Source organism: Streptomyces sp. NPDC104307 (genome assembly GCF_055584045.1).
This window is the reverse complement of record NZ_JBVJMU010000016.1, coordinates 1-57202: the sequence shown is the minus strand read 5'-3', so window position 1 is coordinate 57202 and position 57202 is coordinate 1. Positions and strand designations below refer to the sequence as shown.

General features: G+C 69.8%; 50 protein-coding genes, 1 tRNA gene and 2 pseudogenes (1 of these 53 cut by a window edge). 16 read left to right on the top strand and 37 right to left on the bottom strand.

Annotated features, from left to right (window positions below; all coding sequences use genetic code 11):
* The 22 genes from ACZ601_RS30610 to ACZ601_RS30505 all read right to left on the bottom strand — a co-directional run.
* On the bottom strand, positions 1 to 481 hold the 5' portion of the coding sequence (locus tag ACZ601_RS30610) for a F0F1 ATP synthase subunit gamma (RefSeq protein WP_073736879.1). It extends 434 nt beyond the left edge of the window; 481 of the gene's 915 nt are visible here — the first part of the coding sequence; the start codon lies at positions 479 to 481; its stop codon lies off the left edge, out of view.
* Positions 482 to 484: 3 nt separating this feature from the next.
* Positions 485 to 2056, bottom strand: a complete 1572-nt coding sequence (gene atpA, locus ACZ601_RS30605; RefSeq protein ID WP_440572967.1) for a F0F1 ATP synthase subunit alpha — start codon at positions 2054 to 2056, stop codon at positions 485 to 487.
* Between the two features lie 140 nt (positions 2057 to 2196).
* Positions 2197 to 3012 carry a F0F1 ATP synthase subunit delta gene (locus ACZ601_RS30600; protein ID WP_440572966.1) on the bottom strand — a complete coding sequence of 272 codons (816 nt, stop codon included), beginning with the start codon at positions 3010 to 3012 and terminating at the stop codon, positions 2197 to 2199.
* Positions 3009 to 3554 (bottom strand): F0F1 ATP synthase subunit B, encoded by a 546-nt coding sequence (locus ACZ601_RS30595; protein WP_024490834.1) that lies wholly within the window; start codon positions 3552 to 3554, stop codon positions 3009 to 3011. Before ACZ601_RS30595 ends, ACZ601_RS30600 begins: the two co-directional genes overlap by 4 nt.
* Positions 3555 to 3595: 41 nt before the next feature.
* Positions 3596 to 3838 (bottom strand): ATP synthase F0 subunit C, encoded by a 243-nt coding sequence (gene atpE, locus ACZ601_RS30590; RefSeq protein WP_024490833.1) that lies wholly within the window; start codon positions 3836 to 3838, stop codon positions 3596 to 3598.
* A gap of 73 nt (positions 3839 to 3911) precedes the next feature.
* Positions 3912 to 4727: a F0F1 ATP synthase subunit A gene (atpB, locus tag ACZ601_RS30585; protein WP_311303188.1), complete on the bottom strand. Its 816-nt coding sequence runs from the start codon at positions 4725 to 4727 to the stop codon at positions 3912 to 3914.
* A gap of 225 nt (positions 4728 to 4952) precedes the next feature.
* A complete protein-coding gene (locus tag ACZ601_RS30580) occupies positions 4953 to 5390 on the bottom strand; it encodes a hypothetical protein (RefSeq protein ID WP_311303189.1) in 438 nt (145 codons plus the stop codon).
* 259 nt (positions 5391 to 5649) lie between these two features.
* Positions 5650 to 7035, bottom strand: a complete 1386-nt coding sequence (locus ACZ601_RS30575) for an MraY family glycosyltransferase (RefSeq protein ID WP_440572965.1) — start codon at positions 7033 to 7035, stop codon at positions 5650 to 5652.
* A gap of 115 nt (positions 7036 to 7150) precedes the next feature.
* On the bottom strand, positions 7151 to 8404 hold the full coding sequence (locus tag ACZ601_RS30570; protein ID WP_469544135.1) for a serine hydroxymethyltransferase: 1254 nt from the start codon (positions 8402 to 8404) through the stop codon (positions 7151 to 7153).
* Between the two features lie 163 nt (positions 8405 to 8567).
* On the bottom strand, positions 8568 to 9209 hold the full coding sequence (locus ACZ601_RS30565; RefSeq protein ID WP_469544132.1) for an arsenate reductase/protein-tyrosine-phosphatase family protein: 642 nt from the start codon (positions 9207 to 9209) through the stop codon (positions 8568 to 8570).
* A complete protein-coding gene (locus tag ACZ601_RS30560) occupies positions 9206 to 9853 on the bottom strand; it encodes an L-threonylcarbamoyladenylate synthase (RefSeq protein WP_440572962.1) in 648 nt (215 codons plus the stop codon). The genes ACZ601_RS30565 and ACZ601_RS30560 overlap by 4 nt, the downstream gene beginning before the upstream one ends.
* A 64-nt stretch (positions 9854 to 9917) precedes the next feature.
* Positions 9918 to 10763: a peptide chain release factor N(5)-glutamine methyltransferase gene (gene prmC / locus ACZ601_RS30555; protein WP_123461669.1), complete on the bottom strand. Its 846-nt coding sequence runs from the start codon at positions 10761 to 10763 to the stop codon at positions 9918 to 9920.
* Between the two features lie 45 nt (positions 10764 to 10808).
* Complete coding sequence (gene prfA / locus ACZ601_RS30550; RefSeq protein WP_073736888.1) at positions 10809 to 11885, bottom strand: peptide chain release factor 1; 1077 nt, start codon at positions 11883 to 11885, stop codon at positions 10809 to 10811.
* A 141-nt stretch (positions 11886 to 12026) separates the two neighbouring features.
* On the bottom strand, positions 12027 to 12251 hold the full coding sequence (rpmE, locus tag ACZ601_RS30545; protein ID WP_024490824.1) for a 50S ribosomal protein L31: 225 nt from the start codon (positions 12249 to 12251) through the stop codon (positions 12027 to 12029).
* A gap of 142 nt (positions 12252 to 12393) precedes the next feature.
* Complete coding sequence (locus tag ACZ601_RS30540) at positions 12394 to 13494, bottom strand: LCP family protein (RefSeq protein ID WP_469544126.1); 1101 nt, start codon at positions 13492 to 13494, stop codon at positions 12394 to 12396.
* A gap of 499 nt (positions 13495 to 13993) precedes the next feature.
* Positions 13994 to 16072: a transcription termination factor Rho gene (gene rho, locus ACZ601_RS30535; protein WP_469544123.1), complete on the bottom strand. Its 2079-nt coding sequence runs from the start codon at positions 16070 to 16072 to the stop codon at positions 13994 to 13996.
* Positions 16073 to 16463: 391 nt separating this feature from the next.
* On the bottom strand, positions 16464 to 17381 hold the full coding sequence (gene thrB / locus ACZ601_RS30530; protein WP_327339056.1) for a homoserine kinase: 918 nt from the start codon (positions 17379 to 17381) through the stop codon (positions 16464 to 16466).
* Positions 17382 to 17658: 277 nt separating this feature from the next.
* Positions 17659 to 18729: a threonine synthase gene (gene thrC / locus ACZ601_RS30525; protein WP_440572959.1), complete on the bottom strand. Its 1071-nt coding sequence runs from the start codon at positions 18727 to 18729 to the stop codon at positions 17659 to 17661.
* A gap of 6 nt (positions 18730 to 18735) precedes the next feature.
* On the bottom strand, positions 18736 to 20046 hold the full coding sequence (locus ACZ601_RS30520; protein WP_469544120.1) for a homoserine dehydrogenase: 1311 nt from the start codon (positions 20044 to 20046) through the stop codon (positions 18736 to 18738).
* Positions 20047 to 20172: 126 nt separating this feature from the next.
* Positions 20173 to 21564, bottom strand: coding sequence for a diaminopimelate decarboxylase (lysA, locus tag ACZ601_RS30515; RefSeq protein WP_469544117.1), 1392 nt, complete (start codon positions 21562 to 21564; stop codon positions 20173 to 20175).
* Between the two features lie 26 nt (positions 21565 to 21590).
* Positions 21591 to 22715, bottom strand: a complete 1125-nt coding sequence (gene nrtL, locus ACZ601_RS30510; protein WP_469544114.1) for an ArgS-related anticodon-binding protein NrtL — start codon at positions 22713 to 22715, stop codon at positions 21591 to 21593.
* A 66-nt stretch (positions 22716 to 22781) separates the two neighbouring features.
* Positions 22782 to 23216, bottom strand: a complete 435-nt coding sequence (locus tag ACZ601_RS30505; RefSeq protein ID WP_440572955.1) for a response regulator — start codon at positions 23214 to 23216, stop codon at positions 22782 to 22784.
* Between the two features lie 240 nt (positions 23217 to 23456).
* Between ACZ601_RS30505 and ACZ601_RS30500 the strand changes: the two genes are divergently transcribed.
* Both ACZ601_RS30500 and ACZ601_RS30495 read left to right on the top strand, forming a co-directional pair.
* Positions 23457 to 23528: transfer RNA gene (locus tag ACZ601_RS30500), tRNA-Arg, on the top strand.
* 234 nt (positions 23529 to 23762) lie between these two features.
* Entirely contained in the window at positions 23763 to 24032 is a 270-nt protein-coding gene (locus ACZ601_RS30495; RefSeq protein ID WP_469544111.1) for a hypothetical protein, read from the top strand.
* A 128-nt stretch (positions 24033 to 24160) separates the two neighbouring features.
* On the opposite strand, the gene ACZ601_RS30490 is transcribed toward ACZ601_RS30495, so the two are convergent.
* A complete protein-coding gene (locus ACZ601_RS30490) occupies positions 24161 to 24556 on the bottom strand; it encodes a VOC family protein (protein ID WP_469544108.1) in 396 nt (131 codons plus the stop codon).
* A 92-nt stretch (positions 24557 to 24648) separates the two neighbouring features.
* On the bottom strand, positions 24649 to 26028 hold the full coding sequence (locus ACZ601_RS30485) for a cellulase family glycosylhydrolase (RefSeq protein WP_469544105.1): 1380 nt from the start codon (positions 26026 to 26028) through the stop codon (positions 24649 to 24651).
* 401 nt (positions 26029 to 26429) lie between these two features.
* On the opposite strand from ACZ601_RS30485, the gene ACZ601_RS30480 reads away from it, so the two are divergent.
* Both ACZ601_RS30480 and ACZ601_RS30475 read left to right on the top strand, forming a co-directional pair.
* Positions 26430 to 33845, top strand: coding sequence for a polymorphic toxin type 27 domain-containing protein (locus ACZ601_RS30480; RefSeq protein WP_469544102.1), 7416 nt, complete (start codon positions 26430 to 26432; stop codon positions 33843 to 33845).
* A 13-nt stretch (positions 33846 to 33858) separates the two neighbouring features.
* Positions 33859 to 34272, top strand: a complete 414-nt coding sequence (locus ACZ601_RS30475) for a hypothetical protein (protein ID WP_469544100.1) — start codon at positions 33859 to 33861, stop codon at positions 34270 to 34272.
* A gap of 142 nt (positions 34273 to 34414) precedes the next feature.
* Here the strand turns inward: ACZ601_RS30475 and ACZ601_RS30470 are convergent, their stop codons facing one another.
* From ACZ601_RS30470 to ACZ601_RS30455, 4 genes are all read right to left on the bottom strand, one after another.
* On the bottom strand, positions 34415 to 35137 hold the full coding sequence (locus ACZ601_RS30470) for a hypothetical protein (RefSeq protein WP_469544098.1): 723 nt from the start codon (positions 35135 to 35137) through the stop codon (positions 34415 to 34417).
* A 114-nt stretch (positions 35138 to 35251) separates the two neighbouring features.
* Positions 35252 to 35887, bottom strand: coding sequence for a 4'-phosphopantetheinyl transferase family protein (locus tag ACZ601_RS30465; RefSeq protein WP_469544095.1), 636 nt, complete (start codon positions 35885 to 35887; stop codon positions 35252 to 35254).
* A 10-nt stretch (positions 35888 to 35897) separates the two neighbouring features.
* Complete coding sequence (locus ACZ601_RS30460; RefSeq protein ID WP_073736902.1) at positions 35898 to 36158, bottom strand: acetyl xylan esterase; 261 nt, start codon at positions 36156 to 36158, stop codon at positions 35898 to 35900.
* Between the two features lie 94 nt (positions 36159 to 36252).
* Entirely contained in the window at positions 36253 to 37110 is an 858-nt protein-coding gene (locus tag ACZ601_RS30455) for an aminoacyl--tRNA ligase-related protein (protein ID WP_469544091.1), read from the bottom strand.
* Positions 37111 to 37643: 533 nt separating this feature from the next.
* On the opposite strand from ACZ601_RS30455, the gene ACZ601_RS30450 reads away from it, so the two are divergent.
* From ACZ601_RS30450 to ACZ601_RS30435, 4 genes and pseudogenes are all read left to right on the top strand, one after another.
* On the top strand, positions 37644 to 38804 hold the full coding sequence (locus tag ACZ601_RS30450) for a phytanoyl-CoA dioxygenase family protein (protein ID WP_469544088.1): 1161 nt from the start codon (positions 37644 to 37646) through the stop codon (positions 38802 to 38804).
* Positions 38786 to 40078 (top strand): annotated as a pseudogene (locus ACZ601_RS30445) (DUF6271 family protein); the annotation flags it as partial. The gene ACZ601_RS30450 and the pseudogene ACZ601_RS30445, both read left to right, overlap by 19 nt.
* The gene (locus ACZ601_RS30440) at positions 40052 to 41872 is read left to right on the top strand and encodes a condensation domain-containing protein (protein WP_469544316.1); all 1821 of its coding nucleotides are present in this window, start codon (positions 40052 to 40054) and stop codon (positions 41870 to 41872) included. The pseudogene ACZ601_RS30445 and the gene ACZ601_RS30440, both read left to right, overlap by 27 nt.
* Positions 41862 to 43178, top strand: coding sequence for an MFS transporter (locus ACZ601_RS30435; RefSeq protein WP_469544086.1), 1317 nt, complete (start codon positions 41862 to 41864; stop codon positions 43176 to 43178). The genes ACZ601_RS30440 and ACZ601_RS30435 overlap by 11 nt, the downstream gene beginning before the upstream one ends.
* Positions 43179 to 43187: 9 nt before the next feature.
* On the opposite strand, the gene ACZ601_RS30430 is transcribed toward ACZ601_RS30435, so the two are convergent.
* Positions 43188 to 44174, bottom strand: a complete 987-nt coding sequence (locus ACZ601_RS30430; protein WP_469544084.1) for a linear amide C-N hydrolase — start codon at positions 44172 to 44174, stop codon at positions 43188 to 43190.
* Between the two features lie 168 nt (positions 44175 to 44342).
* Here ACZ601_RS30430 and ACZ601_RS30425 point away from each other — a divergent pair, with 168 nt between their 5' ends.
* Positions 44343 to 45338: a S66 peptidase family protein gene (locus ACZ601_RS30425; protein ID WP_469544083.1), complete on the top strand. Its 996-nt coding sequence runs from the start codon at positions 44343 to 44345 to the stop codon at positions 45336 to 45338.
* Between the two features lie 114 nt (positions 45339 to 45452).
* Here the strand turns inward: ACZ601_RS30425 and ACZ601_RS30420 are convergent, their stop codons facing one another.
* The 4 genes from ACZ601_RS30420 to ACZ601_RS30405 form a co-directional block, all read right to left on the bottom strand.
* Positions 45453 to 45854, bottom strand: a complete 402-nt coding sequence (locus ACZ601_RS30420; protein WP_469544080.1) for a hypothetical protein — start codon at positions 45852 to 45854, stop codon at positions 45453 to 45455.
* 63 nt (positions 45855 to 45917) lie between these two features.
* Entirely contained in the window at positions 45918 to 46268 is a 351-nt protein-coding gene (locus tag ACZ601_RS30415) for a hypothetical protein (RefSeq protein WP_469544077.1), read from the bottom strand.
* Between the two features lie 38 nt (positions 46269 to 46306).
* The gene (locus ACZ601_RS30410; protein WP_440572940.1) at positions 46307 to 46438 is read right to left on the bottom strand and encodes a hypothetical protein; all 132 of its coding nucleotides are present in this window, start codon (positions 46436 to 46438) and stop codon (positions 46307 to 46309) included.
* 317 nt (positions 46439 to 46755) lie between these two features.
* Positions 46756 to 47388 carry a hypothetical protein gene (locus ACZ601_RS30405; protein WP_469544074.1) on the bottom strand — a complete coding sequence of 211 codons (633 nt, stop codon included), beginning with the start codon at positions 47386 to 47388 and terminating at the stop codon, positions 46756 to 46758.
* A 403-nt stretch (positions 47389 to 47791) separates the two neighbouring features.
* Between ACZ601_RS30405 and ACZ601_RS30400 the strand changes: the two genes are divergently transcribed.
* Together ACZ601_RS30400 and ACZ601_RS30395 are read left to right on the top strand one after the other, a co-directional pair.
* Positions 47792 to 48229: a VOC family protein gene (locus tag ACZ601_RS30400; RefSeq protein ID WP_469544071.1), complete on the top strand. Its 438-nt coding sequence runs from the start codon at positions 47792 to 47794 to the stop codon at positions 48227 to 48229.
* A gap of 373 nt (positions 48230 to 48602) precedes the next feature.
* Entirely contained in the window at positions 48603 to 49196 is a 594-nt protein-coding gene (locus ACZ601_RS30395) for a GNAT family N-acetyltransferase (protein WP_469544068.1), read from the top strand.
* A 105-nt stretch (positions 49197 to 49301) separates the two neighbouring features.
* On the opposite strand, the gene ACZ601_RS30390 is transcribed toward ACZ601_RS30395, so the two are convergent.
* Positions 49302 to 49598: a putative quinol monooxygenase gene (locus ACZ601_RS30390; protein ID WP_469544065.1), complete on the bottom strand. Its 297-nt coding sequence runs from the start codon at positions 49596 to 49598 to the stop codon at positions 49302 to 49304.
* A gap of 137 nt (positions 49599 to 49735) precedes the next feature.
* Between ACZ601_RS30390 and ACZ601_RS30385 the strand changes: the two genes are divergently transcribed.
* The 3 genes from ACZ601_RS30385 to ACZ601_RS30375 all read left to right on the top strand — a co-directional run bounded on the left by ACZ601_RS30385 (position 49736) and on the right by ACZ601_RS30375 (position 53703).
* Complete coding sequence (locus ACZ601_RS30385) at positions 49736 to 50332, top strand: TetR/AcrR family transcriptional regulator (protein ID WP_469544063.1); 597 nt, start codon at positions 49736 to 49738, stop codon at positions 50330 to 50332.
* Between the two features lie 90 nt (positions 50333 to 50422).
* Positions 50423 to 50893, top strand: coding sequence for a MarR family winged helix-turn-helix transcriptional regulator (locus tag ACZ601_RS30380; RefSeq protein ID WP_469544060.1), 471 nt, complete (start codon positions 50423 to 50425; stop codon positions 50891 to 50893).
* Between the two features lie 233 nt (positions 50894 to 51126).
* Positions 51127 to 53703 (top strand): FUSC family protein, encoded by a 2577-nt coding sequence (locus ACZ601_RS30375; protein ID WP_469544057.1) that lies wholly within the window; start codon positions 51127 to 51129, stop codon positions 53701 to 53703.
* Positions 53704 to 53767: 64 nt separating this feature from the next.
* Here ACZ601_RS30375 and ACZ601_RS30370 read toward each other — a convergent pair whose 3' ends face one another.
* Both ACZ601_RS30370 and ACZ601_RS30365 read right to left on the bottom strand, forming a co-directional pair.
* Positions 53768 to 54142 (bottom strand): type II toxin-antitoxin system VapC family toxin, encoded by a 375-nt coding sequence (locus ACZ601_RS30370; protein ID WP_469544055.1) that lies wholly within the window; start codon positions 54140 to 54142, stop codon positions 53768 to 53770.
* Positions 54143 to 54476: 334 nt separating this feature from the next.
* Complete coding sequence (locus ACZ601_RS30365; RefSeq protein ID WP_469544052.1) at positions 54477 to 55124, bottom strand: ATP-binding protein; 648 nt, start codon at positions 55122 to 55124, stop codon at positions 54477 to 54479.
* Between the two features lie 250 nt (positions 55125 to 55374).
* Here ACZ601_RS30365 and ACZ601_RS30360 point away from each other — a divergent pair, with 250 nt between their 5' ends.
* Together ACZ601_RS30360 and ACZ601_RS30355 are read left to right on the top strand one after the other, a co-directional pair.
* Complete coding sequence (locus ACZ601_RS30360; RefSeq protein WP_469544049.1) at positions 55375 to 56250, top strand: helix-turn-helix domain-containing protein; 876 nt, start codon at positions 55375 to 55377, stop codon at positions 56248 to 56250.
* 4 nt (positions 56251 to 56254) lie between these two features.
* The gene (locus ACZ601_RS30355) at positions 56255 to 56479 is read left to right on the top strand and encodes a DUF397 domain-containing protein (protein WP_242436762.1); all 225 of its coding nucleotides are present in this window, start codon (positions 56255 to 56257) and stop codon (positions 56477 to 56479) included.
* An 84-nt stretch (positions 56480 to 56563) separates the two neighbouring features.
* Here the strand turns inward: ACZ601_RS30355 and glyA are convergent.
* Positions 56564 to 56929 (bottom strand): annotated as a pseudogene (gene glyA / locus ACZ601_RS30350) (serine hydroxymethyltransferase); the annotation flags it as partial.
* Positions 56930 to 57202 lie beyond the last annotated feature (273 nt).

Genomic DNA, 57202 nt, shown 5'->3' with positions numbered 1-57202 from the left:
CCGCCTCGATCATCGGGGCGGCCGCCCGCTTCGCATCCGCGTACGTCGGGCTGTCGGTGAAGCCGGTCCACGACTCCGCGACCTTGCGCTCGCGGAAGTTGTAGTAGGCGACACCCTTGCGGCCGATCACATACGTGTCGACCTCCTTGCCCTCACCGCGCAGCCGCTCGGTCAGCTGCTCCGCGGCCTTGATGGCGTTGGAGGAGTAACCGCCGGCCAGACCGCGGTCGCTCGTGACGAGCAGGATCGCGGCCCGTGCCGGGGACTCGGCCTCGGTGGTCAGCGGGTGCTTGGTGGTGGAGCCGGTCGCCACCGCGGTGACCGCACGATTCAGCTCGGTGGCATACGGCATCGAGGCCGCCACCTTGCGCTGCGCCTTGACGATGCGCGAGGCGGCGATCATCTCCATCGCCTTGGTGATCTTCTTCGTGGCGGTGACGGAGCGGATGCGGCGCTTGTAAACGCGAAGCTGAGCGCCCATCTATCAGCCCTCGCCCAGAAGCTTGCCGTCCGAGGTCTCGAACTGCTGCTTGAACGCGGCGACCGCGTCGGCGATCGACTGCAGCGTGTCGTCGGACATCTTGCCGCCCTCGACGATGCTGGTCAGGAGCTCCTTGCGCTCGCGGCGCAGGTACTCCAGCAGCTCGCTCTCGAAGCGGCGGATGTCCTCGACCGGGACGTCGTCCATCTTGCCCGTGGTACCGGCCCAGACCGAGACGACCTGCTCCTCGACCGGGATCGGTGCGTACTGCGGCTGCTTCAGCAGCTCGACCATGCGCTTACCGCGCTCCAGCGAGGCCTTCGAGGCCGCGTCCAGGTCGGAACCGAAGGCGGCGAACGCCTCCAGCTCACGGTACTGGGCGAGGTCCACGCGGAGCCGGCCGGAAACCTGCTTCATGGCCTTGTGCTGGGCGGAACCACCGACGCGCGAGACCGAGATACCGACGTTCAGAGCCGGACGCTGGCCGGCGTTGAACAGGTCGGACTCCAGGAAGCACTGGCCGTCGGTGATGGAGATGACGTTGGTCGGAATGAACGCCGACACGTCGTTCGCCTTGGTCTCGACGATCGGGAGGCCCGTCATCGAACCGGCACCCATCTCGTCGGAGAGCTTGGCGCAGCGCTCCAGCAGACGCGAGTGGAGGTAGAAGACGTCGCCCGGGTAGGCCTCGCGGCCCGGCGGACGGCGCAGCAGAAGCGATACGGCGCGGTACGCGTCGGCCTGCTTCGAAAGGTCGTCGAAGATGATGAGGACGTGCTTGCCCGCGTACATCCAGTGCTGGCCGATGGCCGAACCGGTGTACGGCGCCAGGTACTTGAAGCCGGCCGGGTCGGACGCCGGGGCGGCGACGATGGTCGTGTACTCCAGCGCGCCGGCCTCTTCGAGGGCACCGCGCACGGAGGCGATGGTGGAGCCCTTCTGACCGATGGCGACGTAGATGCAGCGCACCTGCTTGTTCACGTCGCCCGAGCGCCAGTTGTCACGCTGGTTGATGATCGTGTCGACGGCCAGCGCGGTCTTACCCGTCTGACGGTCGCCGATGATCAGCTGACGCTGGCCGCGGCCGATCGGCACCATGGCGTCGACGGCCTTGTAGCCGGTCTGCATCGGCTCGTGCACCGACTTACGGACCATGACGCCAGGGGCCTGCAGCTCAAGCGCGCGCCGACCGTCGGTCGCGATCTCGCCGAGTCCGTCGATCGGGTTGCCGAGCGGGTCGACGACGCGGCCGAGGTAGCCCTCGCCGACGCCGACGGAGAGCACCTCACCGGTGCGCTGCACCGGCTGGCCCTCCTCGATCCCGCTGAACTCGCCGAGGACGATCGCACCGATCTCGCGCTCCTCAAGGTTGAGGGCGAGACCGAGGGTGCCGTCCTCGAACTTCAGCAGCTCGTTCGCCATGGCGGAGGGCAGGCCCTCCACCTTCGCGATGCCGTCGCCGGCAACGCTGACCGTACCGACCTCCTCGCGCGAGGCCGCGTCCGGCTTGTACGACTGGACAAAGTTCTCCAGCGCATCCCGGATCTCCTCCGGCCGGATCGTGAGCTCCGCCATCTGGGTTCCCTGCTCTCCTTGTTGGGCCCGAAGTTTCTTAAGGGGGTCTGGGGGCCGACCCCCAGGAATCTTCTGCAATTTCTGCACGGCCCAACCGGGCCGCTGGTCTTGCTCTGTCTCTGTTACTGCGCCGGGCTGGGTCAGCCGGCCATCCGCCGCGTCGCCTCGTCGAGACGCTCGGCGATGGTGCCGTTGAGGACCTCGTCACCGACCCGCACCGTGACTCCGCCGAGGACCTCGGGGTCCACGTCGAGGTTCAGGTGCATCGACCGGCCGTAGATCTTCGCCAGGGCGGCGCCGAGGCGCTGCTTCTGCCGATCGCTCAGCGGCACCGCCGAGGTGACGATCGCGACCATGCGGTCACGGCGCTCCGCGGCGAGCTTGGAGAGGGAGTCGAGTCCCTCTTCCAGGCTACGTCCCCGAGGCTGGGTGACAAGCCGCACGATGATGCGCTCGGTCGTGGGCCGCGCCTTTCCGCCGAGCAGGCTGCGCAGCAGCTCGCCCTTGGCGGCGGTGGTCGCGGTCCGGCTGGTGAGCGCGGCGCGCAGCGCCGGGTCGGAGGCGACGATCCGGCCGAACCGGAACAGCTCGTCCTCGACGTCGTCGAGGTCTCCGCCCCGCTGGGCGGCGGTGAGGTCTGCGGTGTTCGCCAGTTCCTCGACCGCGTCGACCAGGTCGCGGGACTGCGACCAGCGCGAGCGGACCATGCCGGAGACCAGATCGACGGCTTCGCCGCCCACCTGGCCGCGCAGCAGTCGCCCGGCCAGCTCGGCCCGTGCCTCGCCGGCCTGGGCCGGGTCGGTCAGGACCCGGCGCAGCGACACCTCGCGGTGCAGCAGCGCCGTGACGCCGGCCAGGTCCTCGGCGAGCTTCGCCGCGTCGACCGACGTGCTGTCGGTCAGTGCGTCGAGGCGCTCACGCGCGGCGGCCAGTGCTTCGCGGCTCGCGCCGTTCATCGGACGGCCTCTGCCTTCGCTTCGAGCTCGTCCAGGAAACGGTCGACGGTGCCGCTCTGCCGGGCGTGGTCCTCAAGGGACTCGCCGACGAGCTTGCCGGCCAGGTCGGTGGCGAGCTTGCCCACGTCCTGACGCAGCGCGGACGCCGCCGCCTTGCGGTCGGCCTCGATCTGGGCGTGGCCGGCAGCGACGATCTCCTCGCGCTGGCGCTGGCCTTCCGCCCGCATCTCCTGCAGGATCACGGAACCCTGCTCCTGCGCCTCCTGGCGCATACGAGCGGCTTCGTGACGGGCCTCGGCGAGCTGAGCCTTGTACTGCTCAAGCACGCTCTGGGCCTCGGTCTGCGCCGCATCGGCCTTCTCGATACCGCCTTCGATGGCCTCGCGACGCTCTTCCAGAACCTTGTTGATGTTCGGGAGGAGCTTCTTGGCGAGGAAGCCGAAGACGATGACAAAGGCGATGAGGCCGATGATGATCTCAGGGATCGCCGGGAGCAGAGGGTTCTGGATCTCTTCCTCGGCCGCCAGGTGTAGGGCGTTCACATCAATGCCTTTCGTCGCATCGGGCAGTTGTAAAGCCGCGACTAGAACGGGTAGACGAAGGGCATGACGAGACCGATCAGGGCGAGCGCCTCACAGAGGACGAAGCCGAGGATCTGGTTCGAACGGATCAGGCCGGCGGCCTCGGGCTGGCGGGCCAGCGCCTGGGTGCCGTTACCGAAGATGATGCCGACGCCGACGCCGGGGCCGATGGCCGCCAGGCCGTAACCGATGGAGCCGAGGTTGCCCGAGATCTTGACTTCGGCGAGGGTCTGGAGAGCGGACATGCCGTTTCTTCTTTCTCTTTCAGAACCGGTGGGGGTTGGCCACCGGACGACAATCGGGGTGGAGCTGGGCTGGTCAGTGGTGCTCGGCGAGAGCGCCCTCGATGTAGTTGCACGCAAGGAGGACGAACACGTAGGCCTGCAGCGCCTGGATGAACAGTTCGAAGGCGGTCATCAGGATGACCATCACGAACGAGACACCGGCGTACGCGATGCCGATGCCGTTCAGCAGGTACCAGCTGGCGATGGTGAAGATCAGCAGCAGCACGTGGCCGGCGAACATGTTGGCGAAGAGTCGCACGGCGTGCGTGAACGGCCGGATCAGCAGGTTCGACATGATCTCGATGAGCATGACGAACGGGAGAGCCGGGCCGAGCGTCTTGTCGTAGCCCGAGAAGTTCTTCCAGGCGCCGACGAAACCGTGGCGCTTGAAGGTCAGGCTGACCCAGAGGACGTACACGATCGCGGCCAGCGCCACCGGGAAGCCGATGACCGAGACCACCGGGAACTGGGCGAGCGGAATGATCGCCCAGAGGTTCATGACCCAGATGAAGAAGAACAACGAGACCATGAGCGGGACGTACTTCTTGCCCTCGCGCTTGCCGAGCGTCTCGTACACCACGCCGGTACGGATGAAGTCGTAACCCATCTCCGCGACCGACTGCAGCTTCCCGGGAACCACCTTCGGCTTGTTGAAAGCCGCCCAGAAGAAGCCGACGACTACAACGGTGCTCAGGACCGCCAGCAGCATCGGCTTGTTGATCTCGACGCCTCCGACGGTGAACATCGGCTCGAAAACAAAGGAGTGCAGGCCAGGAGCCGGGAAGCCGCACCCATTGAAGATGTGGCAGTCGGTCTCGAAGGCGAGCACCTGTGTCGGGTCAGCACTCACCGCGGGCTCCTTCAGCGTGGCGCATAGGTACGGCAACCTCGTTGTGTCGGCGCGGCGCGCAGCCGCGGTTCGGCACTGGACTGGTGTTACGGATGTGTGAGCGGCAGTCAGGCATTGAGCCTCGCGATGGTGCAGGCGTCAGCTCGTATGCCCGCGCCCGCAGTGCCGCAGTTGGAACCGGACGATAGCAGGGTCCTGGACCCGCGCTTATTCCGCCCCTACCCATCACGTCGAAGAGCCCGTCTTTTCGGACTTGTCGTCCTTACTGGACTCGGGTTCGACGTAGAGGATCTTGGCCTTCATGTGCCCTCGGGCCTGCGCCGCGACCCAGACGATGGTCGCGACGACCAGCGAGATCGCGAAGGCCCTGGGGTTGAACAGCGTCGTGTTCTTGAACACGGCGAGGAAGATGAAGAGCAACAACAGCTGTGCCGTGTACAGCATCAGCCCCATGGACTGGAACAGATGCGGGAAGGATCGCGCCGTCCGCAGCAGGACGCCGAGCCCGATCCCCATGAAGAGGATCACCAGCACCGTACCGATGACCGATCCCAGAGCCCCCTTGCCGCCGGCGACGCCACCACTGATCGCGGCGGCGACTGCGCCGGCGACAGCGGTGGGTACGGCGGCTTGAAGGACGGTCCGGACATCGTTGGACGGCATGGCGGCAGCTCCGCTTGCTGGGGGTCGGCAGTGTGTCGTCATGGACGAGCGTAGGCCCGGTCCGAGTCGATGCCTCGGGGCCAAGGGACCGCGCTACTCAGGTCCTTCGGCTCTGTCACCGGGTTCGTGAACGGTATCACAAACTATTTGATGAGGTCTTTACCAAGAAAGTGTGGTTGCTGTCACACGTGAGAGTTACTTGACACGCGTGAGCGAGACAACTCGGCACCTTGTCTGGTAATGACCCGCGATGACCGAATTATCGGCGCGTGGAATCCGCCTTGCGCCGGTCCGCGAAGCGCGAACGGGGGCCAATCGCGGTCGCTCCGTTGACGCCCGAGACTCCCGCCGCGATCGGGGCCCGCGCGGCGGCCTCCTGTCGCTCCGGCTCCATCTCTGCATCCAGCGGCCCCTGTTGGCTCTCCGTCCCGCCCTCCGACGCTTCCGGCTCCTCGGCCGGGCGGCGCCGGCGACGGTAGCGCGGCGGCACGATGCGCTGCGCCCACAGCGGGGCACGCGGGGTGAAGCGCGGCATCAGCAGCAGGATCAGGCCGAGCGCGCTCAGGCCCACGATCACCAGGACGATCCACATGGACGCCGAGTGCACGGAGTAGCCGACCGCGCCGAACGCGATCAGGGCCGACCAGAAGTACATGATCAGCACGGAGCGGCTGTGCGAGTGCCCGATCTCCAGCAGCCGGTGGTGCAGGTGCCCCCGGTCGGCGGCGAACGGCGACTGGCCGTTCCAGGTACGCCGCACGATCGCCAGCACCAGGTCGGCCGCCGGGATCGCGATGATGGTGAGCGGCAGCAGCAGCGGGATGAAGACCGGCAGCATCGCGTGGGTCGCCTGCCGCTCGCTGCCCTCGAAGATCTTCATGGTGTCCGGGTCGACCTGACCGGTCACCGAGATCGCGCCGGCGGCCAGTACCAGGCCGATCAGCATCGAGCCGGAGTCCCCCATGAAGATCCGGGCCGGATGCATGTTGTGCGGCAGGAAGCCGAGGCACATGCCCATCAGGATCGCCGTGAAGAGCGTCGCCGGAGCGGCCGCCTCGATCATGTGTCCGTACCAGAGCCGGTACGTGTAGAGGAAGAACGCGGCCGACGCGATGAGGACCATGCCGGCCGCCAGTCCGTCGAGCCCGTCGACGAAGTTCACCGCGTTGATCGTGATGACGACCAGCGCGACCGTGAGCAGCGTGCCCTGCCACTGGGTGAGGGCGACGGTGCCGACGCCGGGGATCGGCAGCCACAGGATCGTCAGACCCTGGAGGACCATGACCGCCGCGGCGATCATCTGGCCGCCCAGCTTGATCAGGGCGTCGATCTCGAACTTGTCGTCCAGGACGCCGATCAGCCAGATCAGGGCCGCCCCGGAGAGCAGCGCGCGGGGTTCGCTGGAGAGGTCGAAGACGCTGTCGAGGTTGGCCAGGTGATCGGCGACGATCAGCCCGGCGCACAGCCCGCCGAACATCGCGATCCCACCGAGTCTCGGTGTCGGTTCACGGTGGACGTCGCGCGCCCGGATCGCGGGCATCGCCCCGATCGCGATGGCGAACTTACGCACCGGGCCGGTGAGCAGGTAGGTCACCGCTGCCGTGACACAGAGCGTCAGCAGGTAATCACGCACGGGCTGCCCCACAACTATCGCCGGCTATCTCAGCCCACACCTTAACTAGGTCGGCCTCATGGTTGAGGACACGGAGCTGTCCGTGATGGTTGCACGAGCCAGCCCCATTCAGGACATAGGACCCATGTCACACCGGGTACGGCGGAAATTTCGCCGCCAGTTCCCGGACCTCCCCCAGAACGTCGCCCTCCTCGCGTACCGCCGCGCCGAGCAGCGCCGCGAGCCGGGCCATGGCGGCCTCGTCCATGCCCTGGGTGGTGACGGCCGCGGTGCCGAGCCTGATGCCGCGGGCATCTCCGTACGGAAGCGCGCAGGTGTCCAGCACCAGGCCCGCGGCGGCCAGCCGGGTGCGGGCGGTCCCGCCGTCCACGCCGAGCGGGGCCGGGTCCGCGACGATCAGGTGGGTGTCCGTACCGCCGGTGGTGACGTCGAAGCCCTCCGCCGCCAGCCCGGCGGCGAGGACCCGGGCGTGGGAGACCACACGATGGGCGTACGCGGCGAAGGCCGGTGTCCCCGCTTCGTGGAAGGCGACGGCCTTCGCGGCCACCGTGTGCATCTGGGCGCCGCCCTGGGTGAAGGGGAAGACCGCCCGGTCGATCCGCTCGGCCAGCTCCGCGCCGCACAGGATCATGCCGCCGCGCGGCCCGCGCAGCACCTTGTGCGTGGTGGCGCAGACGACGTCCGCGTACGGGACGGGGCTGGGCGCCGCTCCCCCGGCGATCAGTCCCATCGGGTGCGCGGCGTCGGCGATGAGGTAGGCGCCCACCTCGTCGGCGATCTCGCGGAACCTCTCGTGGTCCGGGTGGCGGGGGTAGGAGATGGAGCCGCTGACGATCGCCTTGGGGCGGTGGGTGCGGGCCAGGGTGCGGACCTGCTCGTAGTCGATCAGGCCGCTGCCGGCGTCCACCCCGTAGCCGATGAACTCGAACCAGCGGCCGGAGAAGTTGGCCGGTGAGCCGTGGGTGAGGTGCCCGCCGTACGGGAGTCCCATGGCGAGCACCGTGTCGCCGGGCCGCAGCAGCGCCGCGTACGCGGCGAGGACGGCGGAGGAGCCGGAATGCGGCTGGACGTTGGCGTGCTCGGCGCCGAAGAGGGAGGTGGCGCGGCGGACGGCGATGCGTTCGGCGGCGTCCGCCTGTTCGCAGCCGCCGTGGTGGCGCCTGCCCGGGTAGCCCTCGGCGTACTTGTTGGCGAGCGGCGAGCCCAGGGCGGCCAGTACCGCGGGCGAGGTGAAGTTCTCCGCGGCGGTCAGCTGGAGGGTGCCGGACTGCCGGCCCAGCTCCGCCAGCAGCACGTCCGCGATCTCGGGGTCCTCCCGGAGCAGGGCGCCGAAGTCCTGCGGCAGGGTGGCCGGTGGTGCGGCGGAAGCGGTGACCGACATCGGGGGCTCCGGGCCTGGGAGGAGTGCGCTGACGTCAGAAGCCGTTGTCCGACCCCCGCTGGATCACAGCTTCTCGGCTCCAATGTAGGCCCGGGACGGGCCTGCTGCCCGCTGTCACGCCCCTCGGTACGCCCGTCCGGAGGGCCGCCGGACCCCGCGCCGGTCAGCGCGGAGTCGGTACGCCGGTCAGCGCGGTGACGACCGGCTCCAGGGCCTGGTTGATCTCGTCACCGATGGACCGGAAGAAGGTGATCGGGGCGCCGTAGGGGTCGTACACCTCGTCGGCCTCCGCGGTCGGGGCCAGCAGCCAGCCGCGCAGCGCGGCGGCGGCGCGCACCAGCGCGCGGGCGCGCTCGACGACGCCCTCGGCCTTGGCGTCGGGCAGCGTCGCGTGGTCTATCGCCCGGACCAGCCGGGTGAACTCCTTGAGGGTGAAGGTCCGCAGACCGGCCGAGTGCCCCATCGAGATGACCTGGGCCCGGTGGTCGCGGGTGGCGGTGAGCACCAGGTCCGCACGGATCACGTGCTCGTCCAGCAGCTCACGGCCGACGAAGCCGGTGGCGTCGGCGCCGAAGTCCGCGAGGACCACCTCGGCGTTGGCCTCCATCGGGGCACCCTCGTGCCCCCAGGTGCCGGCACTCTCCACGATCAGGCCGCCCTGGAGCGGGTCACCGAGCCGGTCCACGAGGGCATGGCGGGTCAGCCGCTCGGTGATCGGTGAGCGGCAGACGTTGCCGGTGCTGACGTGGAGGATGCGGAAAGTGTCGGTCCGGCCCGCTATGCCACGCCCCTCAGGGGCGGTCAATTGGCCACCTCAAGGTCGGGTACCACCTTGCGCAGCTCCTCCGCGGAGAGCGCGCCGGCGCGCAGCAGGACCGGCACCTTGCCGGTGACGTCGACGATCGAGGACGGGACGATGCCCGGCGTCGGACCGCCGTCGAGGTAGACGGAGACGGAGTCGCCGAGCATCTCCTGGGCGGCGTCGCAGTCCTCGGGCGAGGGGTGTCCGGTGAGGTTGGCGCTGGAGACGGCCATCGGGCCGACCTCGGTGAGCAGCTCGATGGCGACCGGGTGCAGCGGCATCCGGATGGCGACGGTGCCGCGGGTCTCCCCGAGGTCCCACTGGAGGGACGGCTGGTGCTTGGCGACGAGTGTGAGGGCGCCGGGCCAGAACGCGTCGACGAGCTCCCAGGCCTGCTCGGAGAAGTCGGTGACCAGACCGTGCAGGGTGTTCGGGGAGCCGATCAGGACGGGGGACGGCATGTTGCGGCCGCGGCCCTTGGCCTCCAGCAGGTCCCCGACGGCCTCGGCGCCGAAGGCGTCGGCACCGATCCCGTACACCGTATCGGTGGGCAGCACGACCAGTTCGCCGCGGCGGACGGCGGACGCGGCCTCACGCAGACCCGTCGTACGGTCGGTCGCGTCGTTGCAGTCGTATCGCCGTGCCATCAGCCGGCCTCCTCAAGCATGTACGGGTAGGGCTGGTACGGGTCGTGCGGGTGGTGTCCGCCGGTCACGGCATGGCCTTGCGGGCCGTGGCGAAACGCGGGCGGTTGTTCAGGTCGGGGTGATCGGCCGCGTCGGCCCAGCCCCGTTCCTCTGTGAAGATCCACGGCACCTGGCCGCCCTGGGTGTCGGCGTGCTCGATGACGACGAGGCCGCCGGGGCGCAGCAGCCGGTGGGCGGTGCGCTCGATGCCCCGGATGGTGTCGAGGCCGTCCTCGCCGGAGAAGAGCGCCATCTGGGGGTCGTGGTCGCGGGCCTCGGGGGCCACGTACTCCCATTCGGTGAGCGGGATGTACGGCGGGTTGGAGATGACCAGGTCGACCTGTCCGTCGAGCTCGGGAAGGGCCGTCAGAGCGTCTCCGCGGTGCACGGTGACCCTGGAGTCCTCGGCGTTCTTCCTGGTCCATTTGAGGGCGTCCTCGGACAGCTCCACGGCGTGCACGCGCGAGCGCGGCACCTCCTGGGCCATGGCGAGGGCGATGGCGCCGGAGCCGGTGCACAGGTCGACGATCAGCGGCTCGACGACGTCCATCGCGCGGACGGCGTCTATCGCCCAGCCGACGACCGATTCGGTCTCCGGGCGGGGCACGAAGACGCCCGGCCCCACCTGGAGCTCCAGATAGCGGAAGAAGGCACGTCCGGTGATGTGCTGGAGCGGTTCGCGGGCCTCGCGCCGGGCGATGGTCTCCCAGTAGCGGGCGTCGAAGTCGGCGTCCGGCACGTTGTGCAGCTCGCCCCGCTTGACGCCGTGCACGAACGCGGCGAGTTCCTCCGCGTCGAATCTCGGCGAAGGCACACCGGCGTCGGCCAGCCGCTGGGTGGCCTGGGCCACCTCGGCGAGCAGCAGGTTCATCGCGGTTCTCCGTACAGGTTCACGAGCGGTGCGGGGTGGTGGAGCTTACGCGGCGGCGAGCTTCGCGGCGGAGTCGGCGTCGACGCATGCCTGGATCACGGCGTTCAGGTCACCGTCGAGCACCTGGTCCAAGTTGTACGCCTTGAAGCCGACGCGGTGGTCCGAGATGCGGTTTTCCGGGAAGTTGTAGGTACGGATCTTCTCGGAACGGTCGACCGTGCGCACCTGGCTGCGCCGTACGTCGGACGCTTCCTGCTCCGCGGCCTCCTGGGCGGCGGCCAGCAGCCGCGAGCGCAGGATGCGCATGGCCTGCTCCTTGTTCTGGAGCTGGCTCTTCTCGTTCTGGCAGGAGGCGACGACACCGGTGGGCAGGTGCGTGATGCGGACGGCGGAGTCCGTCGTGTTGACGGACTGGCCGCCGGGGCCCGAGGAGCGGTAGACGTCGATCCGCAGGTCGTTGGCGTGGATCTCGACGTCGACCTCCTCGGCCTCCGGCGTGACCAGCACACCGGCGGCGGAGGTGTGGATGCGGCCCTGGGACTCGGTGGAGGGCACGCGCTGCACGCGGTGCACGCCGCCCTCGTACTTCATCCGGGCCCAGACGCCCTGGCCGGGTTCGGTGGCCCCGTTGCCGCCCTTGGTCTTCACGGCGACCTGGACGTCCTTGTAGCCGCCGAGCTCGGACTCGGTGGAGTCGATGATCTCGGTCTTCCAGCCGACGCGCTCGGCGTAGCGCAGGTACATGCGCAGCAGATCGCCGGCGAACAGGGCGGACTCGTCGCCGCCCGCGCCCGCCTTGATCTCCAGGAGCACGTCCTTGTCGTCGCTGGGGTCACGGGGTACGAGCAGGAGGCGGAGCTTCTCGGTGAGCTCCTCGCGCTCCTTCTCCAGGTCCTTGACCTCGGCCGCGAAGTCGGGGTCGTCGGCGGCGAACTCGCGGGCCGTCTCGATGTCCTCGCCGGTCTGCTTCCAGGAGCGGTACGTGGCGACGATCGGGGTCAGCTCGGCGTAGCGCTTGTTGAGCTTGCGCGCGTTGGCCTGGTCGGCGTGGACCGCCGGGTCCGCGAGCTTCTTCTCAAGATCGGACTGTTCGCCGATCAGTTCCTCGACCGCCTCGAACATCTTCGGGCTCCTGGTTTCTTCGCTCTTCTTCGCTGGACGTGGCTGCCTGGCGGGATACGGGGTCGCCGTGTCCCGGCCGGAAAAAACGCCGGTCTCGGCGCCCCCGGGAAGAGGGCGCCGAGAACCGGCGCAGTTGGCTCGCTACTTGCTGGCGGAGCCGGCAGCCTTGCCGAAGCGGGCCTCGAAGCGGGCCACACGGCCACCGGTGTCGAGGATCTTCTGCTTGCCCGTGTAGAACGGGTGGCACTCGGAGCAGACGTCCGCACGGATGGCGCCGCTGTCCAGGGTGGACCGGGTGGTGAACGAGGCGCCACAGGTGCAGCTGACCTGGGTCTCGAAGTACTGGGGGTGGATCTCGCGCTTCAAGGGTGTCTCCTAGTTTCGGGAGGGCGCCGGGTCGTACGCGCGGATTGCGTGTCCGTGAACCGGGGCCGACGGACCAGTCTGCCAGGACCGGCCGTATCTCCCAAACCGGGGTAGCCGCGGAACTATTCCCGGGTGCTCCGGGTCACCCGACGATGTCGCCCGCGTCGCCCTTGTCGCCCGCCGACTTCGCGGTGGCGGACGCGGGGATCGGCAGGTCGTGCCGGAGCGCCGTCCACACCTGCTTTCCGGCCTTCTCCTGCGGTATGACGCGGTTCGGGTCGGCCGGGTCGTACTCGACCGGCATCGTCACCATGTGGACGTCATTCGCGCCGAGGCCCTTGAGCCCGTTGGCGAAGCCCGCGAGCTTCTTGACCGAGCCGAGGTCCGAGTCGGTCGTGATGGCCTTGGTCGCCGTGTCCGCGAGGCCGTACATCTTGGTGCCGTTGAGGACGCCGACGCTCTTCGCCTGCGCCATCAGCGCCTTGATGAACGCCTGCTGGAGCTGAATGCGGCCGAGATCGCTGCCGTCGCCGACGCTGTGCCGGGTACGGACCAGGCCGAGCGACTCCTCGCCGTCGAGGGTGTGGGTGCCCGGCTCCAGGTTCAGGTGGCTCTTGGGGTCGTTGATCGCCTTCTTGGTGGTGATCTCGACCCCGCCGAGCTTGTCGATCAGCTTCTTGAAGCCGGTGAAGTCGACTTCGAGGTAGTGGTCCATCCGGATCCCGGACATCGACTCGACGGTCTTGACCGCGCAGGCCGGTCCGCCGACCTCGTACGCCGTGTTGAACATCGCGCGCTGCTCCCCCGGGACGTCCGCGCCGCTCTCGTCGCTCTTGCACCCGGGCCGGGTGACGAGGGTGTCGCGGGGGATGGAGACGACACTCGCGCTCTTGTGGCCCTTGTTGACGTGGACGACCATCGCGGTGTCGGAGCGGGCGCCGCCCTGGTCGGCGCCGTACTGCTTGTTCGCGCCGGAGCGGGAGTCGGAGCCCAGGACGAGGATGTCCTCCGAGCCGTTGTCGACGTTCTGCGGGCGGTTCTTGCCGAGGGCGTTGTTGATGTCGACGGCCTTGAGGTTGCCGTCGAGCTGGAAGTAGGCGTAACCGAGTCCGCCACCGCCCACGACGACCAGGCCGGCCAGACTCCAGGCGGCTATGACGGTCGCCCTGCGGCGGCGGGACGGCTTCCTCCGGCGTTTGCCGGTAGCCCGTATTCGGCCTGTGCTCCCGCTCTGCTCGGTCATCCGTCTCCTCGATCCCTCGGCTGCTCCCGGCTACCCCCTGCTGCGGTGTGCGGGTCCTGTCGCCGCGTCGTCCCTGTCGGGTACGACGTCACGGCGACAAGAAGGGTTGCACAGGGCAGCGGGGTCGCCGGGCGTGCGCACCACGGTCACGCGGAGGCCGGAGACCACCCGTGATCCGGCGCTCACCTGCGGTTTCTTGCCCGGTACAGGCAACGCGTGGAGCGTGCGGGGGCCGCCGCCCGTGTGGCGAAGGTCTCGGACCGGTCACGGCGTACGAGACAGGGCCGCCCCCGGCACCGAAGTGACGGGGGCGGCCCTGAGTACGGCACCGGGCTCAGGGCCTGTCCGGCGGATCATGGCCGGGGGCGCGGCGTCTGGCACGGCACCTCGCCGCGTTGCCGAAACGCCCCAATAGCTCCGCTATCGAGACGCTCCGGCGCCTTGCGATGCACCGCACCAGACACCGCGCCCTATCCGCCCCTGATCCGCCGGACAGGCCCTAGTCGTTGTTACCCGGGGCCGGTGTCGTCTTCTGGATCTGGAGCAGGAACTCCGCGTTGGACTGGGTCTTCTTCATCCGGTCCAGGAGGAGCTCGATCGCCTGCTGCTGGTCCAGCGCGTGGAGCACCCGGCGCAGCTTCCAGGTAATCGCCAACTCGTCGGTGCCGAGCAGGATTTCTTCCTTACGGGTGCTGGACGCGTCGACGTCCACCGCCGGGAAGATGCGCTTGTCGGAGAGCTTGCGGTCGAGCTTGAGCTCCATGTTGCCGGTGCCCTTGAACTCCTCGAAGATCACCTCGTCCATGCGCGAGCCGGTCTCGACGAGCGCGGTGGCCAGGATGGTCAGCGAGCCGCCGTCCTCGATGTTGCGCGCGGCACCGAAGAAGCGCTTCGGCGGGTACAGCGCGGTCGAGTCGACACCACCGGACAGGATGCGGCCGGAGGCCGGGGCGGCGAGGTTGTACGCGCGGCCCAGACGGGTGATCGAGTCCAGCAGGACGACCACGTCGTGACCCAGCTCGACGAGACGCTTGGCGCGCTCGATGGCCAGCTCGGCGACGGTGGTGTGGTCCTCGGCGGGACGGTCGAAGGTCGAGGAGATGACCTCGCCCTTGACCGACCGCTGCATGTCGGTGACTTCCTCCGGACGCTCGTCGACCAGGACGACCATCAGGTGGCACTCGGGGCTGTTGACCGTGATCGCGTTGGCGATCGCCTGGAGGATCATGGTCTTACCGGTCTTCGGCGGGGCCACGATCAGGCCTCGCTGGCCCTTGCCGATGGGGGCGACCAGGTCGATGATCCGCGTCGTCAGGACGTTGGAGTCGGTCTCCAGGCGGAGCCGGTCCTGCGGGTAGAGCGGCGTCAGCTTCTGAAACTCCGGGCGGCCACGGCCGGTTTCGGGCGCCATGCCGTTGACCGTGTCGAGGCGGACCAGCGCGTTGAACTTCTCGCGGCGCTCGCCGTCCTTGGGCTGGCGCACCGCACCGGTGACGTGGTCACCCTTGCGCAGGCCGTTCTTGCGGACCTGGGCGAGCGACACGTACACGTCGTTCGGGCCCGGCAGGTAGCCGGAGGTCCGGATGAACGCGTAGTTGTCGAGGATGTCCAGGATGCCCGCGACGGGGATCAGGACGTCGTCGTCGGTGACCGGCGGCGCGTCACTGGCGAAGTCGTCGCGGCCACGGCGGCCGCGGCGGTCGCGGTAACGGCCGCGCCGGCCGCGCCGGCCGCCCTCGTCGTCGAAGTCGTCCTGCGGTCCGCCGCCGCCCTGCTGGCCCTGGTTCTGTCCCTGGCCCTGGTTCTGCCCCTGGCCCTGGCCCTGGCGCTGACGCTGGCCGCCCTGGCCACCGCCCTGCTCGTCGCCGCCCTTGCCGCGACGGTCGCGCTGGCGCTCGCGACGGTCACCGCGGTCACTGCGGTCGCCGCGGTCACCACGCTCGCCGCGCTGGCCCCGGTCCTGGCGGTCGCCCCTGCGGCCCTCCGCGTTGTCCGCGGCGGCCTCGGCCTTGGGCTCGGAGCGGTCCTCCGCGGCTGCCTCGCGCTTCGGCTCGTCCTGCGTACGGTCCTTGGCCTGCGCCTTGGCGTCCGCCTTGGTCTCCGGGCTGCCCGCCTGGGCGGTCGCACGGCGACGACGGCGCTCGCCCGCAGGCTGCTCGTCACTGGCCGGCTGACCGGGGATGTCGATCTGCTGCTGGTCCGCGGTCTTGTCGGCGGCAGTGGCGGCCGGGGCCTCCTCGGCACCGGTGCGCGCCTTGGAGGTGGCCCGGCGCTTCGGCTTGGTCCCGGCCTCTTCCGCAGGGGCCGCGGCGGCGGCCTTGGCGGCCTTGGGCGCGGAGGAGCCGCCGGCCTGGGCCTCCTTGATGACCTCGATCAGCTGGCTCTTGCGCATCCGCGCGGTGCCCTTGATGCCGAGGCCGGACGCGACCTGCTGCAGCTCGGCCAGGACCATGCCGTCAAGGCCGGTGCCGGAGCGGCGGCGCCGTGCGGTGGTGCCAGTGGCAGCACCTTCGGCGGGCGCGGCGCTGTCGACGCTCTTGTCGGCAGTCACGCCCATCAGATCGGTGGTGTCGCTCACGAAGGGTCCTTCCCTGGAGCGGACGTCGGCCTTCTGGCTCGGCGACCGGTTGTGCTGTCCGACTGCGGTCTTTGGTTGTGCGGACCGTGCCGGGGCGGTGGTCCGCCGGGTAGGTGCGGCGGAGAGATGAACGTGTGCATGGGCCCGGCGCGAGCATCCCCCTGCTCGGCCCACTCCTGGACGAGCGAGAGGGTGTCGTGCCGGTTCCGGAGCGTGCTCGAAACTGCTCAGGCAGGCTGCTCAGGCAGTTGGGGAGGCTCCCGGAAGAAATGGTGGTCCCGGAAAGGGACACGAAGCAACGCGCCACATAGACGTCGATTGCAGACTTGAGGTTAACACTACCGGCTCCAACAAACATTCCCCCTCTCACGCACCGGCAATCACTTCTCGGCTACGGGGCGAGCGGCAGCACGCTCGCACCCTGGGCGTCGAGAGTGAGCCGGTTGGCCGCCCAGCCCTCGCCCGCCAGCCGTGCGACCTTGTCGGCCGCACCGTCCTCGGCCAGTGCCAGCACGGTCGGCCCGGCACCGGAGATGACCGCGGGGACGCCGTCCGCGCGCAGTCGGTTCACGAGTTCCACGCTCTGCGGCATCGCCGGGGAGCGGTATTCCTGGTGCAGCCGGTCCTCCGTGGCGGTGAGCAGCAGCTCGGGGCGCCTGGTCAGGGCCTCGACGAGCAGTGCGGCACGGCCCGCGTTGAAGGCGGCGTCGACATGCGGAACGGTGCGCGGCAGCAGTCCGCGGGCGGTCTCCGTGAGCACCGGGTTGCCGGGGACGAAAACCACCGGAACGATGGAATCAGCGGGATCCATCCTGATGGCGCGGGCCGATCCGCCGTCCATCCACGCGAGCGTGAACCCGCCGAGGAGACAGGCCGCGACGTTGTCCGGGTGGCCCTCGATCTCGGTGGCGAGCTCCAGCAGGGCGGCATCGTCCAGCCGGGCGTCACCGCCGGTCGTCACGGCGCGGGCGGCGACGATGCCGGCGCAGATGGCGGCGGAGGACGAGCCGAGGCCCCGGCCGTGCGGGATGCGGTTGGCGCAGACGATCTCCAGGCCGCGGGGCTGTCCGCCGAGCAGGTCGAAGGCGGTGCGCAGGGACCGTACGAGCAGGTGGTTCTCGTCGCGGGGCAGCGTGTCCGCGCCCTCGCCGGCGATGTCGATGTGCAGTCCGGCGTCGGCGACGCGGACGACGACGTCGTCGTAGAGCCCCAGCGACAGGCCGAGGGCGTCGAAGCCCGGACCCAGGTTGGCGCTGGTTGCGGGGACGCGCACCCGTACGGCGGCGGCTCGGAAGGCGGGACCGGCCATCGCTCTGACGACTCTCCTTGTGAGGCGGCGGGGAATTCCGAAGTGCTAAGAGATATTCGCGCGCACCCCGGTCATATGCGGCGGGGTGGGTTGGGTACAGCTTATCGAAGGAAGGTTCTGTGGCGACATAGGGCGCACAGGAGGCGCACGATGCGTGTCGCCCGTCGGCGGTGCGCTCTCCGCCGCGAAAAGGGCGGTTGGGCCGGCTTCCTGACGAATCCGCTGCCGCGGCCGCGCGGTGCGCACCAGGCACCGCACGGCCGCCGCGCGGTGCGTCCTACGCGAGGCCCAGCTTCTCGGCGGCGGCGACCGCGTCGACCGGGACGGTGACCGGCTGGGGGGCGCCCGCGACGGCCCAGTCCGGGTCCTTGAGGCCGTTGCCGGTGACCGTGCAGACGATGCGCTGGCCCCGGTCGACCTTGCCCTCTTCCGCGGCCTTGAGCAGACCGGCGACGGAGGCCGCCGACGCGGGCTCCACGAAGACGCCCTCCTGGGAGGCCAACAGCCGGTAGGCGGAAAGGATCTGCCGGTCCGTCACCTCATCGATGGAGCCGCCCGACTCATCGCGCGCGTTGAGCGCGAACTGCCAGGAGGCCGGGTTGCCGATCCGGATGGCGGTGGCGATGGTCGACGGGTCCTTGACGATCTCGCCACGCACGATGGGCGCGGAGCCGGAGGCCTGGAAGCCCCACATCCGCGGCTTGTGCGTGGACAGGCCGTCCCCGGCGTACTCGGTGTACCCCTTCCAGTACGCGGTGATGTTGCCCGCGTTGCCGACCGGCAGGACGTGGATGTCCGGGGCGTCGCCGAGCGCGTCGACGATCTCGAAGGCGGCCGTCTTCTGGCCTTCGATACGGACCGGGTTGACCGAATTGACCAGCGCCACCGGGTAGTTGTCCGAGAGCGAGCGGGCCAGCGTCAGGCAGTCGTCGAAGTTGCCGTCGACCTGGAGGATCTTCGCGCCGTGCACGAGCGCCTGGCCCATCTTGCCGAGCGCGATCTTGCCCTGCGGTACCAGGACGGCGCAGACCATGCCCGCACGGACCGCGTACGCGGCGGCGGAGGCGGAGGTGTTGCCGGTGGAGGCGCAGATGACGGCCTGCGCGCCCTCCTCCTTGGCCCGGGTGATCGCCATGGTCATTCCGCGGTCCTTGAAGGAACCGGTGGGGTTGGCGCCCTCGACCTTGAGGTGCACCTCGCAGCCCGTGCGCTCGGAGAGGACCTGAGCCGGTACGAGCGGCGTGCCGCCCTCACGGAGCGTGACGACCGGCGTCGTGCTCGTGACCGGGAGACGGTCCCGGTACTCCTCGATGATGCCGCGCCACTGGTGGGTGCCCTTGGTGGTCATGGGTCCTTACTCCCCTTCAACACGCATGATGCTGGCGACACCACGTACGGTGTCGAGCTTGCGCAGCGCCTCGACCGTCCCCGAGAGGGCGGCGTCGGGCGCGCGGTGGGTGACGACGACGAGCGAAGCCTCGCCGTCGGGTTCCTGACTGTCAGGCCGGCTCTGCTGGCGGACCGTATCGATGGATACGCCCTGTTCGGCGAAGACCGTCGCGACCTGGGCGAGTACGCCAGGCTTGTCGGCCACGTCGAGACTGATGTGGTACCGCGTGACCACGTCGCCCATGGGGCTGACCGGCAGACGCGTGTACGCGGACTCGCCGGGGCCCGGGGCCTCGTTGAGCTTGTTGCGGCAGACCGCGACGAGGTCGCCGAGGACCGCGGAGGCGGTGGGCGCGCCACCGGCGCCGGGGCCGTAGAACATCAGCTGCCCGGCGGCCTCCGCCTCGACGAACACCGCGTTGTACGCCTCGCGGACGGAGGCGAGCGGGTGGCTGAGCGGGATCATCGCGGGGTGCACGCGGGCCGTGACCGAGCGGCCGTCGGTGGCGCGCTCGCAGATCGCGAGGAGCTTGACGGTGCAGCCCATGCGGCGGGCGGAGGCGATGTCGGCGGCGGTGACCTCGGTGATGCCCTCGCGGTGCACGTCACCGATCTTCACCCGGGTGTGGAAGGCGATACCGGCCAGGATCGCGGCCTTGGCTGCGGCGTCGAAGCCCTCGACGTCGGCGGTGGGGTCGGCCTCCGCGTAGCCGAGCGCGGTGGCCTCGTCGAGCGCCTCCGAGTACCCGGCGCCGCTGGTGTCCATCTTGTCGAGGATGAAGTTCGTGGTGCCGTTGACGATGCCGAGGACCCGGTTGACCTTGTCACCGGCCAGGGACTCGCGCAGCGGCCGGACGAGCGGGATGGCGCCTGCCACGGCGGCCTCGTAGTAGAGGTCCCGGCCGTGCTTCTCGGCGTCGGCGTGCAGGGCGGCGCCGTCCTCCGCGAGGAGCGCCTTGTTGGCGGAGACGACACTGGCGCCGTACTCGAAGGCGGAGCGGATGAGCGTGCGGGCGGGCTCGATGCCCCCGATGACCTCGATGACGACGTCGATGTCGCCCCGTTTGACCAGGGCCGTCGCGTCGGTGGTGATCAGTGCGGGGTCGATGCCCTCGCGCACCTTGGAGGGCCGGCGCACGGCGACGCCGGCGAGCTCCACCGGCGCGCCGATGCGCGCGGCGAGGTCGTCGGCGTGCGTCGTCATGATGCGCGCCACCTCTGAGCCGACCACTCCACAGCCCAGCAGCGCCACCTTCAGCGGACGCGTACGCATCATCCGACCTCGTTTCCTTTACATCTGATGTATGGACCAGTCTCACTCACCGGACGGGCGTTCCCCGCCACCCGTCCGGATCCTGAGATGTTTATGGGGGACCTGGGGTGTGCCCCGGGAAATACGGCGTCAGCCGACGTCGAGTCGCAGGAGATCTTCCTCCGTCTCGCGCCGGACGATGACCCGGGCCCCGCCGTCGCGCACGGCGACGACCGGCGGGCGCAGCGCGTGGTTGTAGTTGCTCGCCATGGAACGGCAGTACGCGCCGGTGGCGGGCACGGCGATCAGGTCGCCGGGGGCCAGGTCGGACGGCAGGAAGGCGTCCTTGACGACGATGTCGCCGCTCTCGCAGTGCTTGCCCACGACCCGGACGAGCATCGGCTCCGCGTCCGAGGTACGGGAGACGAGCGCGACGCTGTACTCGGCGTCGTACAGGGCGGTGCGGATGTTGTCGGACATGCCGCCGTCGACGCTGACGTAGGTCCGCAGCCCCTCCAGGGGCTTGATCGTGCCGACCTCGTACAGCGTGAAGGCGGTCGGTCCGACGATGGCGCGGCCCGGCTCGACGGAGATCCGGGGGGTGGCGAGCCCGGCGGCCTCGCACTCGCGGGTCACGATGTCACCGAGCGCCTTGGCGATCTCGTGCGGCTCGCGCGGGTCGTCGTCCGAGGTGTACGCGATGCCGAGGCCGCCGCCGAGGTCGATCTCGGGCAGCTCGACGCCGTGCTCGTCGCGGACCTCGGCCAGCAGCTGCACCACGCGCCGGGCGGAGACCTCGAAGCCGGCCATGTCGAAGATCTGCGAGCCGATGTGCGAGTGGATGCCGATCAGTTCGAGCCCGTCGAGGGTGAGCGCCCGCCGGACCGCTTCCGCGGCCTGTCCCCCGGCCAGCGCGATGCCGAACTTCTGGTCCTCGTGCGCGGTGGCGATGAACTCGTGGGTGTGGGCCTCGACGCCGACGGTCACCCGGATCTGTACCGGCTGGCGACGGCCGAGCCGCTGCGCGATGTGGGAGACCCGGACGATCTCCTGGAAGGAGTCGAGCACGATCCGCCCGACGCCCGCCGTGACGGCCCGCTCGATCTCGTCGACCGTCTTGTTGTTGCCGTGGAAGGCGATGCGCTCGGCGGGCATCCCGGCGTCCAGGGCGGTGGTCAGCTCACCGCCGGAGCAGACGTCGAGGTTGAGGCCCTCCTCCTTCAGCCAGCGCACGACCGCGCGGGAGAGGAAGGCCTTGCCCGCGTAGAAGACGTCGGCGCCGGGGCCGAAGGCGTCGGACCAGGCGCGACAGCGGTCCCGGAAGTCGGCCTCGTCGAGGAAGTAGGCCGGGGTGCCGAACTCCTCTGCCAGCCGGGCGACTTCGATCCCGCCGACGGTCAGCGCGCCGTGCTCGTCGCGGGTGACGGTGCGGGACCAGACCTTCTCGTCGAGGACGTTGAGGTCCTCGGCCGGGGCGGAGTAGTGGCCCTCGGTCATGACGTCGGCGTGACGGGGACCGGCGGGGTGTGCGGATCGGCTCATCGTGTTGCTCTGCTCTCTCGGGTCTCTCAGAGGTACGGGGGCGCGCTGACGCCGAGCAGGGACAGGCCGCCTGCCAGCACCGTCCCGGCGGCTTCGGCGAGGGCCAGCCGGGCGCGGTGGGCGGCCGAGGGTTTCTCGTCCCCGACGGGGAGCGGTGACGCGGCGTCGTGGAAGTCGAAGAACGCGTGCGCGACCGCTTCGAGGTGGCGGGCGAGCCGGTCGGGCGCGCGGTGCCGGGCGGCGGCGGCGAGGACGGCGGGGTGGTCGGCGATGAGGGCGAGGAGCGCTAGCGCCTCGGGCTCCTCGGATGCGGCGTCACCGGGGCCGCCGGGGTTACCGGCGTCACCGGGGTTGCCGGGGTTGCCGGGGTTGCCGGGGTCGCTGGTGAACCCGAGCCGCTGGGCGCCGAGGGTGAGCGCGTGGGCGCGGGAGTGCGCGTAGCGGACCAGGAAGAGGGGGTTGCCCTCGCCCTGGACGAGGAGTTCGTCCCCGAGGGGGGCGCGGTCGTGACCGGCGGGCCGGAGGAGCCCCCAGCGGGTGGCGTCGGGCCCGAGCCGCTCCAGCAGCTCACCGGCGGCGGCACCGGCCGGGACCGGCCGGATCTCCGTCAACGGGACGGGGGGCCGCCCGTGGGCATCGACGGCGATGCCCAGGCGCGCCCAGTCCGGGTCGGAGACCTCGTCACAGCTGATGCGTACGGGTGCGCCCTGCGACCGTACGAGCCTGCGCACCGCGTCGGCGGTGACGGCGGCCCGGACCTCGCGGGGGTGGCTGAATTGCAGCGGCGTCCCGGCGAGCGCGTCGCCGTGTCCGTAGCGCGACCCCTGCTCCAGCACCTGCTGGACGAGTGCGCCGTGGGCGTCGGCAGGGGCGTCGAGCGTGAAGTTCAGGAAACCGGGGCCGGTGATCTCGACCCGCCCGATCCCGGGCGCCCCGGCCATGCGCGCCCGAAGGATCTCGGCCACCTCACGCGGGGGCAGTGCGGCGGGCCCGGCCAGCTGGAGGGCGACGGCACTGGCGTAGTCGCCGCGCCCGCCCGGCCGCGTCCTCTCCACTCGCACGCGCGCGGGCACGGGCGCGCGCAAGGCGTCCTCGTCGACCGCGCGGCGCACGGCGTGCAGCACGGTCGAGGAGAGATCGGCGGGGGTCACGGGACAAGCGTATGGGAGGGAGGGGGGCCTTTCGCGAACCGGTTTCGCCATCCGGTCAGCAGCCGGTCAGCCGGCGGCGCTCTCCGCCCGCCCGGCACCCTGCCTGCCGTCGAGCGCGGGCGGCCTGCCGCGCTCCATCAACTGTCGTACGACCCGCACCAGCTCGCTCGGCTCGAAGGGCTTCGCCAGGAACGCGTCCACCCCAGCCGCCACGCCGTTGTCCACCTCGTACGGCGTGCAGGCGCTGATGATCGCGACGGGCAGCTGCCGGGTCCGCGGATCGGAGCGGAGTCTGGTGGCCGTCTGCAGACCGTCCAGCCGAGGCATGACGACATCGAGCGTGATGACATCGGGACTGACCCGATGCACCAGATCCAGACACTCGACACCATCGGCCGCGGTCACGACCTCGAAGCCCTCAAGCTCAAGATTGACCCTGATCAACTGCCGGATGACCTTGTTGTCGTCGACAACAAGCACGCGGCCGGACGCCACTGACACCCTTCGAGAGTAGGCGGGCCGGAGTGGCTGCGTCCGGGTTTTGCCCACTTCCGTCCCCGGACGGATGGCGGCACAGGTTGGCCGGATGTGTGTGCGACGGGTCGGGCGGGGCTCGCGGGACCCGCGCGACACCTCGGCGGCGGCTCCGTGGCGGCTCGGCGGCGGCTCGGAAATACCTGTTCACGGCCACCCCGTCGAAGCTGGTAGTGTTTCACCCGTCGCAGAGCAACACCGCGATACGCCCCCGTAGCTCAGGGGATAGAGCATCGGCCTCCGGAGCCGGGTGCGCAGGTTCGAATCCTGCCGGGGGCACTTTCACCGGAACAGCGTGATTGCGGCGCTGGACAGGTGAAGTGCCAGACTTCGAGAGCCGGACCCAGTTTCACTGGGTCCGGCTCTTTTGTCGTTGCGTGAGACCAGCGACCACGGGCGTCGGCTCAGCTGCGGCTCTGGCTGAGCCCTCGATCCCGCCCATCCCCGATCCGGCTGCTAACCTCCGGGCGGATTGCGCCGCACCATCCGGAGTGCGCGCGTCATGGGGGGAACATGTTCGGCATGATTGCGGGGCTGATCGTTGCCCTGGTCTTCACGATAGGCGGCACTCGGGTCGCCCTGAACATTCGAGGTGCCGCCCACACGATGGCGCGGCGCCGCGAAGAGAACGTCGACCTGCAACGGCAGGCCCAGGGAATGCTCGGCGCCGCGCCCATCATCTGGCCCGTGGCGCTCTTTCGCTGCACAGGTGCGTTCGTCGGGCTGTGCGGCCTGGCGGGGACGCTGTTGGCGGTGATGTTCATCATGGCCGACATCACCTAGGTCCGCACGAACTCAGGGCGCCGGGTCGGCATCGCGCACGCCCGTCTCTCCGCGGCACAGTCCGGGCAGCCGTTGATGTCCCGAGGGGCTGAGGAAGAACCGTCGGCCGACCGGTCCGCGTCCAGGCCCTAGTTCTGCGGCGCCAGGGTGCGCAGGACGCAGAACTCGTTGCCCTCCGGGTCTGCCATGACCACCCAGCTCCGGTCCGGGCCCTGGCCCACGTCCGCCCTGGTGGCGCCGAGACCGAGCAATCGGCTCACCTCGTCCTCCGTGCTGCGGTCGATCGGGCTGACGTCGAGGTGCAGCCGGTTCTTCATCGTCTTGCCCTCGGGCACCTGGATGAACACCACGGTGGGCGGCATCTGACCGGCCCGGACATCCTCGACGGTCGGCTCCCAGGAACCGATCTCGACCTTGTCCTCACTCCGGTCGATCACCTTGAAATCCAGCACCTCGCACCAGAAGGCCGCGAGCCGCTCCGGATCGTGGCAGTCAACACTCAACTCGGTGAACCTGCTTGCCATAACTCCCCCAGACCGTGCGGACGGGGCCCACCGTACCGTCCGGCCGTGGCCCGTGCGGGCGGCCCCGTTCCGCCGCCGCCCGCACGGAACCGTCAGCCGGTCGGGAAGTGGTCCGGAGTGCTGATCCGGTCCTTGAGCAGTGCTCCGGACTCGGTCAGTACGCCGCTGCTGCTGTAGTCGCCGCCGTCGCAGGTTCCGGGCTGGAATGCGGCGCTGCTCTCCGGAGCGTCGGAGTAGGTCCAGTTCGCGTAGCTGATCTTCAGCTGGTCGAGCAGGTCCAGCCAGGTCGTGGTGCTAGCCCGGTCCATCGCTCCACCGCCGGTGGCGCTGACCGTGCCGAACTCGGTTACGAACAGAGGCAGTTGCGCGGCGGCCCGGCTCACTGCCGCGCGGTAGTTGTCCTTGTGGCTCGCGGCGTAGAAGTGGAACGTGTACATGATGTTGGTGGCGTTGACGCGGTTGTTGACGATCTCGCTCTCGCTGGAGCCGTCGGAGACTCCCAGCGAGGACCAGCCTCGGGTGCCGACCACGATCACGGCGTCCGGGTCGGCGGCCCGGATGACCGGGATGACCTGTTCGGCGTAGCTCTTGATGGCCGGCCAGCTCACGCCGTTGGGCTCGTTGGCGATCTCGTAGATCACGTTCGCCTTGTCGGCGTTGCGGGCGGCGACGGAGGCGAAGAACGTCTTGGCGCGGTCGAGGTTGTAGTTCGGATCGCCCGGCGTCAGGGTGTGGAAGTCGATCAGGGCGTACATGCCCCGGTCCTCGGCCATGTCGACGAGGCCGTTCACGCGGTCCGTGAAGCCCGCCGGGTCGGTCTCGTAGCCGTCTTCCTGTACGTACATGGCGATGCGCAGGAGGTCCGCCTTCCAGTCGTGGGCCAGCGCGTCCATCGAGGCGGCGTTGTAGCACTGGCTGAACCACTGGATGCCGTGCGTGCTCATGCCCCGCAGCTGTACGGGGCGGTCGTACTGGTTGCAGAGGTTCACTCCGCAGACGTGGAGCTGTCCGTTGATCCCGACGGGGGTGCCGTCGTCCCCGACGGGCGGGGGCCCGTCGTCGGAGCCCGTGCAGGGGACGCCGTTGAGCGTGAACGCGGAGGGGGCCGGGTTGGCGCCCGAGAACGTGCCCGTGAAACCGAGCTCTGCCGCGGCGCCGGTGGCCAGCGCGGCGTTCCAGTCCGGGGCGGCGGCGGTGGCGGTGACGGCGGAGCCGGACTGCGACCAGGTGGCGTTCCAGCCCTGCGCGAGCCGCTGCCCCGCGTCCGGCATGGCGAATCCGAGCTTCCAGCCGGCGACGGGGGCGCCCAGGTTGGTGATCTTCACCGCGGCCTGGAAGCCGCCCTGCCAGGTGTTGGTGACCGTGTAGTCGACCCGGCAGCCGGTGGCGGCCACCGCCGGCTGGGGGGCGACCAGGGCGGTGAGGCCCAGGACCGTCGCGCAGGTCGCCAGTAAGGCGAGAAAGCGTTTCAAGGCGTTCCTCCTCGTGCGAAGCGGACAACGACGACGGGAGCCATGGGGGTCACAACGAATATGGGAGCGCTCCCATTTCTCCGTTGGCCCGAGACCGTACACCCGTACGCCGACGGCGCGGAAGACATCCGACCGCTGGGAGCGGTGATGGATAACAAGATGATCAACATGTGGATCACTTTGCCCACTAGTGAATCCTGTGCCCGGTTAGTGAAGATCATTCAACCTTCACGTGAAGGCGTGTTCATGGCACTCTCACGGAGCAAGCGGCAGCGTCGACGTGTGGAAGAGGCGAGCACGCCGGCAGTTGTCGCGCCGCGGGGAGTCTGACCCGGACAGCGGATCGCCTGTCATGCTCATGCAGAAGTGCTGCCGAACGGTCTAGAGATTGCAAGGCAGACATGTCAATGCTCAGAGACGTCGGCAGACGCCGGCGTCGCATACGTTCCGCTCTGACCAGAGCCACCAGTGCGACGGCTCTCGTCACCGCCGCAGCCGTGCTGATGGGTGTGATTCAGGCTCCGCAGGCGCTGGCCGCCCCGGCACCGGAGGAGGACACCGGGGCCAGCCGCAACAGCGTCGGCGAGTCCCCACGGCGTGACCGCTGCCTCGCCGGGGTGGCGCTGCACGTCGGCGGACCGCAGATGAAGGCCAAGGCCATCGAGGCCCTGACCGGCACCGACGGGCAGCTCCGTGAGGCCATCGGCGACATCGGCTGGATCGGCTTCGGCCCCCTGGGCACGGCCGGAACCGCCGACGAGGACGACGGCAAGGCCTACCGGGACGCCATGGACCTGCGTACCGAAGAGCTCGACGAGGCCAACAAGCCCTACCGCGAGTCCGCGTGGGCCAGCGACGACATGGAGTGGCACGCGCCCTCCTTCGGCGCGGACGTGAACTACTTCACCGCGATCAACAAGGTCCAGCTCGTCTCCCCGCTCGGCTGGGACGGCCACAGCGAGGCCAGCGACGAAGCGATCGCGCGGGCTCACGCGATCGCCGACGAGAACCAGGGCAAGGACAGCTGGGACGACGCCTCGGCCGACTGGATGCTGCGGGACGTCGGATACAAGTACTCGGGCGGTACCACCTCCAGCGACATCGGCGCCTACCTGCGGCGCGGCGGATACGCGACCGAGGCACCGGCCGAGGGCTCGCCCGAGTACCGCGTCGAGGTCGAGGACCTCAAGCAGGCCTGGGCGGCCTGCGACTACCAGAACCCGATCGACCCGCGCCGCAACCTCAACGCCCCGCTCATGAGCGCGATGGTCGAGTGGGAATCGGAGTACGCGGGGCAGGCCCCGCAGCGGGCGGCGGTCATCCAGGCGGAGGCCGACGCCGCAGCGGCGACCCAGGCCGCGACCAACGACATGGTCGAGGCCATCCGGCAGGCCTGGATCGTCGAGCAGATCCTGACCTGGCGCAAGTACTGGCAGGACGAGCTCGCCAACGACCCCGAGACGATCTTCGACAAGCCCGACAAGGCGTTCTACGACAAGGCCACCGCCGACCTGGGCGCCGCCCGTACCAAGGTGGCCGCCCTGGTCGTCTCGGCCAAGTCGCAGGCGGGCAAGGCCGCCACGGCGGCGCAGAAGGCAGCGACCGCGCAACAGGAGGCCTGGGCCGTCGCGGACAGCGCCCATGTTCCGCGCGGGCGGGGCCTGATGTACGCCCAGCAGTCGGTCCAGGTGGCCCGCGCCTCCGCGGCCGCCGCCACGGCCGCCTCGAAGGCGACCGAGACCGCGCTCTCCGCCGCCAACGCGACGATCGCGAACGCGGACGCCCTGCTCGCCAAGGCGCAGACCGACTCGCACGCCATCAGCACCGAGTTCCGCCGGGTCGCCGCCGAGGAGGCCGCCGCCCAGGCGAAGGCCGCCGCCGATAGCGCAGAGACCAACGCCGGGGCCGCCGCCGACAGCGCGAAGACGGCGAAGGACGCCCGCACGACGGCGGAGCAGAAGCGGAACAAGGCCGAGACGGCCGCTGCCACCGCCGCTTCCGAGCGCGCCAAGGCGCAGACGGAGAAGGCCAACGCGGCCGCCTCCCGCGCCACTGCCGCCACCGAGCGGGCCAAGGCGCAGGAGGCCGAGCGGCGGGCGACGACCCAGCAGACGACGGCCAGCAGCGCCGATGCGGCTGCCGAGACGGCGAAGACCGACGCGACGGCGAAGCGCAAGGTCGCCACCGAGAAGGCGAAGGCCGCGCAGACCGCGCGGGAGAAGGCCGTCGTCGCGCTCCAGGCGAAGCAGGCCGTCGCGGCCCGCGCCGCCGCGCTCGAAGCGGCGGCCACCGCGGCCGAGGGCACTGCCGCGTCCGCCGAGACCCGGGCGGCGGCCACCGCCGCCCGTACGGCGGCGAACCAGGCGGTCCAGGCCGCCACCGCCGCGCAGACCGCGGCGGACGAGGCGACCACCGCCGCCGTCGGCGCGCGGACCGCCGCGACCAAGGCGGAGGGCGCCGCCGGGCGTGCCGAGGCCGACGCGGTCAAGGCGTGGTCGGCGTACCGCACATCGCTCGGCGCGGCCTCTTCCGCGTACGCGGCCGCTGCCGTGGCGCTGGACGCGTCGCAGGACGCGGCGCTCCTCGCGGACAACGCCGCCACGGCGTCGGGGAACGCCACGGAACTGGCCAAGAAGGCCGAGCAGGAGTCGGTGGCCGCCGGGTCAGAAGCGGCAGCGGCCGTGAAGTCGGCCGCGACCGTGCTCGGGCGCGCCTACGCTGCCGGACAGGCGGCGCTGGCCGCGCGTGACAGCGCGAAGGAGGCGATCGCCGCTTCCAACGAGGCCATCGCGGTGGGAACCCCCTACCGGGTGACGGACAGTTCGGCCGCGTTCGCCGTGCTCGTCGGCCAGTCGTCGAAGACGATCGCCGAGCAGCAGGCGGCGGCCGCAGAGGCCAAGGCCACGGAGGCGGCAGCGGCGTCCGAGTCCGCGCAGCAGGCTGCCACGCAGGCCACGGGTGACGCCAAGCTCGCCGCGGAGGCCGCCGCTCGTGCCGCGAGCGATTCGGTGCGTGCCGTCGAGGCCGTGACCCGCGCCCAGGCGTCCGCCGCAGAGGCGTCGGCCGCGCACAAGGGTGCCAAGAGCGCGTCCACCGAGGCGGCCGGATTCTCCGAGCAGGCGGGTACCGACGCGGCCAGTGCCGCTCTTCTCGCGACCGACGCGCGCGACACCGCCGACGCGGCGGACCGCGAGGCGACCGACGCCGAACGGCATGTCGCGGAGGCCAACGAGAAGGCGGGCCGGGCCGGGGAAGCCGCCAAGGGAGCCCAGGACAAGGCGGATCAGGCGGAGAAGGACGCCAAGGACGCCGAGGGCAAGGCGTCCGACGCGCAGGGCGACAGCACCGCCGCCGAGAAGGCGGCCGAGCAGGCCGAGAAGGAACAGCGCGAGAAGAACGAGGCCGCGCACAAGGACGCGCTCGCGGAGGGCGTCACGCCCATCAAGGGCGGCGCCGACAACTGGCCGCTCCTGGGCGAGCGCGAGGAGAAGATCCTCCTCGACGCGTGCGGCCAGACCTGTGTCGACGACTACCGGGCCGGTCTGAAGGCCGTTTCCGTGGACCTCGTGGCGTGGGCGACGGCCAACGGCGGACAGATCCTGTTCGACGAGCTCGACCCGGCCGATGTGAAGGAGTGCCTGGCCGGCTACGACGTCGAGGACTGCCTCTGGGATCTCGTCGACATCGCCTCCTCCGTCGCGACGGTGGGCCGGGTGCCCGCGCTCGCCCAGGCGGTGGAGAAGGTCTCCGAAGGCGTCCGGCGGATATTCGTCGACGCCGACAACGCCCTGCGCCGGCTCACCGAGCTGACCGCCGTCATCAGTGACGTCCGCTCCACCCCGCGCCTCAACCAGTGCCTCGCCGGAGTCGCCCTGCACGCGGGCGGCGCCAAGATGAAGGCCAAAGCCATCGAGGGCCTGACCGGCACGGACGAACAGCTGGACGCCGTCATCGGTGACGTCGGCTGGATCGGGTTCATGCCCCTGGGGCAGGCCCGGGACCAGGACGAGAAGGCCGGCTACGCCTTCCGGGACGCGATGGCGGCCCGCGAGGCCCTGCTGGAGGACGCCAACCGGCCGTACGCGATGAGCTCGTTCGACGACGGGATCACCCTGCACGCGCCGGAGTTCGGCGAGGACATCCTCGGGTTCACCCTGGCCTCACAGGCCCAGATGTCCCAGCGTCTGGGCTGGGACGACCACACCAACGCCGGCGCCGAGGCGGTGGCGAAGGCCCGCGAGGTCACCGAGCAGAACCGGGGCAAGGACAGCTGGCACGACGCCCAGGCCGACGTCATGCTGCGGTCCTCCAATGTGAGCGAAACCCGCTACTCCGGCGGTACGACCTCGGCCGACATCGGCAGTTACCTGCGGCACGGCGGCTTCCTCGGCAAGAAGGTCGCCGAGGACTCCCCCGAGTTCCGCGTCGAGGTCGAGACCCTCAAGCAGGACTGGGCCTCGTGCAACCACCAGGACCCGGTGGACCCGCGCAACTCGCTGAGCGAGGTCGTCTCGCAGGCCTCGGCCGAGTGGAACGCGGAGTACGCCGGCCAGGCGGCGCCGCGTGCGGTCATCATGCAGGCGGAGGCCGACGCCGCCGCCGCGACCCGGTCCGCCGCGGACAACATGGTCGAGGCCATCGGCCAGGCCTGGCTCGCCGACCAGATCCTGCGCTGGCAGAAGTACTGGCACGACCAGCTGGAGAACGACCCGGACGACATCCTCAAGCCGAAGCAGTCCCTCTTCGACAAGGCGAAGACGGACCTCGCGAAGGCCCGGGGCAAGGTCCAGGCGCTCGTCACCGCCTCCCAGCAGCAGGCCACCGCCGCCAAGGCCGCCGCGCAGCGCGCGGTGACCGGCCAGCAGCAGGCCTGGGCGATCGCGGACGCCGCAGAGGTGCCGCGCGGCCGAGGGCTGCTCTACGCCCAGCAGTCGGTCCAGGTCGCCCGCGCCTCGGGTGCGGCCGCCACGGCTGCCGCGAAGGCGACGGAGACCGCGCTGAACGCGGCGAACGCGACCGTGTCGACGTCCGAGGCGCTGCTCGCCCTGGCGAAGACCGAGGCGCACGCGGTGAACACCGAGTTCCGCCGTATCGCCGCGCAGGAGGCCGCCTCCCAGGCGAAGGCCGCGGCGGACAGCGCCGACGCCTACGCGACCTCGGCCGCGGCGAACGCCGCCACGGCCAAGAAGGCCAAGGAAACCGCCCTGGCGGAGGAGGAGGACGCCCGTAAGGCCGCGGCCGAAGCCCAACGGACGCGTGCTGTCGCAGAGTTGGAGCGCGCCAACGCGGCGGCTTACCGGGCCACCGCGGAGAGCGAGCGGGACAAGGCCGCCGGTCATGAGGCGGACGCGGTCGCGCAGGGCCGGATAGCCTCGGACGCGCGTGCGTCGGCGGAGGCGTCCGGAGCCACGGCGTCGTCCCGCAGGGCCGACGCGGAGCAGGCGGAGCGCGACGCGGTCGCCGCCCGTGGCGACGCCCTTGAGGCCGAGCAGCGGCGGGACTCGCTGAAGGCCAAGGCCGCTGCACTGGAGGCGCACGCCGCCGCTGTGGACGGTACGGACGCCGCTGAGGCGGCCCGTGCCGCCGCGACCGACGCCCGTAGCGCCGCCGACACTGCGACGACGGCGGCCACCCACGCACGCGCCTCGGCGAACGCGGCCACCACCGCTGCCACCAACGCCCGTGAGGCCGCCACCAAGGCGCAGGGCGCGGCAGCGCGCGCCAAGGCGGCGTCCGACGCCACCTGGGCCTCGTACCTGGTGGCGGCCGGTTCAGCCGCCGCGGCGCACGCGGCGGCGGCCGAGGCCATCGACGCCTCGGAGGCGGCGGCGCTCGACGCCAAGGGCGCCAGGGAGGAGTCGGTGAAGGCCTCCGCCGCGGCCAAGACAGCGAAGGAGGAGGCGGCGGCCGCCCGCAGTGAGGCGGTCCAGACAGCGTCCTGGGCGGCGACCACCGCGGGCAAGGCGCTCGCGGCGGTGCAGTCGTCGCTCGCGGCGCGGGACTCCGCGGCAGCGGTGAACAAGCCGGCGCACGAGGCGATCTCGCTCGGCGGTCCGTACCAGGAGACCGACAGCTCGGCCGCGTTCGCGACGCTTCTCGGCCAGCAGTCCCTGACGGTCGCGCAGCAGCAGGCGGCCGCGGCCGGCGCCACGGCCGACATGGCGGAGGGGTTCTCGGCGGAGGCGAAGGCCCTCGCCGCGAAGGCCGCGGCGGACATGAAGCTCGCGGCGCAGGCGTCCGCGGCAGCGGCGTCCGACGCGGTCCGCGCCGCCAAGGCGTACCAGCGGGCCCAGTCCTCGGCCACCCAGGCCTCTGCGGACTCGAAGCTCGCTCAGGCCTCGGCCAAGCGTGCCGACGGCTACGCGGAGTCGGCGGGCGCGGACGTGGCGAAGGCCTGGACGGCGTCGAACGACGCCCAGGTCGACGCGGCCGCGGCGGACAGCGCGGCCACCGAGGCGGAGCACGACGCCGCTTCGGCCCGCGCCACGGCCACCAAGGCCGAGGATGACGCGGCCAGTGCCCGCTCCACCGCCACCAAGGCGGAGACCGACGCGACGGCGGCGGAGAAGGCCTCCGAGGGCGCGTGGGACGCGGCGAACGAGGCTCAGGAGGCCGCGGACCGCACGGAGAAGGCCGACAACACCGAGCAGATCAACCAGGGCGCCACCACCGGGATCGGTGGGGTGTGGCAGGTCCTGGACCACATGGAGTTCATCGGCGAACCGAAGAACGTCGTCAAGGACAACTGCAACCCGATCATCCACGTCGGCAACTGCACGATCACGGCCGATGTCACCTACAAGTCCCATTACGACGTGTTCATGTGTCTGGCCGAGCAGGGCACCTACTCGGGCAGTTGCCCGGACGCGGACACGATCTATCTCGGCACCGACGTCTCAAAAGCCAAGACCGAAGAGATGTCTCACACGCTGACGATGGTCGAGTTCAACTCGGGCATCGATCCGATCGACATCTTGCTCGGTGACTTCATCGGCTGCGCGAAGAAGCTCAATCCCTTCGCGTCGGGCGGCAGCTGGGGTGACTGCGCCTGGGTAGCGGGCATGTTCGTCGCCGGCGCGCTGTTCAAGGCGGCTTCGGCCGCAGCGACGGCGCTGGACGCTTCCCTCAAGACGGGCATCGCGTTCACCGACGCCTGGCGGGCGCTGCGCACCCTCGGCCTGTCGGAGAGTGCCGTCAGCGGCATCATCAGCCGTATCGTCCGGAAGCTCTCCGAGGCGTGCGCGAAGCTCGGCCCCCGGACATTCAAGGTCACGGTGTTCTCCGTCGCGGCGGCCGGCGCCGACGACGTCACCGAGTGCGCGAGGAAGTTCCTCAAGGACTTGGTGAAGGACGGGGACCACGTGGTCCTCGGCGTCAACCCCTACTCGGACGATCTGGCCAAGACCATCCCCGGCGCGCACACGTTCAACGGGGACGAGTACTCGGCCGAACTGAGCGCGGGCCTGGGAATGGGGCAGCGCGCCATCTGGACGGTGGGCGTGGAGGACGCGGTGGCCAACCCCAACGTGAAGATCTCGGTGTCCCTGGACGGTGTCCCCGGTGCCAAGAACGCCGACGACGCACTGGCGCTGCTTCTGCAGCGAGGGGAAACGATCAAGAACAGCGACTGGTCGGTCATCCAGTCCGAAGGTTATGGAACCGCATGGGAGATGATCAAGCTCCGCTCAGCCGTCAGGCTTGAGAATCGCACGTGGTCGTCCATCGAGTGGCACATGACCAACGACAAGGGCAAGGTCGTAACGGTGAAACCGGAGCGCTTCAAGTACCCCAACGGAGAGCTGGTGCCCGATGAGTGAGGAGATGGCGCGCATGACAGATTTCCGCCGCGAGGGCCGGCTCTTCAGGATCAGCGGGTACAACCCCTCGCACCGGCAGCTCTTTCTCAGCAGTGAAGCCACGCTGGTGGACCGGACCACGACGAGGGTCGAGGTGTACTTCGGCCATGTCACGCTGATGTTCCTCAAGCCCCTCTACAGGAATGGGCTTTACGTCCGGGCGGCGAACGAGGCCGAGTTCGGCATGCTGAGCGAGCGGCACGGCATTCCGGAGGAGGAGGCCCCCTACACATGGATGCTGGAACGGGACGGCGACAGCTTTATTCGCAGCGGCAAGCCGTCCTGGCGCGAGGCGGAGTACGAGCTGATGGGCGAGCGACAGTCGTTGTACGACCCACAAGCGCCCTGGCCGCCGGAATTCCCCGCAGAATGGGGGCAGATCGGCTGACCGTTCGGCGGCTCGGGGTGATCGGTCCGACCTGACGGTTCACCCGAAGAGTATGACAGCCGATGTAAACGCAGAATGCCTGGGCCGGAGTGACGGCCCAGGCATTCTGTGATTCTTCCAGTCGTTCCTGCTCGTTCGTTCCTCAGCCGAGCATTTTCAACTGCTCCTCGACAAGATTCTTGGGGATGGCCGCCTTCTCCTTGTCCAGCATGTTCACCCCGTAGAACGCGGCGATGACGCCCCCGCTGCGCACGACCGTATAAGCCATCGGCACCTTCTGCTTGCCGATGTCACCGGTGATCCGGTAGTCGACGCTCTCGTCGCCGAGATTCGTCGCGGGAAGCTTCTCGACCTTGCCGTACGTGAGGCCCAGCGTCTTGAATCCCTTGGGGCACGCGGTGATCGCGGCGCGGAGGTCCTTCATGACCTGGGTGGCGTTCTTCTCGGAATGCGAGGCGAGCCACATCGAGCCCACCGTGGCATTGGTCGCCTCGACCGGCTGGAGCGACCGGTGCGTCTCACCCACGGCAGGAATGTGCGTGAATCCGCCGATGAGGCTGGCGAGGGGCTGACAGGCCTTCTTGTCCGCCTTCATCCCGCGCCCGGCCTCGATCTCCGCCTTGGCCACCTTCTTGGCGTTGATCCCCTTGACCGTTCCCGTGAGGGTCACCTTTTCGAGATGCTTGGTGTCAAGGGCCCCGAGTCGCTTTGCCTCCGCCGCTTCTTTCTCCTCTGCGCTCTGCTTGCTCTTCGCGCTGGGCGTGGCCTTCTTGGCGTCGGACCCGTCCGCATCGCTGCTGCACGCGGATATCACCAGGAGGGCCGGAAGTACGGCGACGACCGGCAGGATCCTTCGCAATCTCATTTTATTCCTGACATTTTCACGGCGTAACGTATTGGAGAAACGATCTTACCGAGGGATAAGCCGAGTTCCAGTCACGTTTTGACTACGCCGCAAGGCAGTCGGTCGGGGCGCGGCTCACCAGTGGCCGGGGGCGGTCATCGCGGGCAGGACGTCGACCGGTGCGGCGCTCGCCACCGCAGCCGTGGCGCCAAGGCCCGGGTCCTCCCACTCCAGCAGGGGAAGACCGGCGTCGCCCGCCTTCAGCAGGGCCTCCCGGCGCACCCAGGCCCGCAGCAGTCCGGGGCCGGGGTCCCGCGAGGTGGCCGCCGCTCGCAGCTCGGCCTCCGGCAGCATCCGCCGCAGCACCGCCATCGGGCCGGGCCGGCGGGTGGAGGGCTCCACGTCGATGCCCACGGCGCCAGGACCGGCCGCCGCCGCGACCAGGCCGTGGGCGTGGCTCATGCTGACGCCGGTGCGGGGGCTGTCCCGTAGCGAGGGGCGGCCGTGCTCGTACTGCTCGCACTCGGGGCAGAACTGGACGAGCTCGTGGGCGTCCGGGGCGCGGCCGGTGAAGCGCGAGGCGCACAGGCGCAGCAGGAGCCGCGCCGCCACCACGTCGTCGCGGCGGGCCTGCACCCGTATCCGGGTGAGGCGTCGGTGCTCCCACGGGGCGAGCATGTCCGGGTCCAGATCCGGGTGGGCGAGGACCTCCGCCGTGGTGGCCACCGCGGCCACCACGTGGTGGCGGCGCGGCGGCTGATCGGCGCTCAACCTCGGACGCTCAACCGGACACAGCTCCGGAGGCCGCCGAGGGGACGGGCGGGGTCAGGAAGGTCCGCTGGATGCGGTCGAGGGTCCGGAAGTCGTCGATGGTCACTTCCTGGAGGTCGATGCTGTTGCCGGAGAGCTCCTCCAGCAGGTCGATGAACTCCAGGAAGTCCATGGAGTCGATGAGGCGCGCCTCGATCAGGTCCTCGTCCGGGGCGACGGTGCCGGTGAGGCCGGGGTTCTTCTCGTGGAGCCAGGCGGTGATGCTGTCCATGGTGGGCAACCGTTCCTTGTCGTACGGGTGTTGTCGGGGCCGGAGCGGCCGGGGTCCAGGGGGCGGACCGGCCGGCCGCCGGGCCGGAAGGTGCTCAGTCGCCGGCGCGGCGGAGCCGGTCGAGGGCTCGCTCCGGGGTTCCGTGGGCGAGGATCATCGCGTGGACCCAGCGCTCGACGCCGAAGGCGACGCAGGAGCTGTACACGGGCTCCGGGGTGCCCGCGCGGATGCCCAGCCGCTCCCCGAAGAAGTTGCGGTGCCGGTTGACCGAGGCGATCGCGGTGCCGTCCGGGGCGCTGAACTCGTGCTTCACCGGGTCCAGCATCATCAGGCGGGCACGGGATCCGCCCTTGTCGTAGAACGGGTCGTCGGCCGCGGCCCGGGTCAGCTCCAGGCCGAGCAGGGCGGCGGTCTCGCGGATGAACTCCGCTCCCCGGTCGAGGTGTTCGGATGCCCCGTCCTGGGTGCCGAGGTACAGCACCTCGCGCATGTGGAAGCCCCAGAGCCGCCGCAGCCCGTCGTAGTGGGTCTCGTTGCGGAAGCAGCGGCCGGTCGCCGAGAGCCTCAGGCCGTCGGCGCCGATGTCCTGCCCCTCCAGTGAGAGCAGCAGTCCGTAGCAGGTGGCGGAGGGCAGGAGGTGGCCGGTCGGCTCCAGCGGGAGGCCGCCCGGCTGCTGCCCGCCGGCCAGTCCGTCGAAGGCGTCCGGGGCGAAACGCCCTGCGGATACACCGAGATGGGGGAAGTTGCGGAAGTAGTCGAGCCGGGACAGCCCCTCCGCGGAGAGCAGCGGCGGGCCCACCACCTCCGGGGCCGAGAGCCGGGCTGCCAGTCCCGTCAGCAGGGAGTCGAGGCCGTGCAGCAGTGCGGTGTGGACAGGGTCCAGCGGGACGAGTCCGGGTGCCGGGCTCTTCAGGGTGATACCCGGCGGCGTCGTGGTGTCGGATGTGCTCATGCAGACCGTTCCCTCTGAGCGTGGCGATTGGCCGAGGAGCTGGTCCATCGGCAGGGCGGAACGTCCCGATCCGCTGGTCAGGGCGGAGTGAAGTCCTGCGGGAAGGTGGCGATTTCACCGGAACGCACGGGGTGCGCCGGCGGACGCCCCGTCAGGGGCCGTGCCACGTAGGGACCTTAGGACGAGTCCCCATAATTTGTCTAGACCAAAGATGACGAAACCCCTTGCGACACGGGCGCATTGCCCTCAATGGCGAAACCCGCCCGAATGCCCGTTCCGGCGCGTCGCTTGACAGGGGTAATGGTCTGGACCACTGTGCTGATCGCGGGATCTCCACCGATCCGCCGGAGTGACCGCCCCCGATCCTGCCGTTCGCACCTCCCCGCGGACTGCGGCGTGCTGCCCCCGGCCGAGAAGGAGTCCGTGTCCGCCATGCCCTTCTCACGCCGTCCGCGCGCTCTTCCTCCGGCGCCTGCCAACCGGACCCCGGGCCACCGTCAGGGCGCCCAAGTCCCCCTGCCCAGAAGGTCAGAGTGATACCCAACACCCCGCAAGACCCCCGTCGTCCCCGGTTGCACCGGGCGGCGTCCGACCGTCCCTACTTCAGCGCCGACGGAGAGTCCTACCTCGCCCAGACCACCCTGCGGGAGCTGAGCAAGTCGCGGCCGCTACGGGTGCTGTCCGAGGAGGACTTCGCCCACTGGCAGACCTATGGCTACGTCATCGTCCGTGAGGCGGTCCCCGCGCAGACGGCACGTCAACTGCTCGATTTCACCTGGGACTTTCAGGGCCTCGACCCGGAACGGCCGGACAGCTGGTACGAGGACCGCCCGTTCCGTTCGCAACTGGACCGTCAGCTGCACGTCTACGGCTTCGTCGAGGCGTACCACCACCAGTTGCTCTGGGACAACCGCCAGGCCCAGCGGGTGTACGACGCCTTCGTCGACGTGTGGGACTGCGAGGAGCTGTGGGTCACCCTGGACCGGCTCAACCTCAACCCGCCCAACGTCGGGAACCGGGACCGTGCCCTCATCGACCCCACCGACCGGGGCTTCGACATCGAGCTGCACTGGGACATCGACACCACGCTGGGCGTCCCGCCGCAGCGGGTGCAGGGCATCATCGCGCTCAACGAGACCAGCCCGGAGACGGGCGGCTTCCAGTGCAACCCCGAACTCTTCCGGCGGTTCGAGGAGTGGAAGACCGCAAGCCCCTCCGACCGGGACCCGATCCGCCCTTCGGTGGACCGCTCCGAGTTCCCCGTCGTGCGGCCCGACCTGCACCCCGGTGATCTGCTGATCTGGAACGGCCTGCTCGCCCACGGGGTCGCGCGCAACACCTCGCGCGACGGGGTCCGAGCGGTCCAGTACCTGTCCATGATGCCCGCGCTGGAGGAGCACGAGAGGCTGCGGCACTCACGCGTCGAGTCCTGGCGGCACCTGCGCACCCCGCGCTGGAACCGCACCCTGGTCGGCGATCTCACCCGGCACGAGTCCAAGCGCTACCCGACCGCCACGCTCGACGGGCTCGGCAGCCGGCTGCTGGGCCTCACCTCGTGGAGCGACGGGGACCAGGAGCAGGGCCAGAGCCAGGAGCAGGGCCAGGGCCAGGGCCAGGACTCGGGCCAGGGCCAGAACCAGGAGCCGTCCACCGGCGGACGGAGCGAGGAGCCGTCGTGCGCCGCGTCTGCCTGACCCTCCCGACCAACCGGCCCTGCGCCGAGACCATCGCCGCGGTCGCCGCGGAGGCGGCCCACGGCGCCCGGTACTTCGGTGTCGAGGTGCACCTGCTGATCCTGGACTCGTCCGACACCCCGGCGCTCACCGGGCACCGGGCGGCGGTCTCCGCCCTGCCCCGGGAACCCGGCGTGGTCGTCCACCACCTCGACGAGGACCGGCAGCGGGCCTTCCTGCGGGAGATCGCCACCAGATCCGGCATCGCGGACGCGGACCGGGTGCTCGACCTGATGCTGCCCGAGCGCGTGTCGTACGGCGCCTGCACCAACCGGGCCTTCCTGATCGCGGAGGCGCTCGGCTGCGAATCGGTGCACCGCCGGGACTCGGACAGCCGGTACCAGAGCCTGGACGGCGAGCCGGTCTACCCGCTCCACCAGGAACTGGCCTTCCTTGGGCGGCGGGCCGCCGACGTGGCGGACCTGGTGTCGCGCGGCAGACTCGACCCCGCCTGCGCCGGGCGGCCGGTGGCCATGGTCGGGGGCTCCTTCATCGGCGAGATGTCTGTGGACGTCGAGGAGATCCGCCGGCTCGACCCCGCCGTGCACCACGACCTCGTCGGGCTGTCGGTGCCCGAGGGATATCCGGAGATCTGGCGGCGGAACCTGATCGAGGAGTCCTTCCGCGGCGCCGGGACGACCCCGTTCGCCGCCGACCTCACGACCCTCACCAGGGTCGTCCCGACCCGCGTGGACATGTGCAACATCGGCTTCGACAGCCAGGTCTACGGGGCGGTTCCGCTGCCGCCCGCCACCGACACCATCGGCAGCGACTACTTCCTCATCCACCTGGTCCACGACGCCCGCCTCCCCGGCGTGCTGCACAACCGCCACATCGTCAACTACCACACCGGTGAACGCCGTACCGGCGCCGGCTTCGTCGCCTACCAGGTGCGGCTGGCGAAGTTCCTGCTGTCGATGCCGTACTTCAACGCCGTGTACGCGGCGGCGGCAGCGGCCGGCGACACCCTGCTGGACCCGGCGGGCCGGGTCCGTGCCCGCGCCGTCTCGGCGCTGGTCCGGGACAGCACCCGGCTCGACCCGGCAGGCAACGCCGAACGGTTCGACATCATCGAGCGCTCCTACCGTGCGCTCGGCGGCCGGTACACGACAGTCGCGGAAGCGCTCGCCGAGCGCCGGGGGCAACTGCTGGACGAGGCACGCGCGGACATGGCGGACTTCGCGCTGCTGATCGACGCCTGGGAACCCCTGGTACGGGCCGCCGGACGCGCGGGCCTCGGTGTCGGTGCCGAGACCCGGAGCGAGGCGCCTCTGCCGGGGCGGGAACGTAAGGTCACCGTCGCCTACGCGGGCGGCGAGGAACGCCGGGGCCCCGTCACGATGGGGCAGGCCAACATGATCCGCTGCATCCTGCGGGACGAGCCCCTGCACATCAACAACCACGACGTCTGGCCGGTGCCCGCAGGCACCACTGCGCAGCAGGTGCTGGACGCGCTGCGCGAACTGGTCGTACGACACGAAGCGCTGCGCACCACCTTCCCCGAGCCGGAAGCCGGTGTGTCCCGCACCCAAGTGGTCGCCGCCGAGGGCGATTTCGCCGTGCGTCTCCTGGACCACGAGACGTTCGGCGCCGATCCCGCGCACTACGCCGAGACAGTGTCCCGCCAGGCCCGTGCGGGGCGGTTCCGGCTGGACCGTGACTTCCCCCTCCGCGTCACTCTGCTCAGCCTGCGCGGAGCACCGGCCTTCGTCTCCCTGTCCTCCAGCCACGCGGTGACGGACGGCAGCGCCCTCGCCGTACTGCGCGAGGAGTGGCTAGCCCTGCTGGGCGGCGCCGAGCTGCCGCCGGTGGCCGCGCTCACCCCGCTCGACCTCGCCGCCGAGGAGGCGACACCGGCAGGTTTGCGCAGGTCGGAGGCGTCGCTGCGGTACTGGAAGCAGATCATCGGCACCGGGCCGCAGGAGATGTTCGCCGAACCGGCGGCCACCCGCACCGACGGGCAGCAGCCGCAGCTCACCCTGCGCTCGCTGCGGGGCGCCCGCGCACTCGCCCAGGCGGCCAAGCGCACCGGCAGCCCCTCCCCCACCGTGCTGCTGACGGCCTGGTGCACACTCGTCGCGCACCGCGCGGGTCAGTCCACCTGCGTCGCCGCCGCACCGCTGTCCAACCGGTCCCGCCCGGGGCTCGCCCGCTCGGTGAACACCCTGTCCCAGGACGCGCTCCTCTCCCTCGACGTGCGAGGCCCGTCCTTCGACGCCGTGCTGCGCAAGGCGTGGGGGGCGGCCCTCGGCGCCTACCGCCACAGCCAGTTCGACTCGGTACGGCTGTGGGAGGCGATCGACGAAACCACCTTCGAGCGGGGCAGCCACTTCGCGCGTGACGTGGTCTTCAACGACGTGAGCGGACTCACCGACGCCCGCGGATCCGCCCCGGGCCAGGCCACCCGGCACGCGCAGGACGCCGAACTCGACCTGGACTGGGGCCCGGTGCAGGTGCTGCCGACCCGTCTGCTGTGCTTCGCCTACCGGACGGACCCGCTGCTCCACCTCGGGATGTGGGCCGACCCCGCGCTGTTCCCCCGGGCGGAGGCGGAGACCTTCCTCACCGGTCTGGTGAAGCTGCTGGAGGCGGTCGCGTACGAGGACGTACCGCTGGCCGCACTGACGGAGGTCACCGGAATCCGGCCGGCCGAGCGCGCGGGCGACTGGCGGCAGGTGGACGGCTGCTGGGTCTCACCGGCCGCAGTGGCGGACGCGCTGAGCGGCGCCCTGGGCGGCCTGCCCGTACACGTCACGACGGACGACGGCTCCGCGCCCGCGCCGGACGGGGAGCGTATGACGGCCTTCATCGCGTCCGGCGGCGTGCCGCTCACCCCGGACGGAGCCCACACCGCGCTGATGGACGTGATCTCCGGACCGGGCCCCGGCCCTTCGGGACTTCTGGCGCCCGCGCGATACGTCATCGTTCACGATTCGCCGACCGCTCCGGGCGACAGCCCCGCGTGGCTCCGGCAGCGAATCCTCATGGAAGGGAACGGCCGTCACCGGCCGACGCGAGATGACCACTGACGAAGTGCTGGACCGGCCGGAGTCACCGGATTCCGCTCCGCTCCCCAGCCCCTGGAAGTCGAGTACGTTCCGGCTGTTCTTCACCGCCCGCAGTGCCTCGCTGCTCGCCGACGGCATGCTGATGGTCTCGCTGACCACGGCCGTGCTGGGGGCCGGATACGGCGCCGGCGGCGTGGGATACGCGCTGGCCGCGTGGATGGCGCCGATCGCCCTGCTCGTGCTGTTCGGCGGCGTGCTCGCGGACCGGTTCACCCCGCAGGTGATGATGGTCGGCGCCGACATGGTGCGGATGCTGGCCATGCTCACGCTCGCGGCACTGCTCCTCACCACCGACGTGCGCCTGTGGCAGATCATGGCCCTGATGGCGCTCAGCGGCGCCGCGACCGCCATGTTCCAGCCCGGGGTGGCCAGCATGGTCCCGCAGGTCGCGCCGGACATCCAGCGCGCCAACGCACTGCTGCGGATATCCGAGGCGATGAGCGCACTGGTCGGCCCCGGCCTGGCCGGACTGCTGGTCGGCTACTGGCAGGTGGCGGGCTCCTACTTCGTGATCGCGGCGGCCTACGGGCTCAGCGCGCTGGTCCTCGTACCGCTGCGCAGGCTCAGCGTCGTCCGGGAGGAGGGCGACGACCCGGTGCTGCACCGCCTGAAGGCGGGCTGGCACGAGTTCCGCTCCCGCTCCTGGCTGTGGGGTGTCATCGTCGTCTGGGCGATCTACGGACTGTTCGTCTTCGGCCCGGCCCTGCCGCTGGGCGCCGCCCTGCTCACCGAGCAGCACGGGGCGGACGGCTACGGCTGGATCGCCTCCGCCGACGGCGCCGGAACGATCGTCGGCGGCCTGCTCGGCATGCGGGTGCGGCCCACCCGCCCGCTCGTCGCGGGCGCCTGCGCGATGTTCTGCTTCGCCCTCAACCCACTTGCTCCCGCCCTGGGCTGGTCCTTCACCGCCACCATGCTCACCGGGGTCGTGGCCGGGTGCGGGTTCGCCTTCTGGGGGGTGATGTGGGCGACCAGCGTGCAGTCCCACATCCCGCTCGCCGTGCTGAGCCGGGTGTACGCCTACGACGTCGCCGGGTCCATCATGGCCATCCCGCTGGGCAGGGCCCTGGCCGGCCCCGCGTCCGAGGCCTTCGGCGCGGACCGCGTACTGCTGTTCTCCTCGGCCGTCTCCGTGGTGTGCCTCGCCGTCATGCTGAGCGTGCCCGCCATCCGCCGCCTGGGCCGGGGCCCGGAGAAGGCCGACGCCCCGGAGCCACCGATCACGGCGGAGGAGGTTCCGGCAGTGGGGCCGGCGGGGCCCGCCTGAGAGCCGGTCCTACCGCGCCGGCAGGAAGGCCATCGGCGGTGCCGGAGCGAAGCTGCCGGTGACCTCTCCGACGAGTCCGCCTTCGAGGCCGGTGTCGCCTGCCAGATCGAGCTTCAGCGCGGGCGCACCGTCCGAGAGGTCGAGTCCGGACATGCGGACCCAGACGATGTTGGGCCGGGAAGTCGACTCGTAGACGTAGATGCCGTTGGTCAGGTCCACGAGGGTGCGCCAAATGGTCTGCGAGGCGTAGGGCTTGTCGGGGTCGGCCACCCGGAAGGGCTGAGCGGCGTTACGCATCACGCTCAGCAGTGACGCGACGGCCTCGGTGGTGTCACCGGGCTGCGGGAGCCTGGACAGGTAGTACGCCGCGCGGGCGAAGCGGTCCGAGGGATCAGTCCCGCCCGGCAGCGGCTCAACTCCGCCCAGGCCCTCGATCGTGCGCAGGCGGGCAAGCTGCTCCTCGAACGGAGGCGAGTTCGTGACCACCGTGTAGGCACGGCCGTGATGGACCTGCGGTGTCCCGTCCAGGTACTCGACGATCGCCGAGTCACCCGACCGGTCCTCCAGCGCCATGTGCAGGGTCACCGCCTTCCCGCTCGACGGGTCGGTCTGCGCGACGACTTGCAGCCGGGAGCTCTCGATCCAGGCGACCGCGTCGGCGACGGTCGCGAAGTTGTCGAGTACGTACTGCATCCAGACCGCCACGCTCAACGCCGGCCGGCTCTCGTCCCGCTCGCCGTAGTCGGACTCCGGGAGGAACAGCTGGTGCGCCGCGAGACCGGCTTCGTTCACCCCGTCGACGGTCATCAGATCATGTGCGGCGGCGACCACACTGCCGTAGACGGAGGCCCAGGTCAGCGTCCCGTCGAGGCCGTCTTCACGGGCCATGCCACGTGGAAACGCCCACAGGTTCGTCGCCATCTCCTCCATCCAGTCCATGTTGCGCCCGGCCAGAACCGCCCCGCCGGCATCGGCCCAGAGTGCTCGCGTACACATACGTTCTCGCTTTCCGGCCGTCAGAGATCCGAACTGACCCGTAGTGGGCACAAGCCATGATCGTCTCTCGTGCGAAGCCGAGCATGGCGACACACTCAGGCAGGGCCCACTGGTCGGTTGACCGGGAATTGGGTCGCAGGGTGCCGACGCCGTCTGGATACTGCCTCGGTGACCACTACCGCGCAGCCCCGACCGCTTCGGCCTCGCGCCCTCAAGCCCGGAGACCTCGTCGTGATCGCGTCGCTCTCCGGACCGCTGCACGCACAGTACGAACCCGACCTGGAGAAGGCCGTAGCCGTACTTGAGCGAATGGGATTCCGCGTGCGGCGGGCACCACTGCTCGAAGCGGGGCGGCGCCATTGGTGGAGTGCGGCGACACCGGCGGAGATCGTCAGGGAATTCAACGCTCTCCTGCGTGATCCCGAGGTACGCGCCATCATCGCGCACGACGGCGGCCAGACGGCTTTCGGCTACCTCGACCTGATCGACGTCGAGGCGATCAGGTCCGACCCCAAGCCGATCCTCGGCTACAGCGACATCTCGCTGCTGCATCTGGTCCTCCACGCACAGACGGGGCTGGTGGGGTTCCACGCCGACCTGGCCACACCCGGACTCGGCGGACACTGGCAGACCGCGCCCGCCACACGCAGGGCGGAACTCGAAAAGCTCTACGCGAAGCTGCTGACCAGCACGGATCCGATCGGCCCACTGCCGCCCGGCCCGTCCTGGGAGTGCTGGCGCACCGGTCGCACCGAAGGCCACCTGATCGGCGGGGTCCTCAACCGCATCGCGCTCAACCAGGCGACGCGATACGCGCTGCCGCTCGAACGGTTCGACGGAGCGGTGCTGTTCTGGGAGGAGCTGGGCGGCCTCGCCTCACACGTGTGGAGCTACCTCCAGGTCCTGCGGCACGCCGGCATCCTCGACCGTATCTCCGGCATGGTCGTCGGCATCCCGACCGCGATCGAAGGACTCGGCTCGCCCGACGGGTCCCCGACCCTGCGAGAGATCACCCTCGACGCCCTCGGCGACCGCGACATCCCGGTCCTCGCCAACGTCGAGTTCGGCCACGCCGGCCCGAACCTCCCGATGCCCCTCGGCACCCGCGTCGCCCTCGACGCACAGCAGCGGTCCCTGTCGCTGCTCGAACCGGCGGTGCGGTGACGGGATCGCGTGGCTGAGCTACGCGGATCGGCATCCAATGCGGGCTGCCCTCTCGACCAGGATTCCCTCTCAGCTGGTCTGGCCCGGACGGATTGAGCAACCCGGGGCCTGCGTTCAGGCCGATGGCGAGCCATCAATTGACGGGGCTTCCGCAAGTTTCCGAAAGATATTTTCGAGGTCTTCCGCCGTCGCCGCACAGAATTCCTGGTCACTCTCCCGAATTACATCCATCGCTTCATTGAAGTTTCGACCGTCCGGGCCAGCCTCGCGAATTAGACGTGTAGGTACGATCATCCAGTTTCTGATCGATCTGAATGTCCATTCGACCTGTTTAGGTGCTTCCCGTATTGCCGATTCGAAAACCGTCTTCAACTCTTCACGGGGTTCAGCATATCGCCACCCAACGAATGAAACCTGAAAATAGTCATAGAAAGGATGACGCTCCACTGGATGCCTGAACCACGCTACATCGCCGAAACGACTCAGCACCTGCCTGGCCCGCTCATTTCGTTTCATGCCTGCCTCTCCTGCCGCCCAGTCCCGCCCCCGTAGGTGGGCACCAAGCCCCGACTGAGCATCTCACGAGAAGAGCGAAGTCTCTGTGAGCGATACCTCCGGAAATACCTTCAGCCTGAGCTCCCCCACGGTATCCCTGGTTTCGAATTCCACGACGAGCTGGGTCTCACCGCCCCCTTCCTGCACGCGGAGTAGAATCGCCCCTTCTCTGAACAGGTTCAGCACGACCTTGCCGGACCGCGTACACCAGCGCACAGCCACCGACTGTCCGACTGCGTCGTACGAAAATTTCAAGTCTTCGCCTGTGACAGCAACTAGATCTATTGTCCTCCGAGTCTCGCCAGCGAACTCTGGCTCGATACCCAAAGAATTGACGATTTCCTGGGGGTCGGGTGTGATAAATTCGGATGGCATAAAATTTCCTCCTGGTTCTGCCTCATTCAAGCGTTCGGTCACGAGAACGCACAGATCCAGCGGACCCCGCCCTGCTCCGCCGACCACAGATCCCCGGCCTCGTCCAGCGGCACCAGCACGGCCGTACGCCGGAACTCGCCCAGCAACACAGCAAACTCACGCTGCGCCATCGCCAACGGTTCATCCGCCGCCGTAACCGCACCGGCCACGGCCGGTGCCACCCTCAGTGCGGAATCGCTCTCGCCGACGGGCCAGTCGGCCAAATCCGCCGGGCCGGCCCCTTTCGAGCGTCGGGCAGGCGCAGCCGACCCATCATCCCCGTTATCGAACATACGTTGCAGGCTGTCACGGAGTCGTTCCCGGGAGCAATGAAGAAAAGCAGTCACCACGCTCCGACCCCAGAGCTGTCCTTCGACAGAGATTTCTGGACCGGTGACACCGAACAGAGGCAACCGGTGGCCGTGTTGGAGTGGTACCGGTGAGGCACTCAGCCAATGAGCAGGGAGGCGAGCCAAGCAACCATCCGGAGCAGCACAAGGCCGGCAAGCACTGTTCCGGCGATGAGCCATGGGCCACGTGCGTAGCGCAGGAGAGCGGCACCGCACCGAAGTCCGTAGGCGGCCAGGCCACCGGAGACGAGGAAGAACAGAAGTGTGCCGGCCCATCCGTTCAGTCCGGCCGCACTCAGGACGTAGAGGATGACGTAGCACAGGAGGAGTTGCGGGAGCCCCAGTAGCCACACCTTCCGCACCTCAGCGGGGTCGGGGGCGCCCTGGAACGCAGACGCAGCCTGCCCGGAGGGCATCACAGGCGTCGGAGGGCCCGTGATGACGGGAGAGGGTTCGTACGTCGCCGGGGTGGAGAGCGGCTGAAGGACTGCACGCAACTGGTCGCCGAAGTTCGGGTCTGCCAGCAACTCGTCCGCGACCACGGATTCGACGATGCCCGCCGACCCCACCCCAGGCTGCTCGTACAGGCGGGCGAGGGCCGAGGATCCCAGTGCCGTCCGTCCGAGCCGGCCCCAGATCACTTCGCGAACCGCTGCCGCCTGCTCTGCCGGAACCGGCACGGCCCCGGTCAGTACCCTGACCGCCGCGGCGGATAATTCCGAATCCTGCATCTCGATCCTTCCGACGTATCAGTAGGCATTCGATCGTATGGGCAGCTCATCGGATGCAGAAGGTGGAGGAAGCCGCTCAGTCGGGCACTGGCGACAGGCCCTCAGTCGCAACGGGAGCCAGTCCCTGGAAACTCCATGTCGCGCGCACCGCGTGGTGGCTCAACCGCGCGGGAGTCCAGCCGGGCGCCGGTGGCCCAGGACATGGTTCCGCGCACGGGCAGGGCCGGGACGCTCGGCCGTGACGCTCCTCGGTACGTGCTCGGCGGATCCCCGGCAACTGGCGCCGGGGGTACGGGCCGGCTGAGGTCAGGGGCTGAACCACCTGTAGGTCAGACCGGCATGACTGCTCGGCGGCTTCCTTGACGGACGCTCTTTGTCAGCGCGGCTCACTAGCATGCGAACCATGGCCATCAAACTTGAGAACGTCGGCATCGCCGTTCGCGATCTCGAAGCAACGATCTCCTTTTTCACCGACCTCGGCCTCACGGTCGTCGGCCGTGACACGGTCAGTGGGGAGTGGACCGACACCGCCGTCGGTCTTGATGGGAATCACGCCAGGATCGCGATGCTCCAGACTCCGGACGGTCAGGGTCGTCTTGAGCTCTTCGAGTACATCCACCCCGAGGCGATCGAGACGGAGCCGACGCTTCCCAATGAGATCGGCATGCATCGCGTCGCCTTCTCGGTCGACGACATCGACAAGACCCTCGATGCGGCCGCAAAGCACGGATGCCGTCCGCTCCGTGGTGTGGCGACCTATCAGGACGTCTACAAGCTCACGTACCTCCGCGGTCCCAGCGGCATCCTCGTGATGCTGGCCCAGGAGCTGAAGAAGGGCTGACGGGAGTGGACAGGCGGGGAACTGACGACTGATCGGTTTCCTCACGGCTGCCGAAAGGCTGCCGTACGAACCTGTAGCGAGCAGTGCGTACGCACCCGCCCCCGCGACGTGCAGCGCGGCCTGGAGCAGGCTGCGGTACACGTCCGGGCCCGGATTTCTGGGCCTGCACGTCGGCGAGCCGCAGCAGAAAGCCGATGAGGAGGACGCCGGCGCCCATAGCCGCGAAGAAGAAGCCCCACGCTGATGATCCGACCGCTCGCCATGGAGCGGAACCCCGAGATCGCGTCCTCCACGACACTCAAGCGTTGTCACCGGAGTTTGGCGTTCAGTAGGTTCGTGTCACCGAACGCAGGAGCGGAGCGATTGGATACCGATGCTCACCTTGTCGGCGGTTGCCGAGGACCCGCTGGTCCTGACGCGGCCCGTGAGGCTGCTCGACGGTCGGGAAGTCGTCTTCCGCCCGCTCACGCACGGCGACGCCGATGAACTGGCTTCCTTCCTTCAGGGGTTGTCAGCCCAATCCCGGCGTCTGGCCACGTTCGACGGGTACGACCTAAGGGCCGCCCGCGAGCTCTGTGACGCAATCGCCCGTTACGACAAGCTCAGACTGGTGCTCTCCGAGGTGGTGTCCGGCCGGATCGTCGGCCTCCTGGAACTCAGCCTCGATCTGCACCCCTCGGACATCACCCGCTACCGCGAGGCCGGCGTATCCCTGACGGCGACAGACTGCCGCTTCGGCCTGACCCTGGCTGACGACTATCAGGGGAAGGGCGTGGCGACACGGGTCTTCCCGCTCATCGCTGACGTCGCACGGCGCTTCGGCCAGAGGCGGATCCTCCTGTGGGGCGGCGTGCTCGCCAACAACCCGCGCGCCATTCGTTATTACGAGAAGCAGGGCTTCCGAACCGTCGGCTCGTTCACCGATGCCGACGGCGCGCGGGCACTCGACATGATCCTCGACCTGTGACCGCCACCGGGCCGGTGACCCACAGCCCCGCGCCCGCTGACCGCTGATCGCGGGGTGCTGCGTGCGGGGTGCGGCGTGCAGCGTTCGGCGTTAACCGGCGGTCGTTCAGCCGATGGTGCGCAGTACCGCCGTCCTCGGGTGCGCGCGCAGGACCTGGATGGCCTCGCTCATGCCGTTCTCCTCAGCGTCCTCCATGTGGGCATGGAACGCCTCCACGTTCTCCCATACCTGGATGGCATAGAAGGCGCCCGCGTCGCCGGTGTCCTCGTACTCCGTGGAGCTGATGAGGCCAGGCTTCGTCGAGGTCTCGATCGCGTGCAGCAGGGCGTGCCGTGCGTCCTCCTCCTGTCCGTCCTTGGCGTGGATCTCGATGAGGACGGTCACAGTGCCCTCGCTGCTCATGGTTGGCTCACCCGCCGTTCGCTGGTTCCAAGGACGGAGGGGGACTCCGACCATCAAATAAGAAGTGCCAGCACTTCCTATTTCTCGACCGTACATCGCCGCCATAAGATGCACCAACACATCTTGGAGGTTTCCGGATGCAGCGCAGACGGGGCAGAGCCCTTGAGGAAGCACTGCTCGATGCCGCGTGGGAGGAGCTGACAGCGCGCGGATACGCGGCGTTCACGCTGGAGGCCGTGGCGAAGCGGGCGGGCACGAGCACGCCGGTGATCTACCGCCGCTGGGCCAACAGAGCCCTGATGGTGGAGGCCGCCATGGCGCACGCCAGTTCCCTGCGTGCCGTCGAGACCCCCGACACCGGAACACTCCGTGGCGATCTGATCGCGATCATGCGGACGGCCAACGAGTCGCGCGTCGGTCTCCTCGTCGCGACCGCGGTACTCCTCGACGGTTACTTCACCGAGAGGGGATCGAGCCCGGAACAACTGCGTGAGCGCATCCTCGGCGGCCACTGCTCCGCAGCCGAGTCCATCGTGCAGCGGGCCGTGGAACGGGGTGAGGTCGATCCCGCGGTCCTGGAGCCGCGCATCGTCTCGCTTCCGTTCGACCTCTTTCGCCATGAGGTCCTGATGACGTTGAAGCCCGTGCCGGAAGAAGCCATCGTCCGGATTGTCGACGGCATCGCCCTACCCCTCCTGACCAGGCCCTCTTCTCGGACGCGCGGCAGCGAGTAGGAGGCCCGGTACCGGGCGGGACCGGGCGAGGCCGGGCATTTTGCCCGCACATGGTTCCGAGATCTCTCTTGACATCTATATAATTGCTATATGCATCAATCGTCACCCGCTTCGGGGCTCACCGACGAGCAGCGCATCGAGAGCGCCGCTCGGGGCCTCCTCAGAGGCATCGGGCGACTGTCGCAGACACTCTTCCGCACGGGCGAATTCGGACTCACCCGCAGCCAGGCGGCCGTACTGGACGCGCTGGAGAACCGTTCCCTCCGGGTGACCGCACTCGCGGCGTACACGGGTATGTCCCAGCCGCGCGTGACCGTCGTCTTGCAGAGCCTCGAAGAACGCGGCCTGGCCTCGCGCGAACGCGGCGCACCCGACCGGCGGGTCGTGGAGGCGGCTCTGACCCCGGCCGGCCGGACCCTGCTCGAAGAAGGGCGCCGACGGATGGCCGCAGCGCTCCTGAGGGGCCTCGACGCAGGCGTCGAGGACTCCGAACGCGCTGTGGTCGCCGCTCGTGACGCCCTCACCACCTTGCTGAACGCGATGGAATCGGAGACCAGTTGATCAGCCCAGGCACCGCGCCGTCGGACACGGCATCGGACCCGGCAACGCCCGCACCACCCACCGGCACCCCCAGCCCGGGGCCGGCCGGTCCATGCACCCCCACAGCCGGGACCCGCATTCCGCGCGCCGTCGCGCCGCGTCGGGTGGGCGGACCCCGGCGGCGCTGGGACTGGGTGCTCGCCGCAGATCCCGGTCTGGGCCAACTCCAGTCGGGGTGGCGCACGTTGGTCGCCATGGTGACCTCCCTCGCGGTCGGCTACGGGATGGCGAGGGCCCTCGACATCCCGGCCATGATCGGCATGATGGTCGGCGGGATGATGGGCCTGATGAGCGCCTTCGCCGTGGCCGAGAACACCTGGCAGCGGCTCGCCCGCGCCATCCTGTGGATGCCGTTCCCCTACGCCGCGGTCCTGTGGCTGGCCGCCGAGCTGCACGACGACCGCCGCCTGGAGATCGGGCTGATGGTCGGTGCGCTGGCACTGACGTTCTTCCTTGCCCGATTCGGTCAGCTGTACCTGCTCACGGGCATGATGCTCTTCAACGGCCTGATGGTCGGCATGATGGCGAACATCCCGGCCGGGATGTCGGGCAAAACGTTGCTGGTCGCCCTGGTGTCCGCCGCAGCGGTGCTCGTGACCCGGCTGCTGCTGTGCTACCCGATGCCGCGCGAGGATCTGCTGCGTACCCAGCGCGCCTTCGTCGTGGAAGCCCGCCGGGTCGCGGACGCGGCGATCGAGGCGCTGGACCCCGATGCCGACCAGGAACGTGCCGTACGCCGTATGACGCGCGCACTGCGCCGTCTCAACGTCACCACCGTCACCATCGACGGACGGCTCGCCCAGCCTGAGGTCGCGGCCGACCCCGACATGGCCGAGCTTCTCCACCGCCACCTCTTCGACGCGGAACTCGCCCTACGGGGGATAGGCCGGGCCGTCCAGGACCTGACCGGGCTCGCGGTGGATCCGCACCTGCGCGAGGCACTGGTGGTCGGACTCGTCGTGGCGCGGGACACTCCCCTCGGCAGTGCCCAGGGACTGCGCCCCGCAGCCGAGATCATCCGCCGGCAGGCCGATGCCGTGCCGAACGACCCCGCCGGCGGAAACCGGCCGGCGGAGGCCGTGGAGCCCGCCTACCGCGTGGCCCAGTTGCTCGACTCCCTGGCCGGTTCGCTCTCCCACTGGCTCGCGCTGGGCTGGAGCTCCCCGCAGTCACCGGCGAAGGTCCCCTTCCAGCCGACCGTCGCCCTGGAGCGCGACCGTCCCGCCGGATCCGCCGCGGCGACGCGACGCGTGCTCGCGGCAGGGACGGAGACGAGCTGGCGACGGGCCGTCCCCTTCGTGCGTGCACCGCTGCACGCGGGGATCGCCGCCGCCATCGTCTGCCCGATCACCGACGCCATAGACCCGCACCGCTTCTACTGGGGTCTGGTCGGCGTGATGATCACCCTCTTCGGTACGAACACGACCCACGAGCGGCTGCGCAAATTCGGCCACCGCATGACGGGCACCGTGATCGGCGCGGTGATCGGCATCGCTCTGCTCCACCTGGTGGGCCACGGTCACGTCTACGTGATGCTCACGATCATCGTCGCGGGGATCACCCTCGGCGCCTGGGGAATGCAGCGTGCCTACGCGTTCTGGGTCGTGGGCCTGGTCGTCGCACTCGTGCAGCTGTACGGGCTGACGACGCCCGACGCCGGGATGGACCACCTGCTCGGCGAACGGCTGCTGGACAACGGTCTCGGCATACTGATCGCCACCGCGTGCGCGGCACTGATCTTCCCGCTGTCCGGCCGCAGGATCACACGGGAGGCGGAGCGTGGTTACGTGTCCGCCGTGGACGACCTGGTCTCGCAGCTGGCCCTGCGCTGGGAGGACCCCGACGCCCCCGTCCGGCTGCGCGGAGCTGCCCGCGCGGTCGACTCCGCCCTGTTCCAGGTCGTGAGCCTGGTGCGGCCGCTGGTGAGGATGCCGCTCGGGGTGCGCGGGCGCGACGCGGACAATCGCACCGCCCTGCTCACCACGGCGACCGGCCACGCCCGCGCCCTCGCGGCAGCGGCCGACATCGACATCGACCTGGCGCCCCGGCAGGCCGAACGGTTCACGCGCATCACCACGGTCCTGACCGGTTCGCTCAGGGCCCTGGAGCGCGCGCTGGCCACCGGCGAGCCCGAGGAATCCTGGCAGCGGGTCAGCCCGCTGGTACGGGAACTGAAGGCGGACCTGGACACGGCACCGTCCGGCCCCCGCGCCGAGCGCATCCGAACGGCCCTGCGGGAGCTGGCCGCGCTCGACGATGCACTCGCCGGGTACGCGGAGCGGTGCGGGCTCACCGTGCGCAGCGCTTCGCCCCAGAGCATCGTGAGTTCGCCGATGGAACGGCGCACGCGGGCACTCGTGGCGGAGTGGGGCACCCGGCGGTCGCCCCGGGCCGCTGCCGCCTGCGAGCGATCCGCCACCGTCACGACAACCGCCGGTACGGGAACGGAGACGGCCTCGCCGGAGCGCGTCCTGCCGGTCACTCCTGCCCTCCCGGCCACGCCTTCCGGCGGAGCCGCCGTCACCGTCGCCGGGAGCATCCGGTGCGACCGGCACCCGGCGGGCTGCGCGGGGTGGATCACGGTGATCAACGGGCGCGGGAAACGGGTCGCGGCGGGGTCCGTGCAGTCGGGCCGGTACCGCGTCAGCGGGCTGCGGCCGGGCCCCCACACACTCATCGTCTCTGCGCCCGCCCACGCCCCGCATGCCGAGCTCCTCTCCGTGCCGAGTGCGGGCGGAACCGGCCGGATCGGCCACGACATGTGGCTGTAGCCGGGCAACGCAACGGGCGGAACGGGCAGTTGCGGCGGCGGAGGCCGACTGGCCCGCGCACCGGTCAGACCGGCATGACCTGTACGTCGTACTGCGGGATCCACGGGCTCCGGGTGACCAGCGTCAGCCCTTCCGCCTGCGCCTGGGCGATCAGCATCCGGTCGAAGGGATCGGTGTGCACCATCGGCAGCCGGCCTGCCCGTACGCCGTGCGCGGCCGTGATCGGCAGGTTCCTGAACTGGAGATCCCGCACCTGCTCGGCCAGGTCTCCGGGGCCATCGAAGCCGCCGAGGAACTGTTTGACGGTGATCTCCCAGGCGGACACCGCGCTGACGTACACGGCGGGTTGGGTCTCCAGGAGTTCCTTGTACGGCGCGAGCAGCTGGGGCGCGTCGGCGATCCACCACATGACCACGCGCGTATCGAGAAGTAGTCGCATCAGCGCATCCCCAGGGCTTCTGCCACCGACGCGCGGGCATCGTCGAAGTCCGCCGGGATGCGGAGACGGCCCCTGAGCGAGCCCCGGCCCGGCCGCCGCGTCTGTGGCTGTGGCCGCGTCTGTGGCCGTGGCCGCGTCTGTGGCTGTTGCTGTTGCTGTTGCTGTTGCTGTTGCTGTTGCTGTTGCTGTTGGGGATGCGTCCTCGCCACTGGCCGTCCCGCCCTGCTGATCACGATCACTCGGTCGTCGACCACCTGCGTCAGCGTGCCGGTGAATCGCGGTGCCCGGTGCCACACTTGGCCTCGGTCTCGGAGCCACCTCCGCCAGAGCGCCCTCACGACTGGATCACCGGGGCCGCCTCGACCGCCGGTACCGTTCGCACGGTCAGCGGCTCCGCAGCGTGCAGACGTAGCGCCGGTCCTCCGTCGTCCAGGGTGATGACGACCGCCGGACCGCCCGACGCGAACCGCTCGCTCCAGACCGCGCGGACCGTGTGCCAGGCACCCCATGCGCGTACGCACTGGCCGGGCCGGACAGATTCCGCCACGATCACGCTCTCCGCAGGGGTGAGGTCAGCGGCCGGTGCCAGCAGTTCCGCCCACACCGTCTTACCGATCCCGGCCCGCCGCTCGTCCACGCCCCAACGGTGAGCCAGCGCCTCGACGAGCAGGAGCCCGCGCCCGCCCTTGTCCAGCTCGCCGGGCTGCCGCACCTCCGGCCTGCCCGCCCCCGCGTCGCTCACCTCCAGCCGCAGGAACTCGCCCCTCCCCCGGCACTCGATGCGTACGCCCACCAGGCGGTCACCGGGGACGGGCACGCGCACCGCGTTGGTCACGAGCTCGGAGAGGACCAACTCGCCATCCTCCGCTGACGCCCGGCCCGCTCGCCACTCCCCGAGCTTGGCCCGTAGCGCCGCCCGCGCCCGAGGAACACTGCCGTGGCAACGAGGCAGCCTGAACTTCACTTCGTTCGGTTCGCTCATCTCCGTACCCGCCGTCCGTCACTCGTCGCGCGCATCCCGCGCAGCCCGTCGGAAGTGACCACTCTCGGCATTCTCCTGAATGCGGAACGTCACGGAAGCTAAACTGACGGCTCTGCCACACATCGTCAAGTCGCCTGCCTGGCAATTGACAACGCAGATAGAAATTGATCAGTCCCACACCGATCACGTTCGCATATTGCCGCCAACTGACCAGCCCTCTATGCCCTCTGAGCTCCAGGGAGAAGAAGACATGTCCGACAGCAGCAGCACCTTGCTCATGTCCCGAGTCACATTCGGGCGCGCTCTGCGGCGCCTTCGTAAGGAGGCCGACCAACTGACCCTCGCGGAGGTCGCTACGGCTCTCGCCTGCGACCTCTCCTTGGTCAGCCGCATCGAGAACGGCAAACGGGTGTGCTCCAAGGCCCACTTCGCCCAGCTCATGGACATCTACGAAGTGCCCGCCGCCCAGCGCGACGAGCTTGCCGAACTGCACGCGGCCACGCGCGAGCGGCGTCCGCCGTGGTGGTCCACGTACAGCGACGTGATCAGCGCGCAGTACGAACGGTTCCTCGGATTCGAGGCGGCGGCGTCGACCGTCCATGAGTTTCAAGTCGGCATTCTGCCGGGCCTGTTGCAGACGGAGGCGTACGCACAGGCGGTGACCGGTGTGGGGTTCACCTCGCTCGGACCGGATCAGATCGAAGCGCTCGTCGAGGTACGTGGCCTGCGGCAGCGGCACTGTCTGCTGGAGGCGGCCACACCTCTGGAGTGCCGCTATGTCATCACGCAGGCCGCGTTGGACTTCCAGGTGGGCGGCGAGCGCACGCACAAGGAGCAGTTGGACCACCTGCTGGAGATCTCAGCCCACGCGAGTGTCGACCTCCGCGTCGTTCCCTACGCGAAGGGCGAAGAAGCAGCTCAGATCGGTGCGTTCAGAATCCTGCAGTTCGCGGACGAGGACGTGCCCGACGTGGCCTTCGGCGAGTCGGTCGCTGGTAGTTTGACGATGGACGATCCCCGAGACCTGCGGCGTTTGCACCGCCTCTTCCGCAGCCTCACGGACGCGGCGCTCTCCCCGGACGAGAGCCGCGACATCATCGCACTCACCAGACACAAGGATGACTGAACTCATGGAGAAGGCAGACCTCTACTCGATCGATGCCTCCGCGCTGTCCTGGCAGAAGAGCAGCTTCACGGCCAACAACGGCGAATGCTTCGAGCTGGCCCCCCTGCCCGGCGGTGGCGTGGCCGTCCGTGACTCGAAGAACCCGTCCGGCCCGCACCTCTGCTTCACCCCCGGCGAGTGGCGCGCCTTCAAGTCGGGCATGACAGCGGGAGACTTCGACAACCTGTAGGCGAGGAACGCTCACCTGAGGGGCATCGGCGTGCTGGGCTGAGCCTGCCCGCCCCCGAGGCACGGGCAGGCTCGCACCGTCGGCTCAGGACACCGGCAGCCCCGGTGCCGGGTAGCCGTCCATCAGCGCCTTCACCTCGGAGCGGACCTCCGACACCGTGGACTCGTCGCCCCTGCGGGCGGCGTCCACCACGCGGGCGATCCACTCCGCGACCGTGACCATCTCCGAGGCGGGGACGCCGCGTGACGTCAGGGCCGGGGTGCCGATGCGGATGCCCGAGGGGTCGAAGGGCTTGCGGGTGTCGTAGGGGACGCTGTTGTGGTTGACGACGATGCCCGCGCGGTCCAGGGCCTTGGCCGCCACCTTGCCGGGGACGCCCTTCGCCGTGAGGTCGATCAGCAGCAGGTGGTTATCCGTGCCACCGGAGACGAGGTCGAAGCCTCGGGCCGCCGAAAAGCCTCCGGCGCGTAGGCATCGTCGGTGCGCACCGGGCTGCTGAAGGACCATCGTTATGTCCGGGAGGCGAACATCCAGCTGAAACTGAACCTTCACTCCAACTGATCCCACTGGTCAACTCGCCAGCAACGGAGAGCCTGGGGCGTCTGCTGCTGAATGAATGGGGCGGCGTCTAAGGGCTGTCCCGCAAAGATCTTGAAGCCGCCTCGGGCATGGCGGCCGCCTTGCTTATCCGGCGAGGGCGAGGTTGTGCATCCGGGCGATGCC

Coding starts and splice junctions, on each gene's coding strand:
- ACZ601_RS30470 (WP_469544098.1), bottom strand. CDS start 35,137: ATGAGATTGCGAAGGATCCTGCCGGTCGTCGCCGTACTTCCGGCCCTC.
- ACZ601_RS30360 (WP_469544049.1), top strand. CDS start 55,375: ATGTCCGACAGCAGCAGCACCTTGCTCATGTCCCGAGTCACATTCGGG.
- ACZ601_RS30475 (WP_469544100.1), top strand. CDS start 33,859: ATGACAGATTTCCGCCGCGAGGGCCGGCTCTTCAGGATCAGCGGGTAC.
- ACZ601_RS30435 (WP_469544086.1), top strand. CDS start 41,862: ATGACCACTGACGAAGTGCTGGACCGGCCGGAGTCACCGGATTCCGCT.
- ACZ601_RS30480 (WP_469544102.1), top strand. CDS start 26,430: ATGTCAATGCTCAGAGACGTCGGCAGACGCCGGCGTCGCATACGTTCC.
- prfA (WP_073736888.1), bottom strand. CDS start 11,885: ATGTTCGAGGCGGTCGAGGAACTGATCGGCGAACAGTCCGATCTTGAG.
- thrC (WP_440572959.1), bottom strand. CDS start 18,729: ATGACCACCAAGGGCACCCACCAGTGGCGCGGCATCATCGAGGAGTAC.
- ACZ601_RS30560 (WP_440572962.1), bottom strand. CDS start 9,853: ATGGCACGGCGATACGACTGCAACGACGCGACCGACCGTACGACGGGT.
- ACZ601_RS30460 (WP_073736902.1), bottom strand. CDS start 36,158: ATGGACAGCATCACCGCCTGGCTCCACGAGAAGAACCCCGGCCTCACC.
- ACZ601_RS30370 (WP_469544055.1), bottom strand. CDS start 54,142: ATGCGACTACTTCTCGATACGCGCGTGGTCATGTGGTGGATCGCCGAC.
- ACZ601_RS30365 (WP_469544052.1), bottom strand. CDS start 55,124: ATGAGCGAACCGAACGAAGTGAAGTTCAGGCTGCCTCGTTGCCACGGC.
- ACZ601_RS30390 (WP_469544065.1), bottom strand. CDS start 49,598: ATGAGCAGCGAGGGCACTGTGACCGTCCTCATCGAGATCCACGCCAAG.
- ACZ601_RS30540 (WP_469544126.1), bottom strand. CDS start 13,494: ATGACCGAGCAGAGCGGGAGCACAGGCCGAATACGGGCTACCGGCAAA.
- prmC (WP_123461669.1), bottom strand. CDS start 10,763: ATGAACCTGCTGCTCGCCGAGGTGGCCCAGGCCACCCAGCGGCTGGCC.
- ACZ601_RS30415 (WP_469544077.1), bottom strand. CDS start 46,268: ATGCCATCCGAATTTATCACACCCGACCCCCAGGAAATCGTCAATTCT.
- ACZ601_RS30580 (WP_311303189.1), bottom strand. CDS start 5,390: ATGCCGTCCAACGATGTCCGGACCGTCCTTCAAGCCGCCGTACCCACC.
- ACZ601_RS30600 (WP_440572966.1), bottom strand. CDS start 3,012: ATGAACGGCGCGAGCCGCGAAGCACTGGCCGCCGCGCGTGAGCGCCTC.
- ACZ601_RS30385 (WP_469544063.1), top strand. CDS start 49,736: ATGCAGCGCAGACGGGGCAGAGCCCTTGAGGAAGCACTGCTCGATGCC.
- ACZ601_RS30520 (WP_469544120.1), bottom strand. CDS start 20,046: ATGATGCGTACGCGTCCGCTGAAGGTGGCGCTGCTGGGCTGTGGAGTG.
- ACZ601_RS30375 (WP_469544057.1), top strand. CDS start 51,127: ATGGTGACCTCCCTCGCGGTCGGCTACGGGATGGCGAGGGCCCTCGAC.
- ACZ601_RS30570 (WP_469544135.1), bottom strand. CDS start 8,404: ATGTCGGTCACCGCTTCCGCCGCACCACCGGCCACCCTGCCGCAGGAC.
- ACZ601_RS30355 (WP_242436762.1), top strand. CDS start 56,255: ATGGAGAAGGCAGACCTCTACTCGATCGATGCCTCCGCGCTGTCCTGG.
- atpA (WP_440572967.1), bottom strand. CDS start 2,056: ATGGCGGAGCTCACGATCCGGCCGGAGGAGATCCGGGATGCGCTGGAG.
- ACZ601_RS30380 (WP_469544060.1), top strand. CDS start 50,423: ATGCATCAATCGTCACCCGCTTCGGGGCTCACCGACGAGCAGCGCATC.
- ACZ601_RS30400 (WP_469544071.1), top strand. CDS start 47,792: ATGGCCATCAAACTTGAGAACGTCGGCATCGCCGTTCGCGATCTCGAA.
- ACZ601_RS30420 (WP_469544080.1), bottom strand. CDS start 45,854: ATGAAACGAAATGAGCGGGCCAGGCAGGTGCTGAGTCGTTTCGGCGAT.
- ACZ601_RS30410 (WP_440572940.1), bottom strand. CDS start 46,438: ATGGCGCAGCGTGAGTTTGCTGTGTTGCTGGGCGAGTTCCGGCGTACG.
- ACZ601_RS30455 (WP_469544091.1), bottom strand. CDS start 37,110: ATGAGCACATCCGACACCACGACGCCGCCGGGTATCACCCTGAAGAGC.
- ACZ601_RS30405 (WP_469544074.1), bottom strand. CDS start 47,388: ATGCAGGATTCGGAATTATCCGCCGCGGCGGTCAGGGTACTGACCGGG.
- thrB (WP_327339056.1), bottom strand. CDS start 17,381: ATGGCCGGTCCCGCCTTCCGAGCCGCCGCCGTACGGGTGCGCGTCCCC.
- ACZ601_RS30395 (WP_469544068.1), top strand. CDS start 48,603: ATGCTCACCTTGTCGGCGGTTGCCGAGGACCCGCTGGTCCTGACGCGG.
- lysA (WP_469544117.1), bottom strand. CDS start 21,564: ATGAGCCGATCCGCACACCCCGCCGGTCCCCGTCACGCCGACGTCATG.
- ACZ601_RS30495 (WP_469544111.1), top strand. CDS start 23,763: ATGTTCGGCATGATTGCGGGGCTGATCGTTGCCCTGGTCTTCACGATA.
- ACZ601_RS30430 (WP_469544084.1), bottom strand. CDS start 44,174: ATGTGTACGCGAGCACTCTGGGCCGATGCCGGCGGGGCGGTTCTGGCC.
- atpE (WP_024490833.1), bottom strand. CDS start 3,838: ATGTCCGCTCTCCAGACCCTCGCCGAAGTCAAGATCTCGGGCAACCTC.
- ACZ601_RS30490 (WP_469544108.1), bottom strand. CDS start 24,556: ATGGCAAGCAGGTTCACCGAGTTGAGTGTTGACTGCCACGATCCGGAG.